The 57,671-nt window shown below is 49.4% G+C and carries 57 protein-coding genes and 2 pseudogenes (1 of these 59 running past the window's edge); 6 read left to right on the top strand and 53 right to left on the bottom strand.

Annotation, left to right across the window (positions count from 1 at the left end; translation table 11 throughout):
- The 5 genes from HMPREF0080_RS01885 to HMPREF0080_RS09010 all read right to left on the bottom strand — a co-directional run.
- Positions 1–768 carry the 5' portion of a SpoIVB peptidase S55 domain-containing protein gene (locus tag HMPREF0080_RS01885; RefSeq protein ID WP_006789441.1) on the bottom strand. It extends 1,227 nt beyond the left edge of the window, so only the first 768 of its 1,995 coding nucleotides appear in the window; its start codon is at positions 766–768; its stop codon lies off the left edge, out of view.
- Complete coding sequence (locus HMPREF0080_RS01880; RefSeq protein WP_006789440.1) at positions 761–1,063, bottom strand: biotin/lipoyl-containing protein; 303 nt, start codon at positions 1,061–1,063, stop codon at positions 761–763. The genes HMPREF0080_RS01885 and HMPREF0080_RS01880 overlap by 8 nt, the downstream gene beginning before the upstream one ends.
- 19 nt (positions 1,064–1,082) lie before the next feature.
- A complete protein-coding gene (gene mreB, locus HMPREF0080_RS01875; RefSeq protein ID WP_280959814.1) occupies positions 1,083–2,153 on the bottom strand; it encodes a rod shape-determining protein in 1,071 nt (356 codons plus the stop codon).
- Positions 2,122–3,393, bottom strand: coding sequence for a UDP-N-acetylglucosamine 1-carboxyvinyltransferase (gene murA, locus HMPREF0080_RS01870; protein ID WP_040346836.1), 1,272 nt, complete (start codon positions 3,391–3,393; stop codon positions 2,122–2,124). Before murA ends, mreB begins: the two co-directional genes overlap by 32 nt.
- A 201-nt stretch (positions 3,394–3,594) precedes the next feature.
- The gene (locus HMPREF0080_RS09010; protein WP_006789437.1) at positions 3,595–3,975 is read right to left on the bottom strand and encodes a helix-turn-helix domain-containing protein; all 381 of its coding nucleotides are present in this window, start codon (positions 3,973–3,975) and stop codon (positions 3,595–3,597) included.
- A 304-nt stretch (positions 3,976–4,279) separates the two neighbouring features.
- Here HMPREF0080_RS09010 and clpB point away from each other — a divergent pair, with 304 nt between their 5' ends.
- The 3 genes from clpB (at position 4,280) to HMPREF0080_RS01850 (ending at position 8,243) form a co-directional block, all read left to right on the top strand.
- Complete coding sequence (clpB, locus tag HMPREF0080_RS01860) at positions 4,280–6,859, top strand: ATP-dependent chaperone ClpB (protein ID WP_040346834.1); 2,580 nt, start codon at positions 4,280–4,282, stop codon at positions 6,857–6,859.
- Between the two features lie 256 nt (positions 6,860–7,115).
- Positions 7,116–7,604: an S-adenosylmethionine decarboxylase family protein gene (locus HMPREF0080_RS01855; protein ID WP_006789434.1), complete on the top strand. Its 489-nt coding sequence runs from the start codon at positions 7,116–7,118 to the stop codon at positions 7,602–7,604.
- Between the two features lie 33 nt (positions 7,605–7,637).
- Entirely contained in the window at positions 7,638–8,243 is a 606-nt protein-coding gene (locus HMPREF0080_RS01850) for an HD-GYP domain-containing protein (protein WP_006789433.1), read from the top strand.
- A gap of 130 nt (positions 8,244–8,373) precedes the next feature.
- Here the strand turns inward: HMPREF0080_RS01850 and HMPREF0080_RS01845 are convergent, their stop codons facing one another.
- Genes HMPREF0080_RS01845 through HMPREF0080_RS01835 form a run of 3 tightly spaced genes read right to left on the bottom strand, consistent with a single transcriptional unit; the run spans position 8,374 to position 11,406 of the window.
- Positions 8,374–8,973, bottom strand: coding sequence for a ComF family protein (locus HMPREF0080_RS01845; RefSeq protein WP_006789432.1), 600 nt, complete (start codon positions 8,971–8,973; stop codon positions 8,374–8,376).
- Positions 8,967–11,132: an SF1B family DNA helicase RecD2 gene (gene recD2 / locus HMPREF0080_RS01840; RefSeq protein ID WP_006789431.1), complete on the bottom strand. Its 2,166-nt coding sequence runs from the start codon at positions 11,130–11,132 to the stop codon at positions 8,967–8,969. The genes HMPREF0080_RS01845 and recD2 overlap by 7 nt, the downstream gene beginning before the upstream one ends.
- 1 nt (position 11,133) lies before the next feature.
- The gene (locus HMPREF0080_RS01835; RefSeq protein WP_006789430.1) at positions 11,134–11,406 is read right to left on the bottom strand and encodes a chorismate mutase; all 273 of its coding nucleotides are present in this window, start codon (positions 11,404–11,406) and stop codon (positions 11,134–11,136) included.
- A 224-nt stretch (positions 11,407–11,630) separates the two neighbouring features.
- On the opposite strand from HMPREF0080_RS01835, the gene HMPREF0080_RS01830 reads away from it, so the two are divergent.
- Entirely contained in the window at positions 11,631–13,085 is a 1,455-nt protein-coding gene (locus tag HMPREF0080_RS01830; RefSeq protein WP_006789429.1) for an amino acid permease, read from the top strand.
- 109 nt (positions 13,086–13,194) lie between these two features.
- Here the strand turns inward: HMPREF0080_RS01830 and HMPREF0080_RS01825 are convergent, their stop codons facing one another.
- The 5 genes and pseudogenes from HMPREF0080_RS01825 to HMPREF0080_RS01805 all read right to left on the bottom strand — a co-directional run bounded on the left by HMPREF0080_RS01825 (position 13,195) and on the right by HMPREF0080_RS01805 (position 17,653).
- Positions 13,195–14,226 (bottom strand): alpha-hydroxy-acid oxidizing protein, encoded by a 1,032-nt coding sequence (locus tag HMPREF0080_RS01825; protein WP_040346831.1) that lies wholly within the window; start codon positions 14,224–14,226, stop codon positions 13,195–13,197.
- Positions 14,227–14,305: 79 nt separating this feature from the next.
- Complete coding sequence (gene rd / locus HMPREF0080_RS01820) at positions 14,306–14,464, bottom strand: rubredoxin (RefSeq protein ID WP_006789427.1); 159 nt, start codon at positions 14,462–14,464, stop codon at positions 14,306–14,308.
- Between the two features lie 171 nt (positions 14,465–14,635).
- Complete coding sequence (rd, locus tag HMPREF0080_RS01815; protein WP_006789426.1) at positions 14,636–14,794, bottom strand: rubredoxin; 159 nt, start codon at positions 14,792–14,794, stop codon at positions 14,636–14,638.
- A 123-nt stretch (positions 14,795–14,917) separates the two neighbouring features.
- On the bottom strand, positions 14,918–16,351 hold the full coding sequence (gene argH, locus HMPREF0080_RS01810; protein ID WP_006789425.1) for an argininosuccinate lyase: 1,434 nt from the start codon (positions 16,349–16,351) through the stop codon (positions 14,918–14,920).
- A gap of 75 nt (positions 16,352–16,426) precedes the next feature.
- Positions 16,427–17,653 (bottom strand): annotated as a pseudogene (locus HMPREF0080_RS01805) (argininosuccinate synthase).
- A gap of 211 nt (positions 17,654–17,864) precedes the next feature.
- Here HMPREF0080_RS01805 and HMPREF0080_RS01800 point away from each other — a divergent pair.
- Positions 17,865–18,617, top strand: a complete 753-nt coding sequence (locus HMPREF0080_RS01800) for a transglycosylase domain-containing protein (RefSeq protein ID WP_006789421.1) — start codon at positions 17,865–17,867, stop codon at positions 18,615–18,617.
- Positions 18,618–18,621: 4 nt separating this feature from the next.
- Complete coding sequence (locus HMPREF0080_RS01795) at positions 18,622–19,191, top strand: helix-turn-helix domain-containing protein (RefSeq protein ID WP_006789420.1); 570 nt, start codon at positions 18,622–18,624, stop codon at positions 19,189–19,191.
- Positions 19,192–19,332: 141 nt separating this feature from the next.
- Here the strand turns inward: HMPREF0080_RS01795 and HMPREF0080_RS01790 are convergent, their stop codons facing one another.
- From HMPREF0080_RS01790 to HMPREF0080_RS01610, 40 genes and pseudogenes are all read right to left on the bottom strand, one after another.
- Positions 19,333–20,190, bottom strand: coding sequence for a glycyl-radical enzyme activating protein (locus tag HMPREF0080_RS01790; protein ID WP_050808797.1), 858 nt, complete (start codon positions 20,188–20,190; stop codon positions 19,333–19,335).
- Between the two features lie 35 nt (positions 20,191–20,225).
- The gene (locus HMPREF0080_RS11215) at positions 20,226–21,812 is read right to left on the bottom strand and encodes a pyruvate formate lyase family protein (protein ID WP_006789418.1); all 1,587 of its coding nucleotides are present in this window, start codon (positions 21,810–21,812) and stop codon (positions 20,226–20,228) included.
- The gene (locus HMPREF0080_RS11210; RefSeq protein WP_006789417.1) at positions 21,809–22,597 is read right to left on the bottom strand and encodes a pyruvate formate lyase family protein; all 789 of its coding nucleotides are present in this window, start codon (positions 22,595–22,597) and stop codon (positions 21,809–21,811) included. The genes HMPREF0080_RS11215 and HMPREF0080_RS11210 overlap by 4 nt, the downstream gene beginning before the upstream one ends.
- Before the next feature lie 316 nt (positions 22,598–22,913).
- Complete coding sequence (locus HMPREF0080_RS01780; protein ID WP_006789415.1) at positions 22,914–23,951, bottom strand: threonine aldolase family protein; 1,038 nt, start codon at positions 23,949–23,951, stop codon at positions 22,914–22,916.
- Positions 23,952–23,990: 39 nt separating this feature from the next.
- Positions 23,991–24,614, bottom strand: a complete 624-nt coding sequence (locus tag HMPREF0080_RS01775; RefSeq protein ID WP_006789414.1) for a hypothetical protein — start codon at positions 24,612–24,614, stop codon at positions 23,991–23,993.
- Positions 24,615–24,716: 102 nt separating this feature from the next.
- Positions 24,717–26,024, bottom strand: coding sequence for an MFS transporter (locus tag HMPREF0080_RS01770; protein WP_006789413.1), 1,308 nt, complete (start codon positions 26,022–26,024; stop codon positions 24,717–24,719).
- Positions 26,025–26,250: 226 nt separating this feature from the next.
- On the bottom strand, positions 26,251–27,378 hold the full coding sequence (gene dprA, locus HMPREF0080_RS01765; protein WP_006789412.1) for a DNA-processing protein DprA: 1,128 nt from the start codon (positions 27,376–27,378) through the stop codon (positions 26,251–26,253).
- A gap of 4 nt (positions 27,379–27,382) precedes the next feature.
- A complete protein-coding gene (locus HMPREF0080_RS01760; protein WP_006789411.1) occupies positions 27,383–28,900 on the bottom strand; it encodes a YifB family Mg chelatase-like AAA ATPase in 1,518 nt (505 codons plus the stop codon).
- A 5-nt stretch (positions 28,901–28,905) separates the two neighbouring features.
- Positions 28,906–29,271: a YraN family protein gene (locus tag HMPREF0080_RS01755; protein ID WP_040346829.1), complete on the bottom strand. Its 366-nt coding sequence runs from the start codon at positions 29,269–29,271 to the stop codon at positions 28,906–28,908.
- 243 nt (positions 29,272–29,514) lie between these two features.
- Complete coding sequence (locus HMPREF0080_RS01750; protein WP_006789409.1) at positions 29,515–29,859, bottom strand: histidine triad nucleotide-binding protein; 345 nt, start codon at positions 29,857–29,859, stop codon at positions 29,515–29,517.
- Complete coding sequence (gene mtaB, locus HMPREF0080_RS01745; RefSeq protein WP_006789408.1) at positions 29,860–31,176, bottom strand: tRNA (N(6)-L-threonylcarbamoyladenosine(37)-C(2))-methylthiotransferase MtaB; 1,317 nt, start codon at positions 31,174–31,176, stop codon at positions 29,860–29,862. It abuts the gene before it with no gap.
- On the bottom strand, positions 31,176–31,901 hold the full coding sequence (locus HMPREF0080_RS01740) for an RsmE family RNA methyltransferase (protein ID WP_006789407.1): 726 nt from the start codon (positions 31,899–31,901) through the stop codon (positions 31,176–31,178). The genes mtaB and HMPREF0080_RS01740 overlap by 1 nt, the downstream gene beginning before the upstream one ends.
- Positions 31,901–32,782: a 50S ribosomal protein L11 methyltransferase gene (locus HMPREF0080_RS01735; protein WP_006789406.1), complete on the bottom strand. Its 882-nt coding sequence runs from the start codon at positions 32,780–32,782 to the stop codon at positions 31,901–31,903. Before HMPREF0080_RS01735 ends, HMPREF0080_RS01740 begins: the two co-directional genes overlap by 1 nt.
- A gap of 60 nt (positions 32,783–32,842) precedes the next feature.
- Complete coding sequence (gene dnaJ / locus HMPREF0080_RS01730; protein ID WP_006789405.1) at positions 32,843–34,069, bottom strand: molecular chaperone DnaJ; 1,227 nt, start codon at positions 34,067–34,069, stop codon at positions 32,843–32,845.
- Positions 34,070–34,094: 25 nt separating this feature from the next.
- Positions 34,095–35,948: a molecular chaperone DnaK gene (dnaK, locus tag HMPREF0080_RS01725; protein ID WP_006789404.1), complete on the bottom strand. Its 1,854-nt coding sequence runs from the start codon at positions 35,946–35,948 to the stop codon at positions 34,095–34,097.
- 34 nt (positions 35,949–35,982) lie between these two features.
- Positions 35,983–36,102, bottom strand: coding sequence for a nucleotide exchange factor GrpE (locus HMPREF0080_RS11205; protein WP_006789403.1), 120 nt, complete (start codon positions 36,100–36,102; stop codon positions 35,983–35,985).
- Positions 36,086–36,571, bottom strand: coding sequence for a nucleotide exchange factor GrpE (locus HMPREF0080_RS01720; protein WP_006789402.1), 486 nt, complete (start codon positions 36,569–36,571; stop codon positions 36,086–36,088). The genes HMPREF0080_RS11205 and HMPREF0080_RS01720 overlap by 17 nt, the downstream gene beginning before the upstream one ends.
- Before the next feature lie 15 nt (positions 36,572–36,586).
- Positions 36,587–37,624 carry a heat-inducible transcriptional repressor HrcA gene (gene hrcA, locus HMPREF0080_RS01715; RefSeq protein ID WP_006789401.1) on the bottom strand — a complete coding sequence of 346 codons (1,038 nt, stop codon included), beginning with the start codon at positions 37,622–37,624 and terminating at the stop codon, positions 36,587–36,589.
- 231 nt (positions 37,625–37,855) lie between these two features.
- Positions 37,856–39,757, bottom strand: a complete 1,902-nt coding sequence (locus HMPREF0080_RS01710) for a type I glutamate--ammonia ligase (protein ID WP_040346822.1) — start codon at positions 39,755–39,757, stop codon at positions 37,856–37,858.
- A gap of 130 nt (positions 39,758–39,887) precedes the next feature.
- Entirely contained in the window at positions 39,888–40,331 is a 444-nt protein-coding gene (locus HMPREF0080_RS01705; RefSeq protein ID WP_006789399.1) for a GatB/YqeY domain-containing protein, read from the bottom strand.
- A 38-nt stretch (positions 40,332–40,369) separates the two neighbouring features.
- On the bottom strand, positions 40,370–40,549 hold the full coding sequence (rpsU, locus tag HMPREF0080_RS01700; protein ID WP_006789398.1) for a 30S ribosomal protein S21: 180 nt from the start codon (positions 40,547–40,549) through the stop codon (positions 40,370–40,372).
- A 163-nt stretch (positions 40,550–40,712) separates the two neighbouring features.
- Positions 40,713–41,555, bottom strand: a complete 843-nt coding sequence (locus HMPREF0080_RS01695; protein ID WP_006789397.1) for a YitT family protein — start codon at positions 41,553–41,555, stop codon at positions 40,713–40,715.
- Complete coding sequence (locus HMPREF0080_RS01690) at positions 41,552–41,965, bottom strand: RuvC family protein (RefSeq protein WP_006789396.1); 414 nt, start codon at positions 41,963–41,965, stop codon at positions 41,552–41,554. Before HMPREF0080_RS01690 ends, HMPREF0080_RS01695 begins: the two co-directional genes overlap by 4 nt.
- Positions 41,966–41,973: 8 nt before the next feature.
- Positions 41,974–43,212: a DUF3084 domain-containing protein gene (locus HMPREF0080_RS01685; RefSeq protein WP_006789395.1), complete on the bottom strand. Its 1,239-nt coding sequence runs from the start codon at positions 43,210–43,212 to the stop codon at positions 41,974–41,976.
- A gap of 77 nt (positions 43,213–43,289) precedes the next feature.
- The gene (locus HMPREF0080_RS01680) at positions 43,290–43,991 is read right to left on the bottom strand and encodes an alpha/beta hydrolase (protein WP_172633465.1); all 702 of its coding nucleotides are present in this window, start codon (positions 43,989–43,991) and stop codon (positions 43,290–43,292) included.
- A gap of 74 nt (positions 43,992–44,065) precedes the next feature.
- Positions 44,066–45,157: an LptF/LptG family permease gene (locus HMPREF0080_RS01675; protein WP_006789393.1), complete on the bottom strand. Its 1,092-nt coding sequence runs from the start codon at positions 45,155–45,157 to the stop codon at positions 44,066–44,068.
- Positions 45,158–45,175: 18 nt separating this feature from the next.
- Positions 45,176–45,896: pseudogene (lptB, locus tag HMPREF0080_RS01670) on the bottom strand (LPS export ABC transporter ATP-binding protein).
- A gap of 12 nt (positions 45,897–45,908) precedes the next feature.
- Entirely contained in the window at positions 45,909–46,616 is a 708-nt protein-coding gene (locus HMPREF0080_RS01665; protein WP_006789391.1) for an LptA/OstA family protein, read from the bottom strand.
- Positions 46,617–46,645: 29 nt separating this feature from the next.
- Positions 46,646–47,194: an LPS export ABC transporter periplasmic protein LptC gene (gene lptC, locus HMPREF0080_RS01660; RefSeq protein WP_006789390.1), complete on the bottom strand. Its 549-nt coding sequence runs from the start codon at positions 47,192–47,194 to the stop codon at positions 46,646–46,648.
- Positions 47,195–47,200: 6 nt separating this feature from the next.
- On the bottom strand, positions 47,201–47,854 hold the full coding sequence (locus HMPREF0080_RS01655) for a lysophospholipid acyltransferase family protein (protein ID WP_006789389.1): 654 nt from the start codon (positions 47,852–47,854) through the stop codon (positions 47,201–47,203).
- The gene (locus HMPREF0080_RS10440; protein WP_006789388.1) at positions 47,851–48,108 is read right to left on the bottom strand and encodes a hypothetical protein; all 258 of its coding nucleotides are present in this window, start codon (positions 48,106–48,108) and stop codon (positions 47,851–47,853) included. The genes HMPREF0080_RS01655 and HMPREF0080_RS10440 overlap by 4 nt, the downstream gene beginning before the upstream one ends.
- Positions 48,109–48,128: 20 nt before the next feature.
- Positions 48,129–48,647 (bottom strand): KdsC family phosphatase, encoded by a 519-nt coding sequence (locus tag HMPREF0080_RS01650; RefSeq protein ID WP_006789387.1) that lies wholly within the window; start codon positions 48,645–48,647, stop codon positions 48,129–48,131.
- Positions 48,647–49,618, bottom strand: coding sequence for a KpsF/GutQ family sugar-phosphate isomerase (locus tag HMPREF0080_RS01645; protein ID WP_006789386.1), 972 nt, complete (start codon positions 49,616–49,618; stop codon positions 48,647–48,649). The genes HMPREF0080_RS01650 and HMPREF0080_RS01645 overlap by 1 nt, the downstream gene beginning before the upstream one ends.
- A gap of 21 nt (positions 49,619–49,639) precedes the next feature.
- Positions 49,640–50,476 carry a 3-deoxy-8-phosphooctulonate synthase gene (gene kdsA / locus HMPREF0080_RS01640; RefSeq protein WP_006789385.1) on the bottom strand — a complete coding sequence of 279 codons (837 nt, stop codon included), beginning with the start codon at positions 50,474–50,476 and terminating at the stop codon, positions 49,640–49,642.
- Complete coding sequence (gene kdsB / locus HMPREF0080_RS01635; protein ID WP_006789384.1) at positions 50,476–51,213, bottom strand: 3-deoxy-manno-octulosonate cytidylyltransferase; 738 nt, start codon at positions 51,211–51,213, stop codon at positions 50,476–50,478. Before kdsB ends, kdsA begins: the two co-directional genes overlap by 1 nt.
- Before the next feature lie 3 nt (positions 51,214–51,216).
- A complete protein-coding gene (gene lpxK / locus HMPREF0080_RS01630) occupies positions 51,217–52,347 on the bottom strand; it encodes a tetraacyldisaccharide 4'-kinase (RefSeq protein ID WP_040346855.1) in 1,131 nt (376 codons plus the stop codon).
- A 5-nt stretch (positions 52,348–52,352) separates the two neighbouring features.
- A complete protein-coding gene (locus HMPREF0080_RS01625) occupies positions 52,353–53,693 on the bottom strand; it encodes a 3-deoxy-D-manno-octulosonic acid transferase (protein ID WP_006789382.1) in 1,341 nt (446 codons plus the stop codon).
- A 7-nt stretch (positions 53,694–53,700) separates the two neighbouring features.
- The gene (locus tag HMPREF0080_RS01620) at positions 53,701–55,458 is read right to left on the bottom strand and encodes an ABC transporter ATP-binding protein (protein ID WP_006789381.1); all 1,758 of its coding nucleotides are present in this window, start codon (positions 55,456–55,458) and stop codon (positions 53,701–53,703) included.
- Positions 55,427–56,596 carry a lipid-A-disaccharide synthase gene (gene lpxB / locus HMPREF0080_RS01615; RefSeq protein ID WP_006789379.1) on the bottom strand — a complete coding sequence of 390 codons (1,170 nt, stop codon included), beginning with the start codon at positions 56,594–56,596 and terminating at the stop codon, positions 55,427–55,429. The genes HMPREF0080_RS01620 and lpxB overlap by 32 nt, the downstream gene beginning before the upstream one ends.
- A 10-nt stretch (positions 56,597–56,606) precedes the next feature.
- Positions 56,607–57,422: an LpxI family protein gene (locus HMPREF0080_RS01610; RefSeq protein ID WP_006789378.1), complete on the bottom strand. Its 816-nt coding sequence runs from the start codon at positions 57,420–57,422 to the stop codon at positions 56,607–56,609.
- Positions 57,423–57,671: the final 249 nt, after the last annotated feature.

The raw sequence follows: 57,671 nt of genomic DNA, 5'->3' as shown, positions 1-57,671 counted from the left end.
ATTCACAATCGTAAAAATATATGCATTGTGCATAAAATAGTTAATACTGCCGCGTTTTAAGAAAGGATGCCCGAAAGCAACGATGTTGTTGTCGTCAACGTACGTAACCGTGCCGATAGCGCCGAGACGCATATCGCCGTCCACAAACGCCGCCGCTACGGAACTGCCCGCCTGTAAGGGGAAGGCCGTATCATCGTCTCCGGCCGAGGCCGTATCGACAGGCTGAAAATTATAGGATTTAAGCTTACCTTTCAGCCATTCCATAGACGCCCCGTCAAAGCCGGAGGCCATGAGAGGCGTCGCTATAGGGATAAGTTGCGTCTCACGCGCATTAAAGTCGGGAATTTCTTCCCGCGTCAGGTTATTCCAAAGTTTCACCATATCGGCAATAGGCGTGATCATGCCCATGCGCGACTTTGTGAAGGACCAGCCGTAAGCAATGGCCCCGACAAGCTTGTCGTCGATATAGACGGGGCTGCCCGACATCCCCTGCGCAATACCGCCCGTCTCTTCAATAAGAGGCCCCGAAAATCTGGCAAGAATCAAATCGCCGGACGGGCCGCCGTTTTTCATAATCCCCAGTATTTCAACGGGGAACGTCTCTATATCTCTGCCGTGAGCGACCGTCTTGGCATACCCCGTCATGCCCGGTTGGACTTCATTAATCTGCATGAAGGTTTCAGCCATCGCCGAAAAAGAAGCAAGACAGCAGAATGTCGCCGCCATTACGGTGCGGGCAAAGCGACGGAATTTCCGTATTTTATTCATATTTTATTCCGTTTCTTAAAACGAGAACCGTATCGCCCGCATTGACAGCCGTACCGACGCTTACGGATACAGATTTAACGATACCTGCCGCTTGCGCACGCGCTGCAGCCATAGGCCCGGTCAGTGTATTTACCGTTAAAAGCACGTCTCCTTCGCGTACTTCCGTTCCGACTGCGGCAACACTTGCAACCGTACCGCTCAGGATGGATGTATAGTGCATCTCGGCCGCGTTTACCGGCAGTGTCATGGCACCGGCCAAGCCCATGAGAACCAACACTTTTTTTATTTTTTTCATTGCGTTCACCTCTTAAGATTCATAAAAACTGTCTTTCAGCCTGTCCATTTCGGACAGGGCCTTGCCGGCCCCGTTGGCCACGGACAAGAGCGGGGTCGTCACATAAATATGCGGCCATACCTGTCGCCCTGGCAATAAGTCTGTCAAAGCCGTCCAAAACCGCTCCCCCGCCGGTCAGCACAATACCGTGATCGGCAATATCCGCAGCCAATTCGGGCGGTGTCTTTTCCAAAATGGAGACTACAACGCGGACAATATGCTCAAGCGGTTCCCGGAGGGCACGCCGTATCTCCTGCGAATCTATGTCCGCTTCGGCGGGAAGGCCCGTTTCGGTGCTTCTGCCGCGGACATCCGCCATCAAACTGCGGCCGTCGGCAATAGCGGTGCCGATAAGCATCTTCAGTTCCTCAGCCGTATGGCAGCCGATTGTAATCGCTTTACTTCGTTCCAGATAACGGATGATCGCTTCATCAAAGGTATGGCTGCCGACACGCAGCGACTCGCTGATGACGACACCGCTCAAACTGAGAATGGCCACATTTGTCGTCCCCCCGCCCAAGTCAACGACCATAGAGCCGTTCGAAGCGGCAATATCCAAACCGGCGCCGATAGCTGCCGCCAGCGGTTCTTCCATGACGACGATCTTCCGGGCGCCCGCCTGTATGATGGCTTCCATAACGGCACGGCGTTCAACGTTCGTCACACCGGACGGTACGGACACGATAACCCGCGGTTTACCGGGCATATAACGGCCGACAGCCTTTTGAATATAATGCCGCAGCATATATTCCGTCGCATCATAATCGGCAATAACACCGTACTGCAGCGGATGGTATGTACGGATATTTCGCGGTGAACGGCCGAGCATGGCCTTCGCTTCCCTGCCAACCGCGACCACGCGGTTATTCGTTTCATCGACGGCAATGACAGCCGGTTCGTTAATGACGACACCGCGATTTTTCACATATACAATTATATTGGACGTTCCCAAATCAACGGCAAGATCCGTACCGAGCCAATAGGACGGTGACAAATATCGCAACGGGGATACGCGTTTCTTACTGTTCGTCTTCAACGTGGACTCGGACAATGTCTGCACCCAGCCTTTGCAATTTGGCCACGAGGTCATCATAACCCCGATCAATATGATATAACGATCCGATTTCCGTCCGTCCGGCCGCTACGAGACCTGCCAGAACAAGAGCGGCACCGGCACGCAGATCCGTCGCTTTGACGCGGCCGCCGGCAAGCTTAGGCACTCCTTCGACAAAAGCGCTGCGGCCTTCAATACGGATTTTTGCACCCATGCGCTTGAATTCTTCAACATGCATAAACCGATTTTCAAACACTGTTTCCGTAATAATGCTGTTCCCCTCGCAAATCGTCGCAAGAGCCATAAACTGCGCCTGCATATCCGTCGGGAAACCGGGGTACGGAAGGGTCTTGATTTCAACGGCACGCAGCGGTTTACGGCCGATAACACGAATACCGTCGATGTCTTCTTCGACGGCGGCACCCACTTCTTTAAGCTTTGCGACAAGGGGCTTCAAGTGTTCAGACAGGGCGTTTTCCACATATACATTGCCCTGAGTCATAGCAGCCCCGACCATGAAGGTACCTGCTTCAATGCGGTCGGGAATGACGGAATGGGGCGCACCGTGAAGTTCCTGTACGCCTTCAATGCGGATGGTGTTCGTACCGGCACCTTTAATGTTAGCCCCCATCGAATTCAGATATGTTGCCAAATCGACAATTTCCGGTTCTTCGGCAGCATTTTCGAGAATCGTCTTTCCTGTCGCCATGGAAGCGGCCATAAGGACATTTTCCGTCGCGCCGACACTGGGAAAATCAAGGTAAATACGCGCCCCCTGTAACCCGTTCGGCACAAACGCCTCAATATCGCCGTTCGTCAAATCAATTTTTGCACCCATGGCCTCAAAAGCCTTAAGGTGCAGATCAATGGGCCTGGCCCCGATGGAACAGCCGCCGGGAAGGGAAATCTTCGCATGCCGCTTACGCGCGAGAAGCGGCCCCATAACGAGAAAAGACGCGCGCATGCGGCGCACCAAATCATACGGGGCAACAGTGGACGTGAGATCAGAACCGTCAAAAACCAGGGTCCCCTTACAGGGGTTTTCTATAGTAACGCCTAACGAATTAATAACATCACAAACAGTATGAACATCAGCAAGCTTCGGGATTTCCGTTAATGTCGATTTTCCCGAGCCCAACATGGATGCCACGATAATGGGTAATACGGCATTTTTTGCTCCACTGACACGAACCGTACCGGTAAGCGGTTTACCGCCGCTGACAATCAGTTTCTCCAACTCCGGTGCCTCCCAATACATATATTACTATTATATATAAGGTACATTCATGAAAAAAATACCATCATCAGCATAATTGCTATCAGCTATTGTACCATATTTACAGAAAAACTGAAATACCCGATAAAGGGCTGCCGTACACAAAAAATGAGCTCATTTAAAATCGAGCTCATTCCTGTTTTCATCATTCAAATAATAATATTATTCTTTCCTCCCTTCCAGCACGGCCCCGATAATGCGGATCAATATATTCCTTTCCCCCTCCGGGAGCATGTATTCCTCACCGTCAAATCGAATCGGGGAATTTCTCAAAATTTCTTTCAAATCCGGTCTTTCCTCATGGCTGTAAGCATTCGGAGCTTCAGCTAAAAAACAATCTGTCTGTCCTTTATCAATTTGAGATAATCCGTCAGCAGAAATATGCAGTCCCTTGCATATTTTCATTATATTATACATGGAAGCGCCGTCCACATTTTTCAGAATAGAATACAATGTCCCGTACGGCATATTGATTTCCGCCGCGAAGTCTTTCAGTGTCCGGCGGTTTAGAATCAGTTTTTTCAGATACTCTTCTTTTGTCATAAAAAGGAGCCTCCTTTTCAGATTCAATTGTATACTAAGAATGTCAAACTTTCAATAAAAATACGTTTGCAGATAGTCCCTGGCCGTTGCGCTGATTTATCCGGAAGAGCTTTTCCCGAGCGCTGACTATAAGTAATAATCCTGTTTACAGCGGAGATATTTATTCTTTCACACTTTATCTCTTTGTTTATTTGACTTTTTGACTTTTATATGTATAATAGAATACGTAGTTAAAGAATAAACAGCTACTATAAATATGAACACATTCTTTCCTCTGCACCGACAGATAAGGGAGGTCATGACTATGGGAAATGAAAAATACACACAAAAAGTAATGGAAGTATTCCAAGAAGCGCAGCAACTGGCGGCACTCCACTACAATCAGGAAATTACGTCCGTTCACATGATGCTGGGGCTTACAAAAGACCCGGAAGGCCTGTTGGCAACGATCTTTGAAGATTGCGGGACCGATTTGCCTATGCTTCGCGCCAAACTCGAACAGATGCTGAAGAAAATTCCGTCCGTTCAAGGACAAAGCAGTCTTTCCATGTCGACGGAAGCGGTTCGTATCATCGGCAAAGCACAACAACGTGCCGAAGCCATGCATGACGACTATATCAGCACGGAACACCTGCTGCTCGGCGTCATTGAAGCCGGCGACAGAGAGATGCAGGATGTCTGCAGGCAATTCGGTCTTCATGCCGACAAGGTCCTGAACGCGATTAAAACAAATCGGAAACAGTCCGTCAGTTCGGATAATCCCGAAGGCAATTATAAAGCTCTCGAAAAATACGGCCGCGACTTGACGGCAGCCGCGCGTAAGGGCAAACTTGATCCGGTTATCGGGCGCGACGATGAAATCCGCCGCACCATCGAGATCCTTTCACGGCGCACAAAGAACAACCCCGTGCTTATCGGTGAACCGGGCGTCGGTAAAACGGCAATCGTCGAGGGATTGGCAAGCCGTATCATCGCGGGCGACGTACCGGAATCCTTAAAAAATAAGACGCTCTACTCTCTTGATATGGGCTCGCTCATTGCCGGCGCCAAATATCGCGGTGAATTTGAAGAACGGCTGAAAGCCGTTTTAACGGAAATTTCCAAATCGGAAGGCCGGATCCTGCTCTTCATTGATGAAATTCATACGGTCGTAGGCGCCGGCGCCTCCGAAGGGTCAATGGATGCGAGCAATCTCCTGAAACCGATGCTTGCCCGCGGCGAACTGCGTTGTATCGGGGCAACGACATTAAATGAATATCAGAAATATATTGAAAAAGATGCCGCTCTCGAACGCCGTTTCCAGCCGGTCATGGTCGATCAGCCGTCTGTGGAAGACACGATTACTATCCTGCGCGGCCTGAAAGAACGGTACGAAGTCCATCACGGCGTGCGCATCCGTGATAACGCGATGGTAGCCGCCGCCGTTCTTTCGGATCGTTACATTTCGGACCGTTTTCTTCCCGACAAGGCTATCGACCTCGTCGATGAAGCGGCGGCGAAATTACGGACGGAAATCGAATCCATGCCGGCGCCGCTTGATGAAATCCGGCATAAGATCATGCAGCTTGAAATTGAAGAACAGTCCCTTAATAAGGAAACGGACGAAGCTTCAAAAGAACGCCTCGCCAAAATTGTGGACAACAAGAAGGAATTGCAGGCTGAAGAAAAAGAATTACAGGCTCGTTGGGATAAAGAAAAACAGGCTATTCTCCGTACGCAGGCCTTAAAGAGAGAATTGGACGACGTACGGCATCAAATGGAAAAGGCCGAACGGGAATACGATCTGACGAAGGCGTCCGAATTGAAATACGGCAAATTACCTGAGTTACAGCACCAGCTGGCCGAACAGGAAGAAAGCCTCTCCAAAGAAAGCGACAGCCATCTTCTCAAGGAAGAGGTCGGCGAAGAAGATATCGCCCAGGTCGTCAGCCGTTGGACGGGTATTCCCGTCACGAAAATGATGACGGGTGAACGGGAAAAGCTGCTCCATCTTGACGATACGCTACATAAACGTGTCGTCGGGCAGGACGAAGCCGTTCAGGTGGTCAGCGACGCTATTATCCGCGCCCGCGCCGGCATTAAAGACCCGAATCGACCTATCGGTTCGTTTATTTTCCTCGGCCCGACCGGCGTAGGCAAGACAGAGCTCGCCAAAGCGTTGGCCGAATCACTTTTTGATGACGAACGCAATATCGTTCGTATCGACATGAGTGAATACATGGAAAAACATACTGTATCCAGGCTGATCGGGGCACCTCCGGGGTATGTCGGCTACGACGAAGGCGGTCAGCTTACGGAAGCCGTCCGCAGGCATCCGTACAGCGTTATCCTGCTGGATGAAATCGAAAAAGCGCATCCCGATATTTTCAACGTCCTGCTGCAGATCCTCGATGACGGCCGCCTGACTGACGGCAAGGGCCGTGTTGTCAATTTCAAAAACACGGTCATTATCATGACGAGTAACCTGGGGTCTCATGAAATTCTGGAAACCGGGAATTTTGAAGATGCGGAAAAGCAGGTTAAAGATATTCTAAAGAACTATTTCCGTCCGGAATTTCTCAACCGTATTGACGACATCGTCGTATTCAAAGGATTGAAACGGGAACAGGTTCTCGACATTGCCCGCATTCTTCTGCGGAATCTCAGCAATCGTCTCCAAAAGCAAATGAATATTACCTTGACGTGGACAGATGAAGCCCTCCGGGCGCTCTCTGAAAAAGGGTACGAACCGCAGTTCGGTGCACGCCCGCTCCGCCGCCTTATCACGCATACGGTGGAAACGGCACTCAGCCGCAGCATTATCAGCGGCGACGTGCAGGAAGGGCAGAGCGTATCCATCGGTTATGACGGCACGGACTTCACATTCACTCCTGTCAATGCATAATCTATAGATATTTCACATAGGATATGCGGCCCTATTCCATATCTATATAAAAAAAAGAACAAACGGCTCTTCTCGAAAATGAGAAGAGCCGTTTGCCGTCACGAGCCTGATATTTATCACTCCTGCATCATTACCGGACACTGCATTTCGGTCCGCCCGTTCTCGTTTAGAGGCGGCGAACCGTACACCGGTTTACGTTTACAAGGGATAGAAAAAATTATATAATGAGGTGCAAATATGTTGACAGGTGAACCGGATGAATAATACGTTAGGCAAGCATTTACTTATTGATTTTTATAACTGCCGACTCGTCATTGCCGAACCCGAAGAATTGCAGCCCCCTATAGAGCGCGCTTTTGAATTCATCGGGGAAACCCCGGAAATAACAAGCTTTTTCCGGACAAGCGAGGAAATGACCTGTGTCGCTTTGGCAGGTAACACTCACATTTGCGTCCACTACTATCCCGTCCTTTCTTATGCGGCCGTAGATTTGTACAGCTTCTCTGCGGACTTCAACTTAAACCGTATGATGAGCATTTTCAAGAGCGGTCTGAAATCGGATCGCATTAAAGCGACGAGTGTACGTCGCGGCGATTTCGGCTCGATCCGCGATATGCGGCCGAAACGCAAATCAAAGATCACGACGGTCCGCCGCATGAAAAATACGGGTGCCAAATTAAAACGGACCAGTACGAAGATGATTAATATTTTACGGCATCCTAAACGGCCGCCGAATGAGAAATAACAGTTCGTCAGTGACAGAAAGGGTTTACTTCCCATGTACATGTTATCTTTGAAACAGTCTGCCGGCATGGGCTTTGATGAAAAAGAATCATTGGAAGCAATAACGGCCAATCTCATTTCGTTCCTGCAGCTGAAAAGCCAGCGCTTATACAGGCATTCCCTGCAAGTAGCCAATTACAGCATCAGTATTGCCGCCAAGTTAGGCTTGCCGAAGAGCGAAATCGAACTGATTAAACATGCCGCCCTCTTACATGACGTCGGTAAACTGAGCCTTTCCAATTCGTTGCTGGCAAAGGCACCTTACCTGAATCGTACGGAAAAGGCCCTCTATCGCCGCCATGCGGCGGCAGGCGGTAACATGTTGGAAAATATTCCCTGCTGCCAGGATATCGTTCCTTATATAGTCCATCACCATGAACGCTGGGACGGCTCCGGATTTCCGAAACACCTGCGCGGCGCCAATATTCCCTTCGGAGCACGCATTATTGCCGTCGCCGATTATTACGACACGATCATCAACCCGTCGTCCGATTTTTGGGCGAAAACCAAACAGCAGGCGGTACGGGAACTCTTCAGCGCGTCGGGGCTCCTTTTTGATCCGGAAATCATCAAGGCTTTCATTGATACACTGGGACAATAGGTACAATACAAAACGTCGGGACAGAGATATACTCTCTTATCCCGACGTTTTATATTGTATTGCCGGCACGTCGATTACCGTGACGCGCCGGCAATGGCGAGGCCGGTCACCTTCTTTGCCCCCTTGCGTTTTAAAACGGCAGCGCACGTCTGCATCGTCGCACCGTCGTATAAATATCGTCAACAAGAAGAATATGCCCCTGAACACGGCAGAAGGAACTTTTTATCGCAAAAGCTCTCTGTATATTCTCACGTCGTTCTTCCCGATCCAGACTGTACTGTGATGCCGTCGGACGCACCCGTTGCAGGGCCTCGGCCCATTTCAACCGGTGTGATTCGGCCCACGGGCGGAAGATAATATCATTTTGGTTGAACCCGCGTTTTTTTTCTTTCAGCGGGTATAAGGGCACCGGCACAACGAGATCGCATGTCGCGATCCGTTCCGGCCAGGGAAACCGTTCAAGCATATAGTGAAAGGCCGGGCCATAGTGAACCTTACCGTTATATTTCAGACGGCTCAAGGCGCGGCGGACCGCACCGGTATAATCGGCCAAAGCGTAACAGCCGTCAAGGCCCAGGCTCCTGCGACTGCCGTCAATCATACGAAAGTGAAAGATCCCGGCCGTACAGGTATCACACCACTCGCCCTGTACCGGCACGGACGCGCCGCAGCCGGGACACCGGGGCGGATAGATGATATTTTTGCAAATTTCGGTCAGCTGTTTCAGCATATTTCTTCACCTTTCAGCCGTTGCGCCAACAGGGTATGGCGGCGGCTCGTCCGTGTGTTTTCCACGGCCCGTCGCAGTGCGGGCTTCGTACCGACAAGGATAACCTGTTTTTTTGCACGTGTCACAGCCGTGTAAAAGAGGTTCCGCTGCAACATGACGGCATGGCTGTTTGTCAAAACGATAATGACGGTCTCGTACTCGCTGCCCTGGCTTTTATGGACGGTTACGGCATAGGCCAGCGTTATTTCATTCAACTCGGCGCCGGTATACTTCACGTCTTGTTCGGGATAACGCACATAAACAAAATCATCGGAAGCCGCGAAAATTTCTCCCGAATCACCGTTGAATATGCCTTTCTCATAGTTGTTCTGCTTCTGCATGACTTTGTCGCCGACACGAAAAACCGCTTCGCCCGATCTGAATTCCCCTTTATCCGGAGCGGGCGGATTCATCCGCTTCTGGATAAGTTTATTAAGAGCATCAACGCCGCAGGCCTGTCTGTACATGGGGGAAAGAACTTGAACGGCAAATTTGTCGCCGCCGGCCTTCTCCGTTTCAGCCGCATAAAGTTCGGCAATTGCATCGGCACCGGAATGCTCCTCTTTTATTTCAAGAAAACGGAACTCCCCGTCCCTACTGACGACAGGCATGGCACCGCGGTTAATACGATGGGCATTGGTGACGATGACACCGCCTTCTTCCTGCCGGAAAACCGTTTCGAGACGTACGACAGGTACCGTTCCGGCAGCGATAATATCATGCAGGACGGCACCGGCGCCGACGGACGCCAATTGGTCCGCATCACCGACGAAAACACAGCGGCAATGCGCCTCTAAAGCCTGCAGGAGATTATCTGTCAGCTCCAAGTCAAGCATAGATACTTCATCTACAATGAGGAGATCCGCTTTTAAAGGCTTTTCTGAATTATATTCAAAGACCTGCTTGTCACCGACATAACCGACCGGGGCAAGGAGCCGGTGAATGGTTTTGGCTTTCCGTGCCGTCGTCTCGGCAAGACGTTTGGCCGCGCGTCCCGTAGGTGCGCAAAGAAGAATGGCAAGACCTTCCTGTTCGGCCAGGGCAATGATGGTACGGACAACAGTCGTTTTCCCCGTACCGGGACCGCCGGTAATAACGGAAAAGCCCGACTGTAATGACTGCTCCACCGCTTCCCGCTGCTTATCTGCCAGATGAAAGCGGGCGGTTTCTTCCCGCCTGTCCAAAAACAACTGTATATGCGTATGCATTTGCGGCGGGTTCATGGCGGCCATCTCACGTATACGCGCAGCGACACGCAGCTCCGCTTCGTACGCTTCCGCCGTATAGACATAGGTTTCACCGCCGTAATCCTCCGCGACGAGAAAGCCGGAAAGAATCGCTTCATCCAGGACTTCACTCAGCTGCAACGGTTCGGCCCCGAGGATATTCGCGGCACCGGCAATTAGTTCATCACGCGGGATACAAACGTGGCCGTTTGTCATCATATCGCGAAGGATAAACTGCAATCCTGCCGAAAGACGTTCCGATGACAGCGGATCCGTACCGAAGGCAAGGGCGATCTGGTCAGCCGTTTTAAAACCGATACCGTCTATTTCCATGATCATGCGATACGGTTCGTGTTCAAGCACATAAGCCGCATCGGCACCGTACTGTGAGAGAAGCCGTTTTGCATACCGCCCGGACACGCGATGTGTTTCTAAAAGCACTGCCAGCTCATTGATTTCCCGCTCTTCCTGCAATGATTCCGAAATGACGGCAAGTTTCTTTTTTCCGATCCCCTGTATGTCCAGAAGACGCTCCGGTTCTTCCGTCATAATACGCATTGTCTCGCTGCCGAAAGCACGGACAATACGGCCGGCAAGCGCGGGACCCACGCCTTCCACCGCACCGGAGCCGAGGAAATGTTCAATCCCTTCTTTCGTATCGGGCAGTATCCGTTGCCATGATGAGGCGGCAAACTGACGGCCGTACTTTTTGTGGACAACACTGCTGCCCGATACGGCTAAACGATCACCTATAAAGGGTATATCACCGTTTCCCGTAACGGTCATGAAAGCTTTATCATCTTCCCGCCTGACGCGAAAAACAACATAGTCCGAATCAGGCGATCGGAAGAGGATACGTTCAACCGTGCCTGTAATTTTTTCCGTCTCTTCCATCTCAATCCCTCTGTATCTTTGCCCGTTCGTACGCTTTACTTTCGTCCATGATCTTCTGATAAATCCGCTTTAAATACGGCACCAATTCTTTATCTGCCGTAAGACCGGCGATTTTAGACAAGACGGCCGCTTCCCGTTCACCGTCGAAAACAGCCATACGGTGCGCTTCTTTATAAGCGGCTACAGCGGCGACCGTTTTCATTCGTTCTTCCAAAAGTGATGTCATCTCTTTGTCAATCCTGTCAATTTCATTACGACAAGCGTCCAGATTCATCGTAGCTCATTCCTTCGCAGAAAAAATACACTTATTTTATTAATTATACCGTAGTTTTCCTGCAAAAACTATTCGAATAGCCGCTTACGCACATATATCATATTGTCATACTACATAATTAATATAGCCGCAACAATTGTATTACATACGGTCATTCGCTATAATGATATGTATCCGAATTTTAGTAAAGTAAAATAATATTTAAAGAAAGTAGTGGTTTTTTCATGGCAGAAGAAAGACAAGAATTGCGGCGCAGTCTGAAAGCGCGTCACATGAACATGATCGCCATCGGCGGCGCCATCGGCACGGGCCTTTTTGTGGCAGGCGGCGAGACGGTCAGTTCGGCAGGCCCGGGCGGTGCTCTCGTGGCCTATTCATTTATCGGCGTTATGGTTTATTTCCTCATGACCAGCCTTGGTGAAATGGCGGCGTACCTGCCTGTCAGCGGTTCCTTTGAAACCTACGCAAACCGATATGTGGATAAGTCTCTCGGCTTTGCTCTCGGTTGGAACTACTGGTTCAACTGGGCCATCACCCTGGCGGCGGAACTCGTTGCGGGCGCCCTTATCATGAAGTACTGGTTCCCGGACATCCCCGCTTCCGTTTGGAGCGGAATTTTTCTGGTTATCCTGTTCTCATTGAATTATCTTTCTACCCGTTCATACGGCGAAAGCGAGTTTCTTTTTGCAAGCATCAAGGTTATTACGGTTATTACCTTTCTCATCGTCGGTACGCTTCTTATCCTCGGAGTAGGCGGGGAATCGCCCGGCTTTGTCAACTGGACGATCGGAGACGCACCGTTCGTCGGCGGCGGTACCGCCATCCTCGGCATCTTCATGGTGGCGGGCTTTTCCTTCCAAGGTACGGAAATGATCGGGATCGCGGCCGGTGAAAGTGAAGACCCGGAAAAGAACATCCCGAAAGCGGTGCATTCCATTTTCTGGCGGATTCTTCTCTTCTACTTGGGCGCTTTCATCGTCATCGGATTCCTCATTCCTTATACGGATCCGAACCTCCTGAATACGGACGTTGAGAACATTTCCATCAGCCCGTTCACCCTTGTCTTTGAACGATTCGGTCTCGTTGCCGCGGCTTCCGTTATGAACGCCGTTATCCTGACGGCCGTCCTTTCGGCCGGTAATTCAGGCCTCTATGTTTCGACACGCATGCTCTATGCCATGGCAAAAACAGGTCAGGCGCCGAAACTCTTTCTCAAACTCAATAAGCGCGGCGTGCCGTCTTACGCCCTCTTCGCCACGGCCGTATTCGGCCTGGCCGCTTTCCTTACCTCCCTTATCGGTGAAGGCAAAGCATATGACTGGCTCGTCAACATCAGCGGCATGGCAGGTTTCATCACATGGATCGGTATTGCTGTCTGTCACTATCGTTTCCGCCGGGCATTCAAAGCGCAAAACAAAGATCTTTCAGCACTGCCTTACAAGGCGTCTCTCTTCCCGTTCGGCCCGATTCTGGCCCTTATCCTCTGCATTATCGTAACGGCGGGCCAAAACTATTCGGCCTTTACGGGTCCGGAAATCGACTGGTACGGAGCCAGCGTCGCCTACATCGGCATCCCCGTATTTTTGGCCGTTTTCCTCTATCATAAGGCAAAACACAAAACTCGTCTCATCCCTTTAAAAGATGTAAATCTGACGAGGGCGGAATATATAGAAGAGTAACGTACAAAAGGAACGCCTCAACCGGGGCGTTCCTTTTGTATGTCCTATATACGGGCCGGTACATATAAAACTGCTTTTACGCGCGGCGTTTTCTCAGAATAAAAACCTGTCATTTTAATTTCATCAAGATGTCCGCCGACACGTGCCGTACATCGGCAACACCTGTGATCATCATGGCGTCGGACAGTTCCCGTCTAATTTTCTCCAAGTAGAGAGCGACGCCCGCGGCCCCGCCGCCTACTGCCGCCACGGCAACAGGGCGGCCGATAAGGACTGCATCGGCACCTAAGGCGAGCATTTTGAGCACATCTTCACCGGAACGGATACCGCCGTCCACAAGCACGGTAATCTTCCCTTTGACGGCCGCCGCAATTGCCGGTAGGACATCGGCCGTTCCCGCCATACCGTCGAGGACACGGCCGCCGTGGTTGCTGACGACAACGGCTTTGGCACCGGCAGCCGCGCATTGCAGAGCTTCATCGGCAGACATAATTCCTTTAACAATAAACGGTATATTCACGCTTTCCGCAACTTTACGGATACTTTCAGGGCTTTTCGGGCCGACAGGCTGTCCGAGAAGGCGCATATTAATAAGTGTAGCCGCATCAATATCTGCCGCCACCGCAGGAGCTCCGACAGCCTCGGCCAGCTTTGCTTTCTCTATTATCCGGGCGTCTTCACGCGGCTTGATCGTCGGCACGACCATGCCGGGACAGGCCTTACAAGCCGCCAGGGTACCTTCATACATATAGGGAGCCCCGCCGTCACCGCAAAAAGCAAGCGTACCCGCCGTCGTCGCCCCTTTGGCGACAGCCAGATCATACCTCAATTCTTCTTCAGCCGCATCCCCGTTTATCTTGCAATTGAGCGTAACCGCTCCGACAGGTGCCACCATAACAGGCATGGAAAGGGTCCTGCCGAAAAGAGGCATCGCCGTGTCCGGCTCTTCTATATGGGAAAGACTGTTCATAATCAGTCCGTATCCACGGAGAGCTTCAATATTACGAATAAAGGACCGTGCCGTCCTCAGCCCGCCAAAGCCGGGTATTTCGCCGATGCAGCCGAGGCCGTTGCATTCACGGCAGACCCGGCACCCTTTCATTTTTCTTTTTGCCTCCCGCCGTATTTCCGCATAATCCATTCCATCATCTCCTGTCATAGAAAAAACTGCTATCATAAAAATATGATAGCAGTTTTTCCGCAGTGCGTCTAATCTTGCCTCAGAGTTTCACGAACGCGTCTTTATCCGCGCCGCATACGGGACACACCCAACTTTCCGGCAAATCGGCCCACTTAGTACCTGCAGCTACACCGTTATCGGGATCGCCTTCAGCTTCATCGTAAATGTAACCGCATACTGTGCATTCATACTTTTCCATTTTTACTTACCTCCTAAAAATACAAAGAACCGATAATAAAACGACCAAATTAATCATACCACGTTAAACCGGGCCGTCAAATACAAAAAACACTCCCCTTTGAGGTGACCCCAAAGAGTCGGACTTTTTTGAGGTCATCTCACTTTTTCAGTAAGAGGAAGTGCTTTATTATTACAATTTATTGAAAGAATCCTTATCTACGCCGCATACGGGACATACCCAATCTTCCGGCAAGTCGGCCCACTTGGTACCTGCGGCTACACCGTTATCGGGATCGCCTTCAGCTTCATCATAAATGTAACCGCATACTGTGCATTCGTATTTATCCATTCTTAATTCCTCCTGATTTTATCAACTAATTATTATTATTAATTAACTATCTGTCTGTATAATATCATATATTCTTTGTTCTTGCAACAAGAATCAGGAGAATAGTAGGAAAAAATAATACGTTTATTGTAAAACGGCATACACACGATTTGTGACAGCCGTCCATATATCTATCTGCCGGCACTCTTCCTCAAGGACCGTTTCAGCTGCCGCACACTGCCGCGCTATTGATTCGGGAGCTGTGCCGTTATAAGTTTTCCGTTGCCTGACGCACGTCTCTATACAAAGATAATGATGGATATCTGCACCGAATAGGGGATTCATAGCTTGTAATTCATCCAAACTGAGATCCTGTAAAACGATCCCTCTTTCGATACATTTACGAACGGCTCTGCCGACAACCGCGTGAGCCTCTCTGAAAGGCAGCCCCTTTTTTACAAGATAATCGGCCATATCCGTGGCGTTGGAGAAATCTTCTTCCAACACCTGACGCGTCCGTTTACCGTTGACGATCATGCCGTCAATCATATCCGCATAAACGGTAAGCGCAAATTTAAGATTATCAACGGCATCAAAAAGGCCTTCCTTATCTTCCTGCATGTCTTTGTCATAGGCAAGCGGAATGCCTTTCATCATCGTCAGAACACCCATGAGATGTCCGTAGAAGCGGCCGGTTTTACCGCGCACGAGCTCACAGATATCGGGATTCTTCTTCTGAGGCATAATCGATGATCCCGTGCAATGAGCATCATCCAGCTCAATAAAACCGAATTCCGCTGTCGACCAGAGAATAAGCTCTTCAGAAAGTCTGCTCAAATGCAGCATCGTGCCGGCAGCAAATTCGAGAAAAGCAATAATATAATCTCTGTCGCTGACCGCATCAAGACTGTTTTCATAAATTGACGCGAAGCCGAGCCGCTCAGCCACATAAGTCTGATCCAGCGGATAGGTAGTGCCGGCAAGCGCCCCCGCTCCGAGCGGCATCATATCGGCCATGTGCCAGGCAAACCGCAAATGCTTGAAATCCCGTGAAACCATGGAAAAGTAGGCCATCATATGATGGCTGAAGAGAATGGGCTGGGCCCGCTGCAAATGAGTATATCCGGGCATGATAACATCGCTGTTCTTTTTCGCCGCCGCCAAGAGAGACTTTTGAAAACGGACGAGAAGTTCAGCAAGTCCGGTAATTTCCTTACGGACGTATAAATGTGTATCCAAGGCGACCTGGTCATTCCGGGAACGTCCCGTGTGAAGACGCTTGCCGGCTTCACCGACGGCTTCGGTAAGGCGCTGTTCAACATTCATATGAATATCCTCCAGCGCCGCGGAAAATTCAAAATCACCGGCTTCAATCTGCCTGTAAATCTCTTTCAGTCCGTGCACAATGGCATTCTTGTCGTCCGCGGAAATAATACCTTCTCTGGCAAGCATCGTCGCATGGACGATGCTGCCGCAAATATCTTCGGCATACATTCTGCAGTCGTATTGAACGGAAGCGTTAAATTCTTCTACCGCTTTATCCGTCGCCTTTGTAAATCGACCGCCCCACAATTTCATAGAAAAACTCCTCTCACAACGGGGCCGGAGGCTGATTGCAGCCTCCGGCCGATATTCTCAACCGGTACCGTTCCCCTACTTTTTCTCCGTTTTCCGCATCATCATGGCTTTCATTTTGAGGGGTAAGCCGAAGAGGTTGATGAAACCTTCCGCATCTTTTTGGTTGTACACTTCGTCTTCACCGAACGTGACAAATTCTTCGCTATATAAGGAATACGGCGACGTCGATCCGGCACTGATAATATTGCCCTTATACAGTTTCAACCGGACAGTGCCCGTAACCGTTTCCTGCGTCACGTCGACGAAGGCCGCCAAAGCGTCCCGTAAGGTGGAGAACCACATACCGTCATAAACGAGATCCGCATATTTGCCGGCAAGCTGTTCTTTGCAGTGCATCGTCGCCCGATCAAGACAAAGGTATTCCAGCTCTTTGTGCGCATACATGATGATGGCACCGCCGGGGTTTTCATAAATGCCCCGGCTCTTCATGCCGACGAGTCTGTTTTCGACAATATCGACAATGCCTATACCGTTTTTCGCTCCGACGGCATTGAGTTTCGTCAAAAGCTCAACGGCACCCATTTTCTCTCCGTTAACGGAAACGGGAATGCCTTTTTCAAAGCCTATTTCCACGTATTCCGGCATATCCGGAGCTTTTTCGGGAGGTGTCGTTACCATATAAACCATATCTTTCGGCGCATTCGCCGGGTTTTCCAAATCCGCTCCTTCATGGCTGAGATGCCAGATATTCCAGTCCATACTGTACGGTTACGGTTCTCCTTCCGTTTGATGGGCAATGGGAACATTATGTGCAGCCGCATATGCAAGGGCATCTTCTCTTGATTTAATATGCCACATTCTCCAAGGTGCAATCAGCTTGATGTCCGGCGCCAGCGCTTTGACCGTAAGCTCAAACCGGACCTGGTCATTTCCCTTACCGGTCGCGCCGTGGGCAATGGCATCGGCTCCTTCCTTTCTGGCAACTTCAACAAGTTTTTTGGAGATAAGCGGCCGCGCAAAGGATGTGCCGAGAAGATATTTACCTTCATAGACGCAACCCGCTTTAACGACGGGCCAAACATACTCTTCCAAAAATTCTTTTTTTATATCCATGATATAGACCTTAGACGCACCGGACGCATAAGCCTTTTTTTCAATGGCCGGAAAATCGTCAGGCTGGCCCACATCGGCACAGGCCGCGATGACTTCGGCGCCTTTGTAGTTTTCTTTCAACCACGGTATAATCACGGACGTATCCAACCCTCCGGAATACGCTAAGACAATCTTTTTAATCTCATTCATTTTCCATACTCCTTTCATTATCTCGGCTTGGGTCGAAACAATATCGGCCGCTATGATGAGTAAAAGTATACACCTTTATGATATTTTATTCAAGTATTTTGTATATTATTTTATCCAAAAAATTCCGATCATTTTCTCATGGAAAACAAAAATCGCTTATTTTTGCGGTTTATACTACAATATGATATAATTCGTCCATATAGGAGGGCTTATGAAGAAAAAATATATTCTCTTCTTCATCGTTGCATTCACCGCGACTATGGCCTGGAACCATATAACGGACAGAACCTATAAACCGACAGCCGCCGCGGCAAATGAAACGGAAGACGGCCACTCTGTATCGCCATATATTCATTTTCGTGAATCAATGCAGAGAAAAATCAACTCAATACACGGGTACGTACACCCCGACCGAATTCCGAAATCTTTAAAACAGGCAATCGTCGCGGTTGAAGATAAACGCTTTTATGAACACGGTGCCGTCGATCCCTTCGGCATTATCCGCGCAGCGGCAGTAAATGTCTATTCCGGAGAAACCGTTGAAGGGGGCAGTACACTGAGTCAGCAGGTCATTAAAAATTCCTTTCTTTCGCAAGAGCAGACGTTATCACGTAAAGGACGCGAACTTTTCCTGGCCATTTTGCTGGAGCGGAATTATACAAAAGATGAAATCCTGGCCATCTACCTGAATACGGCCTATTTCGGCGCTAACGCGACCGGGATTAATCAGGCCAGCCGCATCTACTTCGGTATTGACACGGAAAGTTTGACACTGGCTCAGTCGGCCATGCTCGCCGGTCTCGTCCAAGCGCCTACCTACTACAATCCTTTTGAAAACTACAGCGGCGCCAAAGCTCGTCAGAAAACAGTGCTTGAGCAAATGGTAAGCCAGGATATGATCACGCGCAGTCAGGCTGAGACAGCGTATAGAGAAAATATACATCTGCAAAAACAAGGAGAATAACGCAATGATCAATACCGGCGATGCCTATGATCCTGTTAACGAAATAGGGCGTGTATTAAAAAAAATCAGACAAGAACGATCTTTAACCTTAGATAATGCAGCCGAAATTACCGGCGTAAGCAAGACAATGCTGGGACAGATCGAACGCGGCGTCTCCGTCCCGACGATCTCCGTCCTGTGGAAAATTGCCAAGGGTTTACAAGTCTCTCTTTCCACCTTGCTTAATGAACCGGAACAAAATTATAAACCGGTACATATTACTACGGAGATACCGCCGATTTACAATGAAAACCGCTCCATGATTCTCTATAATACCTTTCCGTTTTCACCGATCCGCGGTTTCGAGTATTTTTATATTATCCTCAAGCCCGATACAATACATCGTTCAGAACCCCACAGGGAGATGGTGGAAGAATATATAGTCGTGACGAAGGGCACGCTTACATTACTATTGGAAGATAAAACCTTTCATCTCGAGGCCCCCGCAAAAATTAATTTCCCCTGTAATATCCACCATACCTATGCCAACGAAACGAAGGAAGATGTCATATTTCAAAATCTGATGAAATATTGAACGCACGAAAATAACACCGTACCATACATGTGTTTACTTAATGATTAATGCATCCGAAATTCCGGGTACACATCAATTACGTATGGTACGGTGTTATCTTTTCAAAGCAGAACCGGCACCTTCTGCAGTGACTCGTTTTTACTACTTATAGGAAATCATTTCCACTCCTTGTGAACGTATGATATTTTCACATTTCTCCAATTCTTCTGCCGAAGGAGTGCGGAATCCGGTATTTTCATATACCAATCCCAATTGTCGGTACTTATCTTTGCCATACTCATGATACGGCAACAGTTCTATTTTAGGATACGGAAGGTATCGTTTGACAAAAGCCGCCGTGTTTTTCACATTTTCATCATCCCCGTTTACCCCCATGATTAACGGAATACGGATAACAATTTGTTTTTCCTCCGCTCCGAGCGTGCGTATATTTTTCAAAATAAGCGTGTTATCTACACCGGTATAGTATTTATGCCGCTCTCTATCCATCATCTTAATATCAATGAACAGTAAATCCACTCGTTCCAAAACAGGCCGAATCCTGTCCAATTCAAAATAACCGCTTGTCTCCATCGTCTGACTGATCCCCAGATCATACATTGTCTGTGATAAATCGCACAGGAATTTTGCCTGCTGTGTACACTCACCGCCGGAATAAGTCACTCCGCCACCTGACTGTTCAAAAAATATACGCTGCGGCTCCAATGCGGATACTGCCTCCTCGACGGTTATTTCATAAAGACTGTTCCTCCGCGCCCCTGTAAGACATACGGTCACGCAAGCACCGCATCCGGTACAATTCCGTCTTACTTTTTCATCATTCAGGTCCGGTGCCAGACCTATCGGACAGGCGGCGCGGCATTCATCGCAAGCGGTACAGCGGGTCGAATCGTACATAATATGATTTTTCGTACTGAATCCTTCCGGATTCCGCACACCACTTGCAGCGCAAAGGACAGCCTGCGAAAAAAATGATCGTCCGGATGCCGCTCCCGTCATTAAGCGAATAATGCTGTAACTGAAGCACCTTCCCTTTAGAAGGCATTATGTACGCTCCTGCGTATAATCGAGTCCTGCAGTGTTTTCGACAAGTGTACGAACTGAGTGCTGTAGCCGGCGACACGGACCAGTAAATCTTTGTAATTTTCCGGATGGGCCTGCGCATCAAGCAATGTTTCCGTAGACAGCGTATTGAATTGGACATGGAAGGCGCCCAGATCAAAAAACGCCAGGACGGCGGCAGCAAGGCTGCTGCGTCCTCGTTTCGTATTAACAAGCTCATGCCCCAGTCTGATATTCAGCAACGTACCGCCGGAATGAATATCCTGATTCATTTTTGCCGCCGATTTCATAACTGCCAACGGCGTAGATATATCCGTTCCCGCGACCGGTGAAACCCCCTCCGAAATTGGAGTTCCCGCTTTTCTGCCGCTGGCGGTGGCTCCAATGACACGACCGGTCGGGATAAAGTTGGAAATACCCATAAAAGCGCTGACAAATCGGCTCCCGTAAATATCAGTATACGTACTTGCCTTTTCGTTGAAATGATTAGCTATCTTACGGGCAATATCATCTACGAAATCATTATCATTGCCGTACTTAGGCGCTCCGACAGCCAAGACCCGCAGCTTTTCATATCCTTCCCAGTTATGATCAAGAGCCGTTAACAATTCATCTACAGTGCAAACTTTATCAACGTAAACGAGTTGTTTAATTGCAGCAAGGCTGTTCGCCGTTTCCGCCAGTCCGATACCCGTAAGCACCGGCCCAATATTATATTTGGCCCCGCCCTCCACCAGATCCCGTCCCGACTCAAGGCATTCCCCGAACAAAGCGGAAAACAGGGGGCGCGGAATCATTTCCTTCTGTAATTTCTGAGCAACGAGCGTGCCTGCAACGGAAATTTCAATTAAATTATCAAACTGTTTGAAAAACGCGGCTTCCAGTTCTTCATATGTCTTAAACTTACGGGATCTGTTTAAAGCAAGGCCCATCTGTTTGCCCGTAAGGCGGCTTTTTCCACCGTTGGTAGCATATTCCAGAGCACCGCTGAAGTTGACGTTAACGGTACTGGTCCATTCAAAAGTCTTACGGAAGTGCGGCACAACACAACCGCAATTATTCCAATCGCGCGCATCTTCCGTTTCATATCCTAAATTTTTCAACATGCGATATCCGGTTCTATCACTGTGAATAGCCGGAAATCCCGTTCCCTGTGCGACCAACTCCATAACAGCATCGATAAACTCACGCGGACTGTCTCTGGATATTCGAACAGAAAGCCCCGGCTGGTGTGTCTTTAACTCCGAAGTTGCTCTCAACGCTAAATAACTGAGTTCATTCGTAACATCTTTACCGTCCCGATCACAACCTCCGACAGTAAGATTCTGAAACTGGTTATAGCCGGCAAAAAAATCGGCTGTATTAGCTGAAATAGTCCAGACCCATTCAGATAATTTCAACCAGTAACATTCAATAAGCTCCAAAATTTCTTCATTACTGTGAAGCTTATGCCGAACGTCATATTGATAATACGGGTACATATACTGATCAAACCGACCGGGATTTAAAGAAAGGGGATTTTCCATCAAGATTCCGCCCAGTTGATAGAACCAGATCATCTGTAAAGCTTCCTGAAAAATGATGCGGGAGAAAATTCGGGAACACGCCGGCAAATGCGAGCAATATCCATCAACTCACGCTTACGCTCTTTGTCCTTTTCAGTTTCTGCCGTCAATTCGGCTTTGTCGGCATAACGGCGGGCCAGTGTAATCAATCCCTTGCTTACTAAAATAACCGAATCATAAAACTCTCTTTTTTCCCGATCCCCCGGATATGAAAGGTTTAACTTACTTTTTTTCGCCCTGCACTCTTCAATAATGCCGCGTAATCCTTTAGGAAATAATCCGTCTTCATAGTCCGGCGTAATTTCACCGACAGATTGCCGCCATTTTGAATCAATATCAATAATACCCGTATCAACGGCAACTTTTGCGATTTCTTTCGGCAGCTGCGCCAAATATGCCTCTTCAAGGGATTTTCCCCGCCAATAGGGGAATATATGATTACGCACAAATTGCCGCTGTTCATCGGTCATTTCGTAAGGATCCTGTACGCGTTCAGAAAAACTGTCCATTTCCGCATCTACCCATGTCCAAGAAAATTCGGGTGTCAGAATACCGCACTTGCGAAACTCACCGACGGCACCGACAATTAACTCTCCGGGAAAGATAGTAACCGCCAACTGTTCACAAACGGCGCCGAAAGCCTTGGCTCTTCGTATAATCACCGGTTCTCCCTCAGTCTTTTTATACGCTTCCGTCCAAATTCTCGCCCGTTCATACGAAATATGGGGTTTACTGTTTACGTAATTATCTTTCGCCATTTGAATACGTTCCGTCAACATAACCTATCACCTCCACCTTGCACATACGTTATAAAGTCTATATAGTCATTATAACATATTAACTACGTAAAAATGAAGGAGCTGCCATACTGATATAGTTCCGTTTCATGTATGATAATTTTTTATGACACTGCAATTTCTTCAAAGTATTCTCTCCCGGCAGTGAACAGGCGGATATATATTACATCCGAATTTCACGACGACTCGATTATTAATACTGTATCTCTTTATGTTCGATGCTGAACTGAATTGTTAAAAGAAAAATTAAAAAGCACTCTCTAAGGTGATCCCAAAGAGAGTGCTTCTTGCTTACAGCCTATAAATCTTTTATCGCTTCTAAAAGTTTATCTACATTGGCGGGATCGGTAGCCCATGACGTACAAAAACGCGTTACAATGCGGCCGTCTTTCATATCTGCAAAATGGTCAAAATAAAAACCCTTTTCCTTCAGTCTGTCAAACTGTGTCTGCGTGAAAATAGGCAGTTGCTGATTCGTCTCGTGGTTATGAAGAAAATCAAAGCCCGCCTCTTTAAATCCCTTGTGCATTTTTACGGCTAAATCGGCCGCATGTCTGGCCAAACGGAAATACAGATTGTCCGTAAAGAGCGTCTCATATTGAATTCCCAAAAGCCATCCCTTGGCAAGCAGGGCGCCGCGTTGTTTAATATGGTACGGAAACTCGCGTTTCAGTTCTTCATCGACAATGACCGCAGCTTCCCCGAACAGGGCGCCCTGCTTTGTTCCGCCGATAGTAAAGACATCGCAAAGGTGCGGCAAGTCTTCCAGTTTTAAATCGTTGCCTGGTGATTCCACGGCATATCCGAGACGAGCGCCGTCAAGGAAAAGAAGAAGGCCGTATTTCTTACATACGTCGTGAAGTGCTTTTACTTCCGCCTTCGTATAGAGGGTCCCTACTTCCGTCGTTTGAGAAATATAAACCATACCGGGCTGTACCAAATGGGTCCGGTGCGCATCGGCCGTATAGGCCTTGCATCGTTTCTCAACCTGCTCCGGTCTGATTTTGCCGTCGGGAGAAGACACGGAAATAACCTTGTGTCCCGTCAATTCAATAGCGCCTGCTTCATGAGTATTAATATGAGACGTAACAGGCGCAATGACACCCTGATAATTTTTCAGGGCCGCCCCGATAACGGTGAGATTGGCCTGCGTGCCGCCGACAACAAAACAGACGGCAATATCCTTCGTTTTGCAAGCCTCCCGGATCAGTTCACATGCCCGCTCGGTATGAGGATCACAGCCGTAACCGGGATTTTGCTCATAATTTGCCTGCGCGATGGCCTCCAGGATCTGCGGCGCCGCGCCTTCCAAGTAATCACATTCAAATCGAATCATTCGCATTTCCTCCTGACATATGTGGGTGCCGGGAAAGCTCTATCGTTTCGACACTTTTGCCTGCATCAGCATGTTCAACACGTCCGGTAAAAGATCGTCACTGCCTTCATTGCGGCCTATAATGAGCGCCGCTTCCGTGTACGTACCGTGCTGCCAGGCAAGAATATACATCCGTTCGATAAACCCGTTCCCGTTGATAAAGAGATTACGCTCCACTGCGCCCGTATAAAAGACCGTTCCGTTGCTCTTATGTTCCGTAAGAGCATCAACCAAATAAAAGCCGCGGGGCAACCGCTGCCGCAATGCGTCATTGGCAGCGGTTACGGACATACCGTCTGTACCGACAAGGCTCCGTACGTCTGCCGCCGACAGCGTATAATGCAGCATATAAGCATACTGAAACACACCTTGATCCATCTTGACGATTTGGTAGGTTCGCGGTGTATTGGCCGGCAACACTTCGGCAATATACGCCGCCATATCGTTATCCGCTTCCTGAGCGGCAAGCGTCGGTTGCGTTCCCGCTTCCATATAAATATTCTGCGGCACCGTCACACTGCCCCAATTATCGAGGATCGTTTGTGTGCCTTTATTTTTAGCCGCTGCCGGAGCCGTTACAATCAACATAGCCGCCATAAGGCAGGCAATCCATTTTGATTTCATAAGTGTACCTTCTTTTCAGTATTTTCTATCGCTATTTTATACTATTTTCATAAACAGTGTCAAAACGGGTAAAAGATACTTCGTCCAACTCATCGTGAAAGGCTATTCCCGAATAGCCTCTTCCTCGATAAGGGCTTTACCGGGTTTGACGAAAAGCCAGCAAACGATTACGACGATACCGAAAAGCGCGGTAGTTATGAAAGCGCTGTCCCAGCCGTACGCTTCTACAAGAAAAGCCGTCCCGATCGGCGCCAAAATGCCGCCTATATTCCCCCAGAGATTGATCCACCCGGAAACGGATCCCGTGTACCTGCCGCCGAGAGAAATAACGGAAGACCAGCTGGCGCTCATGCAGAAGCCGAGGAACCCGAGAGAAACGGTCATCCAGAAAATGTTCATGCCCACAGATGATGTATTCGCCGCCATAATGAGGCCGACAGACGTCACGACGATACCGATAACGGCCGATACAGTACGCATGGTATACTGTCTTTGTTTATTGACACCCATGGCAAGTTTATCGGAGAACCAGCCCGCCAAGAGAACCGTTGCGGTCAGCGCAAGCCACGGCAGGGATGCCCAGAATCCCATTGATTTTAAAGAAAGCCCGTGCGCTTCCGTCAAATAGAGAGGCAACCAGGCGAGAAATACATACATAATATAGTCGACGACCATAAACTGGATGCCGACTGCCCAGAAACGGGGATTACATATTAACCGGTGCCAGGGAGCGACTTTCTTTTCGTATGACGCTTCGTTGCGTCCCAAATTGATATAGGCCGTTTCAGCGGCATTGACGTGCTTGTTGTCCGCCGGATCATCCGTCAGGCAGCGATGCCAGATAAAGGATAAAAGAATTCCCGCACCGCCGAAAATAAGAAATACTTCATGCCAACCGAAAACCGTGATCAAACCTACGGTTACGGCGGGACCGACAACGGGGCCGAAGAATACGCCTGCAAGGATGGCCGAACTGGCCTTCCCTTTTTCGTTACTGTTGAACCATTTAAACGCGGTCTGCCCCAATGCGGGAAATACGGGCCCTTCACCGATCCCGAAAGCGAAGCGGACGGCCGCAAAGTCGAGTTTTGTCGTTGCCGTCGCGGTCAGGGCCGTGAAGAAAGACCACCAGAACATGGCAACCGTACCGGTCTTCCGAAGGCCGAATTTTTCGGCAATAATGCCGCCGGGTACCTGCATCAGCGCATAACCCGCAAAAAAACAGGTCTGAATAAAACCCATATCAACTTTATTAAAGCCGAATTCCTGCATAATGACAGGTGTTGCGACGGACAGATTGACACGATCCATATATGCTATAAAACTAAGGAGAAAAATAAAGAGCGCTACTTTCCATCTGAACTGAGTCATCTTTTGCGCGGTACGTGCTTGACCGTCTACATTTTCCATACTGAATCACCTTATATGTATAAATTTCTTTCTGAAAAAGAGAGATAAAAATATAGGGCCGCCGTAACTGTTGCCGGCAGCACCTATATTTAAAACGCATTTCACTTTGCGGTTTATCTTTTTCAGGAAAGATTGAACTTATTATCCGAAAATCCGACGGTCTTGTCAATGCGTTTTTCTTATTTTTTTAATTTCTCCTTAGATTAAACGATAAACTATATCGTTTCTATGATTTATTCATATAAGACCTTGCAAGACGTGAGTACATTCCCCCGCGGGCATATAAAAGTCCTTTCAGTTCAAGTACGGCAAGAACGGTTGACAACCGGTCCGCGCTAAGTCCCGACACACCTGTTAATTCTTCTGCCGACAACATCTCATCGTCTTTGAGCAGTTCCCACAGAAGCCGCTCTTCTGCCGACAGCTGTAATTGTATCTCCTCCGGCACCGTACAGGCTTCTTCATTAAGCCAGCCGTATTCACGGGCTATATCTTCCGCCGACAAGAGCGGCAACGCACCGTTACGAAGAAGGTTATTCGTTCCTTTGGAGAGGTTGGAAAATATGGTCCCGGGTACGGCAAAGACATCCCGTCCCTCGTCAAGGGCAAGATCCGCCGTAATGAGAGAACCGCTGCGCACATCCGCTTCAACAACGGCAGTGCATAGAGCCATGCCGGCAATAATACGATTACGCGCGGGAAAATTTCCCGGCAAGGGTGCCGTTCCAAAGGGAAATTCACTGCATACGGCGCCGCCTTGAGCCGCAATTTCAGCAAAGAGAGTTTCGTTTTCAGGCGGATAGGATATATCCAGTCCCGAACCGGTAACGACAATTGTTTTCCCTTTGCCCTCAAGAGCTCCTAAATGAGCTTGCGTATCTATGCCGCGAGCGCCGCCGCTGACGACGGCGGCACCGAACCGCACCGTATCCCGGGCGAGGAGACGCGCCGCATTGCGGCCGTAAACACTGCCCTTGCGTGCGCCCACAATAGCGACAGAACGCGCCGTTGACGGCAGTCTGCCGCAGCAGTAAAGTACGGGCGGCGGATTTTTTATTTCTTTCAGCAGGATCGGATAATCGGGATCATGCCATGTTACGGCCACCGCGTGAAAACGGCTCAATTTGGCCAGGAGTTCATCAAAATCAAAGTGTTTCCGCCAGTGCAGAAGTAAGTCGACAGCACTTTTCTTCAAATCGGAATGACCGATATCACCGGTCCAAATATCCGTCGCCGAGCCGAACCGTTTGATAAGCTTACGCAACATGGCCGGGCCGACCTTAGGCAGAGCGGCCAAGGCAATAAAACAGAGCTGTTCCTGTGTATACTTTTTGCCGGCATCATCCGTGCCCACGCTCTCACATCCTTTGTAAAGTATTACGATAACTGACGGTTTCAGCAATATGGCGCTCTCCTATATCTTCGGCGCCGTCCAAATCGGCAACCGTCCTGGCTACCTTAATAAGACGATCATACCCGCGGGGGCTCAATTTTAATTTCCTGAACACTTCTTCTAAAAGCCGTTTGCCGTCCGGCGTAATGCGGCAGGTTTCGCGGATCTCTTGATGACCCATATTACCGTTTCTATAGATACGGTAAGGTTCCAGACGCTTTTCCTGCCGTTTGCAGGCCGACAGGACACGTTCCCGTATAACGGCGGAACTTTCCTGTTTAACGGCTGACGTGAGTTCTTCATATTTCGGGCGCTCTACGGTAATATGAAGATCGATACGATCCAAAAGAGGACCGGAAATCTTCCGTACGTACCGCCTGATTTCACCGGATGTGCAGGCGCAGATATGGTCTTTATCATGCAGATAACCGCAAGGACAGGGATTCATAGCCGCAATGAGCATGAACCCGGCCGGATACGACAAGGCGGCATTGACACGGACGAGATTTACTTTCCCGTCCTCTAAAGGCTGACGCAGGACCTCCAGAACGGACCTGGAAAATTCGGGCAATTCATCAAGAAAAAGAACGCCGTTATGACTAAGCGTGACTTCTCCCGGTTTGGGAACGGAACCGCCGCCGATAAGACCGGCAGCGGATACAGTATGGTGCGGACTGCGGAAAGGCCGTTCCATAAGCCGGTTTTCACGATGAAAGAGGCCGGCTACACTATATATCTTGGTCACTTCCAACGATTCTTTCAAATTCATGGGCGGCAATATCGTCGGTATACGCTTAGCCAGCATGGACTTACCGGCACCCGGCGGACCTACCATAAGCAGGTTATGACCGCCTGCAGCGGCAATTTCCAGGGCTCGCTTGGCAATGAACTGCCCCTGGACCTCACTGAAATCGACATCATAATGCGGTAAAGTTTCGTTATTTTTCCCGGGTTTAGCTGCCGTAAGCGGTGCAAGCCCCTGTAAATGTTCCACCAGATCTGAAAAAGTCGCTACAGCATATACATCGATACTTCCGCACAGCAAAGCTTCCCCTGTATTTTCAGGACTGACGAATACTTTCTTAAAACCGCTTTCCGCCGCGGCAAGAACCATTGACAACACGCCGGCAGTCTGACGCACGCGCCCGTCCAAAGACAACTCACCCATAAAGAGGCAGCTCTCGCAAGCTTCCGGCTTAATCTGCCCGCTCGAAACCATAAGCGCTACGGCTATAGGTAAATCCAGGCCGGCGCCTTCCTTTTTCATATCCGCCGGTGCGAGATTAACCGTAATCCGCCGCATCGGGAATTCAAAGCCGCTGTTTTTCACGGCAGCCCGTACCCGTTCCTTCGATTCCTTAACCGCTACTGTCGCCATACCGACAATATCGAAGGCAGGCAAGCCGTTGGCAATATCCGCTTCAACTGTAATTAAACGGCCGTGCAGGCCTAACACGGCCGCTCCGAAAATCCGTGCAAACATACTGCTTACTCCACTGAAAACGCATGCGTAATATGTCTGAATAAAGAAGATCTTCCCGGGGGCTTGAATATTTCGATGACGTCAAAGCGGCAGGGCCTGTCCCACCGGTTATATCTGTTTAAGTAGAACTGAGCCGTTTGTATTATCTTTTGCCGTTTTATCGGTACCACCGCTTCGGCAGGCAAGCCGTAATCCAACGACCGGCGTGCTTTCACTTCTACAAAAACGACAGTCCTGCCGTCTTCGGCAATAATATCTATTTCACCGGTCGCTGCCCTGTAATTGAGACAACAAAGAGTATATCCTTTTTCTTGCAGATAAACAGCGGCTTCCCGTTCCCCCGTTGTGCCGAACGCCTTATCATCCGTCATCGTCATTCCTCCTCCAATACTTACTATACAGTGCTTTTCTGAAATAACGATTAAAGCGTCCATTAAAATTTCATTAAAGAAAAAGCGGCAATACCGAAACGGTATTGCCGCTGCTTGAAACTTTTATTATATCCCTTTTACGGCCAAAAACACGATGACAGCCAATAAAGCAATAACGGCTATAGTACGAACAGTCTTCGCCGTATTCACGGGCAGGAGCGTCTTCTTATCTTTCTTTTCCATTTACACTCCCGGCCAGGCCATTTCCTTGCCGCCCAGAATATGCGCATGCAGGTGGTGCACGGTTTGACCGGCTTTTTCACCGGTATTGAAAACAACACGATAGCCGTCTTCAGCAAGACCTATCTTTTCTGCCGTTTTCTGAATAGCCGTGAGCATTTTGCCGGCCACCTCCGTATCGGCTTCCGTAAGCGCCGCAATACTCCGTACATGTTTTTTCGGAACGACGAGAACATGTACGGGTGTCACGGGGGCGATATCTTCAAAAGCATAAAAATTATCGTCTTCATATACTTTTCTGCTCGGGATTTCACCCTTCGTAATTTTACAGAAAATACAATCTTCCATTTAAAATGCCTCCTTTACTCTTCCTGTAAGGACAGTGCCGTCTCTGCCTGTCAACAGGACATCTATAATACGGCCTCTCTCACATCCGGCCGGTACTGCCACGCGGACCCGTTCATATTGTTCTGAAAAGCCTTCCCCCGCATTGTCCTTTATTTCTTCCAATAAAACCTGTACCTCCGCTCCGATCAAACTGTCGAGAAGCGCTTTTTTCTGCCGTTCTGAAAGAGCGTTGACCGTATCGACACGCCGCTTCTTCACATTATTCGGCACTTGACCTGCCATCGCGGCGGCGGGTGTCCCCTGCCGAGGCGAATAGGGAAAGGCATGGATATGGGAAAACCGCAAGCGGTTTAATGTGTCCATGGTCTCCGCAAAGAGCATATCCGTCTCACCGGGAAAGCCTACAATCAGGTCGGTCGACACGGTGAGGCCTTGAATCCGTCCGGTCAATCGTTCAATCAGAGAAATATACTCATCTTTTGTGTAACGACGCCGCATGGATTGTAAAATTTCATCGGCCCCCGACTGTATAGGCAGATGTAGATGAGGGCAAATACGGGACGACGAATTGATAACATCAATCAGAGCATCATCAATCTCCGCAGACTCGACGGAGCCCATCCGTATGCGTTCAATATCCGTTTCTTCAATAAGGCGTTTGAGGATAAGCGCCAATGTGGGCCGCTCAGGCAAATCAAGTCCGTAGGCCCCGAGATGGATCCCCGTGAGAACGATTTCTTTAAACCCGGCTTCGGCAAGACGTCCGGCTTCGGCTATAACCGCATCGGGGCGACGTGATTTAAGGCTTCCCCGCGTATACGGAATGATGCAGTAGCTGCAAAAGTTATTGCACCCTTCCTGGATCTTCAAATCGGCGCGCGTATGTTCAACCGCTGACGGGTAGAGAGGGATTTCTTCAAAGGCGTCTCTGCCCATAACATCATGCACGGCCTGTACGGCCACATTCGTACGTTCAGACAAAAGACGGTTGACGACGGGCACAATATTTTTTCGTTCATTTGTACCGATAACGGCGTCGACGTCGGGAATGGCCGCCAGCGCGTCCGGACTGAGTTGGGCATAGCATCCCGTCACGATAACAAGACCGTCGGCATTATTCTTTTTTGCCCGCCTGATAATCTGGCGGGATTTCTTTTCGCCCATATGTGTAACGGAACACGTATTGATAACATATACATCGGCACGGCCGTTAAAATCGGTCTCCGTAAAACCGTCGGCGAAGAAAAGGCCGCGCATACTGTCCGTGTCATATTGATTTACCCGGCAACCGAGCGTCGTAAAAGCGATAGTCGGCATCACTTAAAACCTCTTTCATACATAATAACGGCAGCTGCCGTAAGTGCCGCCGTCTCGGCACGCAAAATACGCCTGCCCAGAGAAACGGTCATACACCGCTCACAGGTTTTGAGAAACTCTATTTCTTCCCTCGCAAAACCGCCTTCCGGCCCGATACAGACGACCGTATCCGCCCTGCTCGCCGCAACTGCCGCGGCCTGCGCCGGCACCGTTTCCAATTCATAAGGGACGACGATAAAACGATCTCCGTAATCACGGACAAGCTCAGCAAGAGAATGTACGTCATCAACAGGCGGCACGTCCGTACGACCGCATTGTTTTGCCGCTTCTAAAGCTATTTTTTGCCATCTTTTACATCTTTCAAGGCGGCGTTTTTCATTTAATTTTACTACACAGTATTTCATTTGTATAGGAATAATGCGGTTTACACCAAGTTCCGTCGCCTTTTGAACGAGCCAGTCGAACTTATCGTTTTTCAGAACGGCAGCCGCTAAAATGAGTTCGGGGCCTGCCGTGTCAGTTTCTTCCACCCGTGCAACAGGCAGAAGGACAGCCTCTTTCCCGTCCATGCCGTTTATTTTACAGTGAAAGGAGGCGCCCCTGCTGTCCGTTACGATGACCTCATCACCTGTGGCAGCCCGCAGGACACGCATAAGATGATGCGTGTCGTCGGCTGTCAGATGAAATTCTCCGCCTATAGGGAAAGATGTAAACAGTTTTCTCATTACGTTTTCCTCAAAACGACGGTATACCAGCCGTTTTCCAAATCCTCGGCAATCTGTGTAAAACCGCGTTTCCGCACGACCTGACGGACTTCATCAATCCGTTCGTCAATAATGCCGCTGCCGATAAAAATACCGTTTTCTTTCAAGTATGACGGAAGTTCCGGTAAAAGGCGCAAAATAAGGTCGGTCACCAAATTGCCGACAATCAAATCCGCCCGGGGAACAGCATCGCCCAGGTCATTCAGCAGATCACTCCGTGAAATATCCAGAATTTCGTCGACACCGTTCAACTTCGCATTAACAGCGGCCTGTTTTACAGCCGCAGGATCAAAGTCGACAGCCCTTACTGCGGCCGCGCCGCATTTTGCAGCCGTAACGGCAAGGATTCCCGTGCCTGTACCTATATCATATACGATTTGACCGGGCCGGACAAACTTTTCCAGATAACGGACGCACATACGCGTCGTATCGTGAAACCCACTGCCGAAAGTCACTCCGGGTTCAATACGGAGTACTTCCGCCGCGTCGGGAGGATCCGTTTTTTCCCATACCGGTACGACCCAAAAACGTTCCGATATTTTCTCGGCACAAAAATACTGCTGCCACGCATAAAGCCATGTATCCTCTTCAGCCCGCCCCTGTACAAAAGTGTATGCCTGCCAAGCGGGATTGTCCGCCCACAAGGCGTCAAGGCACGCCTTCATACGGGCGATAACCGTATCCGCGCCCTCATCGGGTATATGGACGGTCAAAGAGACAAGACCGTCCCTCGTTTTATCATCATGAATTATAGAACCGTTCGTACCGCATTCCCACAGCAGCAGACTGACAATATCGACGGACGCGGCCGGGACGATCAATCCCGCTTCTCTCCATTTCATAAGCTTTATTCCCCTCAACCGAAAAAGCTGCGGACATGTATAACGCCCGCAGCCATATACTTATATTCCAGCTGCAAATCGACTGTATCCGATAAATTTCTCACGAATAAACTTTGTCAATTTGTCCCAAAATCCTTCTTTTTTAGTTTTTTTTTCCTTTTTATCCGCCTTTTCGTCGTCTTCCGTAATCCAATCCTCACCACCGGCAATACCGAATTCTCTGAGTAATTCTTTCTGCCTGTTATTCAGACGCCTCGGTACCGCAATATTGACCTGTACATGATGATCGCCTCGCCTGTCCTTCGAGCCGAGATAAGGAACGCCCTTGCCTTTGATGCGGAAAAGCGTCCCCGTCTGCGTGCCGGCGGGAATCTTCAAATCAATCTTACCGTCCATCGTTTCAACACGGATTGTGGACCCTAATGCGGCTTGAGTAAAACTGATTGTCTGCTGGGAAATGATATCGTTGCCGCGACGAACAAAACGGTCATCCTTACGCACGAAAATATAAACATATAAATCACCGTGACCGCCGCCGTGACTGCCCGGTTCACCTTCACCGGCCACGCGCAGGCGAGCGCCGTCATCAACACCGGCCGGAACTCTGATTTGGATTTTTTTGCGTACTTTGACATTGCCTGCGCTATGACATTTTTTACATTTCTTTTCGATAATCTTACCCGAACCGCCGCAACGCGTACATGTCCGCACATTGACCATCTGTCCGAAAGGCGTGTTCTGCACGACCCGCTGCTGGCCCGTACCGTGACAATCGGGGCAGGTGCCTATGTTACTGCCCGGTTCGGCACCGTTGCCGTGACAATGGTCACAGGTATCTTCCTTCGGGACGGTAATTTCCATTTCCGTCCCGAAAACAGCTTGTCTAAAGGAGATGTCGATATCATAGCGCAAGTCCGCACCGCGCTGAGGACCGTTTTGCTGTCTGCTGCGACCGCCGCCGAAGAAAGAATCGAAGATATCGCCGAAACCGCTGAAGTCCTGCCCGAAACCGCCGAAGCCGCTCTGACTGAAGCCGTCGAACCCGCCGGCACCGCCGCCCTGAAAAGCATCGGGACCGAACCTGTCATACTGTGCGCGTTTCGTTTTGTCCGACAAAATGCCGTACGCTTCATTGATTTCCTTAAATTTCTTTTCCGCTTCTTCCGGGTTATCCCGGTTTTTGTCGGGGTGATACTTAACGGCAAGCTTACGGAACGCCTTTTTTATATCGGCCTCGCTCGCATCTTTCGATACGCCGAGCACTTCATAATAATCTTTTTTACTCATTCTAGGCAGCTCCTTTTCTTACATCTTATTTCTGGTCGTCATCCACTACCTTATAATCGGCGTCAACAACATTGTCATCAGCTTGGTCCGCATTACCGCCTGTCTGTTCCTGACCGGCGGACTGCTGCGCTGCCTGCTGCTGAGCTTCAGCCTGTTTATACATATCGCCGCTCAATTCATAGAGAGGTTTTGTCAATGCTTCGGACGCGCTCTTGATCTGTTCGATATCATCGCCCTTCATAGCTTCTTTCAAAGCGGCAATCTTATCCTTTACTTCGGACACCTTTGCCTGGTCCGCTTTATCGCCTACCTCTTTCAGCGTCTTTTCAGCCTGATACACGAGAGAATCGGCGTTATTTTTAGCTTCAATAGCTTCTTTGCGTTTTTTATCTTCCGCCTCGTGAGCCGCCGCTTCTTTTACCATGCGGTCAATTTCGCTCTGATCGAGTCCTGACGAAGAAGTGATAGTGATTTGCTGTTCCTTGCCCGTACCGAGATCTTTTGCGGAAACATTTACAATCCCGTTGGCATCAATGTTGAAAGCGACTTCAATGCGGGGTACGCCGCGGGGAGCCGCAGGAATGCCGGTCAATTCGAAACGGCCGAGAGTCTTATTATCCGCAGCCATTTCACGTTCACCCTGAAGGACGTGTACATCAACGGAAGGCTGGTTGTCAACGGCTGTCGAGAAAATCTGTTTGCCTTCCGTCGGAATGGTTGTATTTCTTTCGATAATCTTCGTGAAGACACCGCCCATTGTTTCGATGCCGAGAGACAAGGGAGTCACGTCGAGGAGCAACACGTCCTTGACGTCGCCGACGAGAACGCCTGCCTGAATAGCCGCGCCTATAGCGACGCATTCATCCGGGTTGATGCCCTTGTCCGGTTCTTTGCCGAGAATATGTTTAATAGCTTCCTGTACCGCCGGAATGCGGCTGGAACCGCCGACGAGGATAATCTTGTCGATTTCGTCAATAGAAAGGCCCGAATCTTTAATCGCCTGGCGGGTCGGTTCCATCGTATCCTGTACGAGGTTTGCCGTCAATTCATTGAATTTAGCGCGCGTAAGCGTAAGATCCAGATGTTTCGGCCCCGTTGCGTCCGCCGTGATGAACGGCAGGTTAATATTGGTCGACAGGACGGTGGACAATTCAATCTTTGCTTTTTCGGCAGCATCTTTCAACCGTTGTTCGGCCAATTTATCCTGAGAAAGGTCAATACCGGACTGCCCTTTGAATTCGGAAACCATCCAATTCATAACGGCGTTGTCAAAGTCGTCGCCGCCCAAATGGGTATTGCCGTTTGTCGCTTTTACTTCAAATACGCCGTCGCCCAGTTCAAGAATAGATACATCGAACGTACCGCCGCCCAGGTCGAATACGAGGATTTTCCCGTCGCCGCCCTTATCGAGGCCGTATGCAAGAGCCGCCGCTGTCGGTTCATTGATTATGCGGAGGACGTCAAGGCCGGCAATCTTACCTGCATCCTTGGTGGCCTGACGCTGGCTGTCGGAGAAGTATGCCGGCACGGTAATAACCGCCTGCGTTACTTTTTCGCCCAAATAAGATTCAGCATCTTCTTTCAGTTTCTGCAGGATCATTGCGGAAATTTCCTGCGGTGTGTAGTCCTTGCCTTCAATTTTTACCGTATAGTTTTCGCCCATGTGACGTTTAATGGAAGAAACCGTATTTTCCGGATTGGAAATAGCCTGACGTTTGGCCAGTTCGCCGACGAGCCGTTCCCCTGTTTTGGAAAAACCGACGACAGACGGGGTCAAACGGGAGCCTTCCGTATTTGTAATTACTGTAGGTTCGCCGCCTTCCATAACTGCGACGACCGAGTTTGTAGTACCCAAATCAATACCGATTACTTTAGACATATTAAATTCCTCCTCAATATATACACACGATCTGTTAACCGTTAAATGCAACTTTTACCATGGCGGGACGGATTGTTTTGTCCCCGAGCAGATAGCCGTCCTGCAAGACTTCTACTATCGTATTGTCAGGCACGCCCTCAGCAGGTACGCGCATAACGGCCTGATGATAGTTCGGGTCGAAAGTTATCAAGCGCCTCAATCTTTGTCACGCCCGTCTTTTCAAGGACACCTGCAAGCTGTTTATAAATCATTTCACAGCCTTCGATAAAAGGTTTTACATCGTCATTTTGTTTCTCCTGCGGCACTTGCAGCGCCCGTTCAAAATTATCGATGACCGGCAGGATGTCGGCGACCATCTCACCCCTGATGACATTGGCCACTTGCAGGCGTTCCGCCGAAGAACGCTTTTTAAAGTTCGCAAAATCCGCCTGAAGACGCACGAACTTGTCCTGTATTTCTTTTACGGCAGCGGCCGTTTCTTCGGTTTCCGCCGCGTCTTTTTCCGTTGTCGCCGTTTCTTCGACAGGATCTTCATCCTGTTTTTCCGTATTTACATTAGCATCCAGTACAGATGCATTCTGCTTCTCATCCTGCTCCTCATGTTTTTCTTCATTCTCGCTCATCTATTGTCTACCTCCCTACTTGTCATCATGATAGTGCGCCAGAACTTGTATCATATGCTCTTTCATAAAATCGAGCAGCCCGATTATCTTGGCATATTCCATTCTCGTCGGGCCTAATACGGCAATTTTTCCGAGAACTTCATCGTTCCCCCTGAAGGTTGCTTCAATGATACTGCAGTCATTGAGCGGTACCGGCGAATGTTCATCGCCGATACGGACAACAACGGGATTTTCGTCTTCTTCATCGTCGTTGCTCAACAAATCGAATACTTTTTCCCGTTCTTCAAGGATACCGAAAAGGGAGCGGGCCTTATCGACATTGCGAAATTCGGGAACATTCAGCAGTTCCATTGTGCCGCCCTGATAGAGCTGCTGTTTCCGAAAAGCCCGATGCAGCGAACGAAAGGCCGTACGGTACAAATCCAAATCTCCGACAACATCATTACGGAATCTGTCAAGGAGATCCGTCGTGATTTTCTCAAGAGGCGTACCGGCGAGGCAGTAAGTTAGTTTCTCGGCAAGGATATTCAGCTCGTCTACATCCACATCAACAGGTTTATTGTAAATGCTGTTTTCAACCTGTCCCGTGTCGGCGACGATCAACATAATAGCCCGTCTGTCGTCAAGCGGCATAAACCGGATGTATTTCAACTTTGCGCCTAACTGCCGTGACGCTATGACAAGTGTTACATTATGTGTCATCTTTGACAGAACCTTCGCCGTTGATTGGAAGATTTGATCCACATCATCCATTTTATCATTGAGCCACGCTCGGATCAGACGTCTGTCATCCTTCGTTATCTCCGACGGCTGCAAGAGACAGTCGACATAGAAACGATAGCCTTTGGCTGACGGCGTGCGGCCCGCCGATGTGTGAGGCTGTTCTAAATAGCCCATCAATTCCAAATCAAACATTTCATTCCGTATGGTTGCGGCACTGACGCCCAAATCATACTTGCGTGCTATCGTCCGTGACCCTACGGGCTCGGCAGACATTATATAATCCTGAATGACGGCGTTCAATATTCTTTGTTTTCGTTCATTCAGTTCCATACGTCCACCTCGGTTCCGTTTGTTGGCACTCCGATATGCGGAGTGCTAACAACTGTATACAAGATAACATGTTTGATTTCCTTTGTCAATAGATTTTAAGCCAAAAACAGCACTTTTGGTCAAAAAGTCAAATATTTTTCCGTGCCTATTTCCCCTGACTTTCCCCAAAAGGGCAAAAGAGCGGATTCCTATGCGAAAAGAACCCGCTCTTTAAAAGGATATGGGAATTATTTAAAAAGCATTGTGCGAATATTCATAATACAAATCGTTCAGTTCATTCATTTTCCGGCTCATGAGAACCTGAAGCTCCGACGCCTTATCATAGTCTTTGGCCGCCAGGGCATGCTTGATCTGCGTAAAGACGGACAGACTCTTGTCCGTATCGCGGCCCAATTCGGTACGAAGCGCATTGATAACTTTCCAGCGTTCTATTTCCAAGGGATTGGTGTCACCGTCGATATGAAGGGCTTTGGCATTGATAACTCTTTCCAGATTATCCGGCACGATGCGGTACTGGAGTTCCAGGGCCCAACGCATAAGCGCCCCCTGTTTAAATGATTCCATTACACGCCGTTCGAAAACCGGGCAGGCGAGAGCGTCAATTTTTTCCGGATAGAGTGTCAAGGCCTTGAAGTTTTCCCAGACCGTTGCCGGCGCTTTGCCGAACATGACATTGCGTTCTTCTTCCGTGAAGTTTTCAAATACATCAACTTCCGAACGATAAGCTCTGTTCTTTTCAAGATAATCCGCATCATCACCGACATTCTTGGAAAGCTCCGCCAGAAGTTCCGCCGTCGTTTTGCCGCCGTTCAGGGCATAACGGATGCCGTCGAGAGCGGCCAGATAGAAAAGTGCCAGGGCAATATACGTGTTGGTAAACGGGTTGGGCGCACGCATTTCGATACGCGTCGCCTTCGGACTGGCGGCATTGCGAATAAGTCCGGCCAGGATGGAACGGTTGCGGGTCGGCACATCCGGCGTTTCACCGCCCAGCGCGGCAACGATGCACACGGGCGCCTCAAAACCGGGTTTCAGCCGGTTGAGCGAGTCCGTCGTCGCCGAAATGAAGGGATTAATGACTTCATAGTGTTTCAGTATACCCATAATGGAACCGTAACCGACAGCGGAGAGGAACTCCTTTTGCATATCGTCAGGATTGAAAAGATTGATATAGCCGCCGTTTTTCAAAACGGCACCTATACCGATGTGCGTATGTTCGCCGCTGCCGGCCACACCGTGAATCGGCTTTGCCTGGAATGTAACGTCCAAACCGTTTTCACGAAAAGCTTCACGGATAATAATACGCGCCTGAATTTCATTATCCGCCGTCTGTACGGGATCGGACGAAAATTTCCAATCCACTTCAAGCTGTTCCAAAACAAAAATCAATTTACCGGAGTCGTCAATATGCGCCTTAATCCCGCCTACTTCCTTATGGCCCATTTCCGGTTCCAAGCCGTATTTTTCAAGGCGTTCCACAGCCTGTTCCAAGGCCGTACGGACAACACCGTGCGTACGCTGCCAATATTGTTCCTGCAGCTTCTGAGACGCTGAAAGTTTACGCGACGCCACGTCCTGGCTCGGCGATTTGACCCAGAATTCCAATTCTGTCGCTGTTGTGAAAACAATTTTTTCAATATCGTCGGAATTTACAGATAACCCGGATATACCGTGTTTTTTCACAAGTTTCAATATTTCTTCGCCCACATAGTCGGTCGTATTGCGGAGTATGGAGCGGGAATCGATAAAACCGGTCGCATGCTCGAGGAAGCTCGGAATACGGAGCGTACCGACAGGCTTGCCCGTTTCTTCATCAAGATTACCGTCATTATAGTCGACAAACCAATTTACGCTCGGATCCGCTTTAATATCGACACGAGCATTCGACAGCGTAGCAATACCGGGCAGGACAACGGAGGAACCGTCAGTCTGGAACGCGGAACCGTCGAAGAAGCTTTCATAGCCGGCAAAAAAGACAGATATGGGAATTTTTTCGTCCGTATCGTTACCGGCGAGGTCAACCCCTACGAGGGAAACGAATTTAATTTCCCGATGCTGCTCCAAAAGGGCTAAAATGCCTTCTTTGCCATACTGTCCCGCAGGAATTACATAGAGTAAGCCTTCCCTGTTCATCATATTCCTCCTTGGATAATAAAAAAGACTCCGCACCTGTATCGAGTGTGGAGTCCTCTTTGACTCAGTTATAATTTTCTTTTCAAAGCATGCTTAAACATTACAATCAATCAGTCCGTTTGTCAATATGTCAACGTTGAAAAGGCTCGCTTCGTAAAATTTCCCTTACTGCGGCCGAAACGACCTTGCCGTCGGCCTTGCCCTGAACCTGCGGCATAACCACTTTCATGACATCACCCATCTTCAAGTTTTCCGCCGCCATGCCGGCAACAACATTACGGACAACGGCTTCAATTTCTTCTTTAGAAAGCTGCCGCGGCATATACTTTTCAAGAACCGTCATTTCCGCCTTCGCCTGTGCGGCAAGATCTGCGCGTCCGCCCTTAACGAAGTCTTCCAGCGATTCTTTCCGCTGCTTCATTTCCTTGGCAATAACCGAACCTACGCCGGTATCGTCAAGTTCGCATTTTCCGTCGATTTCCGCATTCCTGACGGCGGAACGCACGGAACGAATAACGAAAGCTCCGTCTTGCCAGCTTCTTTCTTCTTCATTGCGCATTTCATGTCCTGCCATAATTCTTCTTTTAAAGACACTGTATCAACCTTCTCGGATTACGCTTTAAATTTACGTTTACGCGCCGCCTCGGACTTTTTCTTTCTCCGCACGCTCGGTTTTTCGTAATGCTCACGTTTACGGACTTCGGAAAGAACACCCGCCTTTTGGCAAGAACGCTTAAAACGACGCAGCGCGCTGTCCAACGTTTCATTTTTTCCAACTCTTATTTCTGCCATTCTGTATCCCTCCCTCCAAGATTATCGTTAGGGAGTGCTGGTTTGCACACATAAAAATTATACTGAAAATGAAGAGTTTTGTCAATTGCCGCGGTTCCACACATTGCAGGCTTACTGTAGAATCACAATACATGCATTGCCGCCCTTATCTCGAACCGACCGGTCAATGCGCCGTCTTCCTCTTTTTAAACAAGCCGCCGTGCGCTTCTTGTATATCAAAGATGGATACAAATGCATTCGGGTCAATTTCTATGATAGCATCGCGCAGCTGCACGATTTCCAGACGGGAAATAACGCAATAAAGGACCCACGTCCGTTGCCGCGCATACGCGCCTTCACCGTGGAGTCTGGTAACGCCGCGATGCATATCCCGCGTGATACAGCGCGACACCTCTTCATCCTTCGACGTAACGATGAGTACCCCCTTCATCTCGTCAAGACCGTTCGACACGATATCGATGACCTTATAGGCGATAAAGTAGGCAATAAGGGAATACATGGCGCTGTTCCAGGAGAAAACGAAGCCTGATACGCCGAGGATAAAAAGATTGAAAAACATGATAATTTCACCGACGGAAAAAGGCAGCTTCCTGTCCCAGATGATGGCGAGCATTTCCGTTCCGTCAAGAGAGCCGCCCCAGCGAATAATGAGTCCTACGCCGATGCCGATAATGATGCCGCCGAAGATGGTTGATAAGAAAGGGTCCTTTGTGACCGGTTCCAAATGGATGAAACGGCTCCAGACGGCAAGCCATAAGATAGAATATAAGGAAGCAACGGTAAAATGAACTCCGATTTTCCGGTAACCCATGATAAGAAAGGGCAGGTTCAAGGCAACGATAAAAACAGAAAAGCTGACGCCCGAAACGGCTGCCGCCATCAGGGATATACCCACAATACCGCCGTCGATAACGCTGTTCGGCGTCAGAAAGACATCCAGTCCGAGGGTATAAATAAGAGCGCCGAAGGCAAGCCCGAAGGCTCTGAAAAGATATTTCGTAATCATTTTTGTCCTTTCCCCTTTATGTAACGGAGCCCGATAATCCAAGCAACGAAATCGTCTACGGGTTCAGGCGGATATTGCCAGGCCGCCGGTACAAAACGCCGCCATCCCTTGCGCGGCGTATGCCGCCAATAAAGAGCCCGGCCCTCTACAGTCGTAAATTTTTCATTGACGAACGTAAATATTACATCAGTATGTCCGTTTTTAATCCATGCCCGGACAGTCTCGCCGAGATGACGGTGATTCGTCCCGTTCCCCATTACAATAAGGCGGAAGAGCCCTTTGTCGTAACGGTCCTGTATACAGGACAACAGCTCTTCCGTCGGAATAATGCACTTTTCAACTAACTCGCCTTGCTCCGTCAATACGGCAACGCCCGTTTTGACGGAACCCGGGTCAATGGCAAAAATCATATTTCATCCTATCTGTCCGGTTCAACGCGGACATCAATCTTCAACGGGCCGGCCGTATAGACATTTTGTGCCGCCGCAGCACGGAGAGTCAGTCCCGTCGAACTGTACGCCTTCAGTTTGGCAATGACGTCGAACATTTCTACCGCCGTCAAAGAACCCACGTTGCCGCTCAGAGGATCCGGTAAAATACCGTCACTTTGAGCGCAGCGGTTGACATTATGCAAGAAGTGAAGGAGATGCAGCTCCGCATTGCCCGCCAATTCTTCACCTGTAAAGTGTTCGCTGTACACGATCTGACCTTTGCGATAAATTAAATTATTGTCATAAACATTGACATGCACGAGAGCCGGTTCACCGACAATGATATTACCTGCCGCCGTAACGCGAATCAATTTCTTTCCCGGCGGGGCCTGGCTGAGGTCATGCACGGTCTGATTGAATTCATCGGGAGAAATATAGAGGAGTACGGCTTTTTCGTCTTCTATTTTTAAACGCACGCGAATCATCGTATTAATATTCGCCATGACATTACTCAACTGCGTTCGCGTCTGCGCTTCATCCTTGCCGGAATCAAGGACGGCGCTGGAAAGGACTTCACCGACGCGGAACAGCACCGTGCCTTCACGAACGGTAACCACAGATCGGTTAAGGAGACGGTTCCGTTCATCCAGAGCAGCCACTGTCTTTGTAAGCCCGGCCTTCGTCCGCTCCAGTTCTTCAATTTCACTTCGAGCTGTCGTTAAATCAGCATTGGCTTCATCAAAGGCAACTTGTACAATACTCAATTGGTTAGCCGCATCATCACGGGCGGCCTGCACCTGGTCCAGGTCGAGCATGGTCAACCGCAGCTGTTCGTTAGCCCCGTCAAGCTGCGCTTCCTGTGAAGCGAGGACCTTTTCATTATCCGCCAGGCGTTCGTTTTTTTCCTGCATCTCTTCGGCCAGTTTGTCGGCTTCCTGCAAGAGTTTGTCCCGCTGCGCCTCAAGCACCTGCTGCTGTTGACGCAGTTTATTCATGCCGAAAAGCGCAACACGGGCATTTTCCGAGAGAACGGACATGACGCCCAAAGTCACGACGGCAATGCTGATACCTGTCATGATCGTAACGACGACAGATGTGTATTTAGGGCGTAAGCCGAACAGTTTGATTTTGCGTTTTCCTACTTTTGACCCGATTTTATCGCCTAAATACGCGATAATCCCGCCCATAACGGCGAGCACCACGAGCATAAGCCAACCCGATTCCATTGCGGCCGCCCCTCCTCTCTTTATAAGGCTGTATATAGCCGTAATATGCTACATTATACCATATTTTTATCTCACTGTTATAAATATTCCCTTCCAGCGGCGGATTTCTCTTCCCGCAATATCGCCCGGATTCCCTTAACGCTGCGGGCGAGTGTATGTTTGAAATGATTTCCCTTATTCAGCTCAAAGGTGACATCTATACCCGCTTCTTTATAGAACGCGACGAGCCGTTCCGTTTTATCCTGAACGGTCGCCATATATTCATTACGTGTTCTCGCCTCCCTGTCGCCCAGGGAAAAATACATCCGCTCAGGTGCGTTCCGCACGGTTTCCGTCGTCGCCATTTCTTCAAAACCCGGATACCAGAGAGAACCGGACATAGACGCGATACGATCAAACCGGTCCGTGCGGTACATAGCGTAAACTGCAAAGAGGCCCGCCAGCGAATATCCGCCGAGGCCGATAAATTGCGGTGCACCCTTTATCCGTTCCAGCGCCGCAGGTATAATATGTTCAACAAGGCTTCGTAAATACACATCGGCACCGCCCGTGCTTTGCCCGTTTTGTTCCAGAAAACCGCAGGGCCACGGCGACATATCATATAAGAAATCGAGATTGCCGACAGTAAGTAAATTAAAGTCGGGACACGCCTCTTCGTGTAAGGCGTCCCAAACAGTCCGCGCTATATCCGGCAGGTCGTGATAAATGATAAGCGGCCTGTCGGCCTTTTCTGCCGGAAAGAAAAGTATTTCTTTCTTGCCTGCCGTAAAGGGTTCCATAATCATGTTCTCCACCTTTTAGCCTATATAAAAATTGTGTTACCTCCACAAGCGGGAAAGATAACACAATTAACTTATCGGGATTTTTTATAAATCAAATAAATGCCTGCAAGACCCGTAATGAGATCGGGCATGAAAGCCGCCACATACGGAGGGATACGGCCTCCGTTACCCAAGGCGTTGAAGACGGTCATTATACTGTAGTAAATAAAAATGACCACGACGCTGATACCGAACCCGATAGAAGAACTGCCGCGCTGCTTCTGCAGCCCCAGGGGAGCGCCGACGAGGGCACAGACGAGACTGGCCAGCGGCATCGCGAATCGGTTGAACATTTCCACCTTCATCTTGTTCGTGTCGACAGAATTATTGTCGAGCAGCTTAATCTGTTCACGCAGCTCGCGAATCGTCAGTTCATCAGGCTTCTTTTGAGATTGGGCGATCTTATTGGGCCGCTGGGAAATAGGCAATGTCTGGCTGGTAAAAGTCATTGTTCTCGTTACCTGCTCGTTTTCGCCGGACACATCATATATGACGCCTTTGTGCATGACCCATTTATCGCCTTCCCACTCGGCGAAATCCGCTTTTTCCACACGCATGAGAACGTCATTTTCAAATTCCTGAACGGTCAGATCTTTGAGACGCTGTTCCCGGGAATCATACTGGCGGGCATACATAAGACTCGATATGTCGGCGCCGTCCGTATTCTTGAGAATAACATGGTCCTGTGTCGCCGGATGAGCGCCCGTCTTTACTTCTTCGTTGATGATCCGATTATACGCATTATTCGCTTTAGGCACTACAAATTCATTAAAAGCCGTCGTACCTAAAGAAATACAAAATGCCGTAATAAAAACAGGCATGGCCAACCGCAAAAAACTTTGTCCGCCCGAACGCATGACAATGATTTCACTGGCCGCGGACATACGCCCGAAAGCCATAAGCGAACCGAGCAGCACGGACATGGGAAAGGTGATAACGATGATCGAAGGCAGCGCCAGAATCAAAATCCTGAATGCCGCCCAAAGAGATGCACCGTACTGATTGATAAGATTTGCAATTCTATATAGGGTCCCTGTCCCGACGAATATGCTCGTAAACGCACAGACACCGAAAAAGAAGGGCCCTATAAATTCTTTTAAAATATATTTATCAAGTATACGCATTACCTGTCTCCCGACCTTTTACATTGTAAAGTCTTCACCCAAGTAGTTTTTCTTCGCCATTTTCATTTCCGGCAATTTCCATAGGCGCGCCTTCAAGGAAAACTTTACCGTCAGTCAGCAAATACGCTTTATCAACAATACGTAAGGTTTCACGTACGTTATGGTCCGTAATAAGCACCCCCATGCCGCGTTCTCTCAAATGACCGATAACGCTCATAATATCATTGACCGCCAAAGGATCGATACCGGCAAAAGGTTCGTCCAGCAGGATAAAGGCAGGATCCATACAAAGACAACGGGCAATTTCAACACGGCGCCGTTCACCGCCGGAAAGCTGAATGCCGAGATGGTCGCGTAATTTTGTAATAGTGAACTCTTCCATCAGCGCCGCGGCTTTTTCTTTCTGTTCTTTCTCGGAAAGCTTTGTCGTTTCAAGCATGGCCATGAGATTGTCTTCAACGGAGAGCGTACGGAAAATAGACGCTTCCTGCGGTAAGTACCCGATACCTTCGTGTCCCCGCACATGAACGGGCTGTTGTGTAATGTCAGTCCGATCAATCATAATCGTCCCTGACGAGGGTTTTTCAATCCCTACGATCATATAGAAAGTCGTCGTCTTGCCGGCGCCGTTAGGGCCGAGAAGACCTACAACCTGCCCCTGTTCCACGCGGATAGAAACGCCGTCAATGATATTATGAGCGTTATAGGTTTTAATCAAGTCATTCGTCTGTATATGCATGAACTCTCTCTTTTAGTTGTTCTGCGGCATGATAATAAGCGTGGAGCGGCTCATGGCCTGGGCCGAGTTGTCTGCAAGGCGAATCTGCAGGTTATCTCCGTTCAGACTGCTGCCGTTCTGCGTCGCATACACATTGTCAAAGAGATTGATAATGCCGTCATTGACACCGGGAGTGTGTATATATTCCGCTCTCTCCGCATAAGCGGTTAAATTATCCTTCGGTGATTCGATATGTACATTACCCGTGCCGACAGCGGATATTTTTTTGGTCCACGCATCAATATGATCGGCCCACATCTGCGAACCTTGCGCTTCCATATACCCGTTGCCGGAAACGATGCCGTGATCCTCATCCAGATAGTATTCGACCTGATCGCCGTTTAATTTCTTGTCACCGTAGATACCGCGCACATCACCCGTAGCGACAACATAATTTTTATTCGTCGAGTGAAGTTTCTGCGCCGTTACATGCATATCCGGCTGTTCCACCGTAACGCCGCCGTCCAAATCAGCTTCCGCCGTTTTCAAATTATACAACGCCGTTGCCCCGGTCATGGTAGCCTGATCACGAGTGATAATCACGTTACCCTGCGCCGTGGCAATCTGTGTTTTGCCGTCATATTGCAATTTATCGGCCGTAACGGAAACAGCCGACTGTGTTGCCGCGGTTGACACGGTATCGGGTACTGCCAGAACTGCGGCCGCAGGAGCGCTGCACATGTATACGCTGCTGTTTTTTTCATCTCTTCTTATTCCCCCTTGGTGATACGGGCATGACCGGTAAGCGATACTTTATCGAGCGCCGCGTCCGTTGCAAATGTATCCGCGCTGAGTTCGACCGAATCGGCACGCTTAATCATAACTTTGCCGCCCGTTATTTCACGGGTATCCATATTATAATACACACTCCCGTCCGTCTGCAATGAATCGCCCCGGTCCGTCACCGCGTCAAGAGGCGCTTTGATTTCAATGACTTTATCTTTTCTGTCAACTATGCCCTGATCGGCTGTAATCGTCAGTTCCGTGCCGTCTTCAGCAATAAATATCCCCTTCGGTTTGACAAAATATACTTTTCCCGTATCGGGGTCAACAAGGATTTTATCGGCAGTAAGATGCCAGACAAGTTTACCGTCACGCTGCTCTGCCAACTCGGAACCGTCAAATTGGATGAGCTTTTCGGTATTCACGCCGCTCGGAGTATCCCCCTCACGCAAAAGCGAAATGAGCAGGCCTGCGAAAAGCAGAACAACAACTGCCGCAATCAGTCCTAATTTGTGATTTTGTACCCATTGCTTCATATGCCGTTATTCTCCTCCATGTTGTTGTAACGCTGTCATTTCTTCAGGTCTGGTACTCCAACGGTGCTGGAACCAAAGCCATTCCGTCGGATGCTCTTTAATGAATTTTTCTGTAATAATCGCCGTCTGTCTGGTCAGTTCCGCAACATCGCGCTCTTTATTACCCGTATCGACATAATATACGGGATCGCCGATATAAACACGGTTGCGGTGCTGCCCGTCATGATACGGAAAAATAGGTACAACCGGAGAATGAAACTGTCTGGCGAAAAGAGCAATACCGCGCGGTGTCGACGCCAGTTCGCCCAAAAACTCCTGCGGCACGCCGTCAAAACCGCCGTCCTGATCAGCCAAAAAACCGAGGATCTTTTTTCTTTTTAGCGCTCTAGCGGCGATGATCATCTCATTGCCGCCGCGGGCGAATACTTCCAGTCCCATACGTTCGCGGTTTTCATTAAGGAACCGGGTTACCGAGTCGTTCGGCTGGTTCTTGACGATCGTTGTGGCCGGATACCCGTATAAAGCCAGGGATGCTCCCATCCATTCCCAATTTCCTATATGTCCGGTCAGGGCGATGACACCCTTTTTTTCTTCCAGTGCCGCTTCAAGAATATCGGTCCTGTCAAGAGTAACGTAATCGGATATATCAGCTTTATTCAATTTCGGCTGTAAAGGATTTCCATTAAAGACTGTCCCAAATTGGCAAAAACGCCGTCAATAATTTCAATCGCTTCCGCTTCACTGCATTTCATGCCGCGCATAACGTGAAAAATACCGCGGTTGCGCTGTTTTTTCAGGAGTCGCCCCACAAAGGGACCCAGTTTTCGTCCCCAGGCAACAATTGTATCATAAGAAAACAGGCATACAAATCTTCCGATTGCCCTGACTGCATGATACTGCCAGTTTTTAAACATTCTCCCGGCCGCTCCCTTCTTTATTGATTAAGCTCATACATCTGCAGTACCGTATCCCATTGATCACGAGCCTTTAATATGTATTCGCAAAACTCCCGTACCGCGCCGTGCCCGCCTCTTGCCGAGACGACGAGATCCGCTTTGTCTTTCACTTCCGCACAGGCATCAGCCGGGGCTCCCGTAAAGGCCACCTGCCCGATAACCGGCAAATCGTTAATATCGTCGCCCATATAAGCGATTTCATCGGTATTTACAGCCGCGACTTCACAAAGCCTTCTTACCCCTTCAACCTTACGACCGACGCCTTGAAAAACATACCCTATATGTAAATCTGCGGCGCGCCTTTCCACCATAGACGATCTGCGTCCCGTAATAATCGCCGTTTTAATGCCGGCCGCATGGAGGCAGGAGATTCCCATTCCGTCTCTGGCGGAAAATCCCTTCAGACAATCTCCGTCAGGACCGTAATAAATAGTTCCGTCCGTCAGGACGCCATCCACATCAAAGGCAACGACTTTCAATGTATGCAACGTTCCCATCAGACAACTCCCTGTCTCAGCAGATCGGTCAAGTGAACCATGCCGACAACTTTATCATTTTCATCGATGACAGGCAATACCGTAATGGGCCGCGGTTGATTTTTTTCCATAATGTGCAGCGCTTCCGCCGCCAACTTATCCTGAGAAATACGCCGCGGATTCTTGGTCATCATGGCATCGACGGGCCATTGTAGGAAATTGGAACCGGTTTCCAACCCGCGCCGCACATCGCCGTCCGTGACAAGACCGGCGAGAGTGCCGTCTTCACCGACAACGGCTGCGGCGCCGAGGCCTTTTTCCGTCATCATGAAAAGGGCATCCTGAACGGTGCTGTCTTCACCGATAACGGGATTATCGATGCCTTTATGCATAACATCTTTAACCGTGAGCAGGAGCTTGCGCCCCAATGCCCCGCCGGGGTGGAAGACGGCAAATTGATCCTTCGTAAAATGATGCTCCGATAAAAGAACCACCGCCAGGGCGTCTCCCAAGGCGAGCGCCACTGTCGTGCTCGTCGTCGGAGCAAGTCCCAACGGGCATGCTTCTTTTTCAACAGTCGCGTCAAGAACGATATCGGCGGTCTTGGCAAGAGTTGAATTCATATTGCCGACAACGGCAATGAGCTTCGCGCCGATACGTTTTAACGACGGCAAGATATTGAGGATTTCCGTTGTTTCCCCGCTGTTGGAAAACGCAAGGATAATATCCTGTCCCGTGACCATACCGAGATCACCGTGAATAGCTTCCGCCGGATGGAGGAACAGCGCCGGCGTCCCCGTACTGGCCATGGTGGCCGATACTTTGCGGGCAATATGGCCGGATTTTCCCATTCCCGTGACGACGACGCGTCCCGGGGACTCAAGAATCATGGTTACGGCATTGACAAACCGCTGATCCAATGCGGGAATGAGTTTTTCTATGCCCGCCGCTTCCAGCTGCAGCACTTCTTTTGCTTCTTCCAGTATATTCATTATATGCACCTCAATGTATGGTTAACTCGTTACCGTCTCCGTACTCTTTAACTGAATAGCGCGGATCGCCGCCATATCGCGCAGAACGCCTTCTACCTGTGTAAGATACAGCATGTTCGGGCCGTCGCTCAACGCCTCCGCAGGATTGTCATGGACTTCCATAAAAACCCCGTCGATACCGGAACCGGCCGCCGCGCGCGCAAGATTGCCTATAAACTGGCGCTGCCCTGACGATTTCGTGCCGCTGCCGCCGGGAAGCTGCACGCTGTGTGTGGCATCAAAGACGACGGGATACCCGAATGACCGCATAATGGGGAAACTGCGCATATCGACGACGAGGTTGTGATAGCCCAGCGTGACGCCGCGTTCCGTAAGCATAAGATTTTCATTGCCGCAGTGCGTAATCTTATCTACTACGTTTTTCATATCTTCCGGCGCCAAAAACTGCCCCTTCTTAACATTGACGCACTTTCCCGTTTCAGCCGCCGCCTCAAGCAAGTCCGTCTGTCTGCAAAGAAAAGCTGGGATCTGTAAAATATCGAGAACTTCCGCGGCTTTTTCCGCCTGATCCGCTGTATGGATATCGCTGACGACAGGGACCTGCAATTCAGCCTTTATATGAGCCAGAATTTTCAGTCCTTCTTCGAGGCCCGGACCGCGATAGGATGAATACGACGAACGGTTGGCTTTATCAAAAGAAGCCTTGAAAACGTACGGCAAACCGAGAGACGCACAAATACGCTTCATTTCCCGGCCGATATACAGAGTGCGTCCAGGGTCTTCAATGACACAGGGACCGGCCATGACAAACAGGTGGGAACCGTCTAAAACCTGATTCCCCACGTGGATAGATTTCATTAAGCGTTCTCCTTAGCAAAATATTCTCTGATGCGGACAACATCTTCCGGTGTATCGACACCTATAAAGGAATGGCCCGTTTTGATAACCTTAATCTTATATCCATTTTCAAGTACACGCAACTGCTCCAACGATTCGGCCTCTTCCAGCGGTGACGGCGCCATAGCCGCGTATTGCAGGAGAAAATCGCGTTTATATGCATAAAAGCCTATATGCTTGTAAGGACGATTTTTTTTCGTAAAATCGTGACGGGGATAAGGGATAAGCGACCGGGAAAAATACAATGCTTCGCCGCGGCAATTCATGACGACCTTGACGGCGCTTTTATCTTCATATTCTTCCGGCGCCAGAGGAACGGCTACCGTTGCCATTTCAAGTGCCGAATCCGCTTCAAACGCCTCGCAAAGAGCATCGATTACGTCAGGAGAAATAAGCGGCTCATCCCCCTGAACATTGACAACCACATCCGCATCGGCATAATATCCGACTGCCTCGGCAAGGCGGTCCGTGCCGTTTTTGTGGTCTTCCCGTGTCATAACGGCACGGCCGCCAAAGGCTGTAACAACATCATAAATGCGTGGGTTATCCGTAGCTACGACAGTGACCTCCGGTTTTTCCGCCTTGTTCGCCTGTTCATATACGCGCTGTATCATCGGTTTGCCGGCAATATCGACGAGCGGCTTGCCGGGCAAGCGGGTCGACGCATAACGGGACGGTATAATGCATACAAATTTCATAACCTAACCTCCCAACACACGTTTAAGGACGCGTTTCACTTCTTCCTCACCGGCCGTCATTTCTATTTCTATCCCCATGACAAAGACGGGGTCTTCGTTTTTAATAGTATCTGCCGGGAACTTGACGGCATCCTTTTCAGTCGTCACGATAACGGCATGCTTTGCCGCCGCAAAGGCGGCCGCCTCACGCAAGTCCTCTTCTGTATAAGAATGGTGGTCGTCGAAACGAACGGCGTGAACTATATCAAAACCCAGATCCCTTAACGTTTCTTCAAAAGACTCCGGATTGCCGAGCGCCGACAGGGCGACGACCGCCGTATCCTCGTCAAGGCTTGCCGCACCGTCCGTATGGCCTGCCTGCCAGTCTACAAAAGGCACACACCACTTAGCCTGATGATTGGCTTCGGCAATAGGCGCGCTTTCATTGTAATAGCGTAAGAGAGAATAAATTTTTTCGACCTCGTCCCGATCGGCCCGGTCAGCCTTCGTCACCACAAAGAGATCGGCCCTTTCGAGCCCGTCCAAAGGTTCACGCAGCGTGCCGCGCGGCAAAAGATGGCCGTTGCCGACAGGATCGCACGCATTGATAAGAACTATATCCAAATCGCGTTTAATCTGCCAATGCTGAAACGCGTCGTCAAGAAGAAGGACATCCGGCCGGAACTCATCCATCGCCCTTTGTCCCGTTACGGAACGCTTTTTACCGGCAATAACGGGAATACCCGGCAAAGAGCGGGCCAGGAGAACGGCTTCATCGCCAGCCTGTGCAGGCGATAAAAGCACGGCATGCCCGTCCGAAACAACGGCGCAGCCATGTTCACTTTCCGAACGGTAGCCGCGGCTTAGTGCTGCCACCGTATACCCCATTTGTCTGATTTCTTTGGCCAAGTATACCGCCATAGGCGTCTTACCGGTGCCGCCGACAGTGATATTGCCGAGACTGATAACGACGGCCTCGAATTCCGTCCGCTTTTTGGCCCCGCTTGCATAGGCATTGTACCGGCGGGTTACTCCTTTTTCATACACCGCCTCAAGTCCTTCCAGGACACGTAAAACTATTTCATCCAGTTTGTTTTGAGGGCCCTCTTTCGTTAATTTAAGGAACCGCCTTGTTATATTCTCTCGAAAAGACATATACCTCATCCCCATAAATGCAGCCTGTCTAACAGTTTTTTCAACTCATCCAAATTGCGTTTCGTCGCACCCTGGTTTTCAGCAACGACAGCCAGACAATTTTCATGCATATGTTCCGCCCGTGCCGGATCCGTCAAAATATCAAGACATGTCTGAACGAACTCGTCTTCGTTGCGGACCATGACACAAGCGCCGCGGCTGCTGAGGAGTTCGAATATCTCTACGAAGTTGAACATGTTCGGCCCGACAACAATAGGCTTGCCGTGCGCTGCCGGCTCAAGAATATTATGGCCGCCGACGCGAACTAAGCTGCCGCCGACGAAGATCAGATCTCCGATGCTGTAGACCCGGCCCAGTTCACCGATCGTATCAAGGATCACGCCGTCACGCGGCCGTACCGCTTCCCCGCCGTCCGGCATATCGCTGCGCTTAACCATCGTTACGCCGAAACTCACCCCTGCGTTAATGATAAGGTCCGCCTGGTAAATATAACGCGGGGCAATGATCAGCTTAGCCGCGGGAAAACGTTCTTTTATTTTACAGAATGCTCTATAAACGGGAATATTTTCTCCCTTATGCGTACTGCCGGCGATCATGATCGGATAGGCGCCGTCGGCAAACCCCATAGCGGTGCGCAGGCGCTGTTGCTCTTCTTCCGTTACGATCCCGTAGGTCTGATCGTATTTTGTATTGCCCGTAACGATAACCCGATTCGGATCGGCGCCGATGCTGATGATATACTGCGCGTCAATGCGGCTCTGCATACAGAAGACACGTATGGAGGAAAGGACCATCTTTGTAAAAAAAGTGATCAGCCGATAGCGTGACGCGCTGCGATTGCTGATGCGCCCGTTCATCATCATGACGGGAATGCTCTTGCCGGCCGCGACGCGCAGAAAGTTCGGCCAGATTTCCGTTTCGACAAGAACGATGACCTTCGGATTGATGATATTTAAGATCCGGTTAGTAAAATACGGCAGATCCAAAGGAAAAAACAGAATCCCGTCGGCACCGTCAATGATCTGATGAGCCATGCGGAAGCCGGTAGCCGTAACTACGGAAACGATGATGATTTCTTCCGGATGTTCTTTACGCATTTCTCTGACAATCGGACTGGCCGCCACGATCTCACCGACCGAGGCGGCATGAATCCAGATAGCATGCCTGTTCGATATTTTTTGTTTTAACTCTTCCGGTAACCAGCCTATACTCTGTTTAATACGCTGAAAGAATCCTTCTTCGCGGATGAGGCGATAAATCAGGACGGGTATCAACGTTGCCCAATAAAGGAGCAAAAGGATGTTATACACCCAGTAGAGAAAGGTGGATCTCGCATTCAGTTTCAAATGGATTCTATCCTTCCGTTACGGATACGGGATTAAATTGAACGGCATAGAGACTTGCATATAAGCCTTCCCGTGCCAGCAGTTCTTCGTGCGTGCCGGCTTCCACAATGGAGCCGTGATTGATGACAACGATTTTATCGGCATCGCGGACCGTGCTCAAACGGTGTGCAATGACTAAAGCCGTACGCCCCTGCATAAGCGTTTCCAATGCGGCCTGTACGATTTTCTCACTTTCCGTATCAAGAGCGGACGTAGCCTCGTCAAGAATAAGAATACGCGGATCTTTTAAGATGGCGCGCGCAATAGCGATACGTTGGCGCTGTCCGCCGGAAAGGGCATTGCCCCTGTCGCCGACGACGGTCGCATATCCGTCGGGCAATACAAAGATAAAATTATGAGCATTAGCCGCTTTAGCGGCCGCTACAACTTCTTCTTCAGTCGCATTGAGGCGTCCGTAGCGTATATTTTCCAAAATGGTCGTGTTAAAAAGCATCGTTTCCTGCGGTACCAGCCCGATTTGGCTGCGCAGGGAGGAAAAGGTCACATCGCGCACATCGATACCGTCAATTTTCAAGGAGCCCGACGTAACATCGTAAAAACGGGGAACCAAGTTGGCAATAGTCGATTTTCCCGCACCGCTGGGCCCGACAAGAGCAACGATCTGTCCCGGCTCTACGGTCAGATTGAAGTCGGTCAACGCCTCGTGCTCCTCATCATAAGAAAAGTAAACGTGTTCGAATTGGACTTTCCCTTTAACGATGTCTAAACGTACGGCGTTCGTTTTTTCTTTTACGTCCGATTCCGTGTCGAGCGTCTCAAACACGCGATCGGCTGCGGCAAGAGAACGTTGGATGTCACCGTAAATTTCACTGATACGGCGAACGGGGTTGGACAAATTAATGGCGTAAATGAGGAAAGCTATGAGCGCTCCTGCCGTCATGGCCCCGTTAATAACACTCATACCGCCGTACCAGATAATGCCGACGACGGCCACAGCCGCAAAAAACTGAATAAACGGCGTAAGCATAGCCGTTAAACGTGTCGTCGCCATAAGAGCCCAAAAATTCTTATCATTTTGGTCAACAAAGCGATCGATCTCATGGCCTTCCCTGTTAAAAGAGCGGATAATGCGAATGCCGGATATCGCTTCTTCTATGAGAGCCGTAATATCGGCCAGCTTCCCCTGCACTTTGTGACCGGCCCGCCGCAGCCTTTTGCCGAAATAGTTAATAGTAAAGACGACGAGCGGCACGACAGCCAGCGTCAGAAAAGTAAGTTTCCAATAAAGGTAAAACATGGAAACGAGCGAGCCGATGAGAATGACCGCTTCCTGAACGAAAGAAATAAGATTATCCGCTATGGCAGTCTGTAAAGCCGTAACATCATTGGTCAGATTGCTCATAATATTACCGGTTTTTCGTCTGTCGAAATAGGACAGGGACATGTTCTGTATATGCCGATAAAGCGCTTCGCGTATGTCGTTGACAATATGCTGGCCGATATAACTCATCAAATATTTTTGCCAAAAATAGAAGAATCCGCGAAAGATAAAGAGCGCCAGAATGCCGATACAAATAAGATTCAGCGTCTGTGTATCCTTTTGTGCCAATACTTTATCGATAACATCTTTAATGACCCACGGTACGACGACATTACTGAGGCCGGAAAAAGACATACAGATAACGGCGACTCCCAGTTTCTTCTTATAGGGGACGACAAAACGCAAAAGGCGTTTATAACTCTCCCAACTGTTGTACTGCTTCATGGAGGCGTATCTCCTTTATGAATTCTAAGATAATTTCACCCGTACGCATGACCGCGCCCGGCTCGCCCATCTTATCACGAACGGCAAGCATCGCCCGCCTCGCTTCTTCGTGCGCCGCCTCCTCCGTAAGTAAAGGCACGATAACGGACGCAATCTTTTCAGGCGTTACATCGTTTTGCCAAAGTTCCGGCATAACACGACGTCCTTCTATAATATTCGGCAGCCCTATATTGTCAATATGAACGAGTATTTTCGACAACAAATACGTCAATGTATTGACACGATAAATCAGGAGAGTCGGCAACCCCATAAGAGCGGTTTCCAGAGTCGCCGTACCGGATGCGCAAACGGCCGCGTCGGCGATATTCATCATATCATATACATGATCCTCACCGATGACAATCGGAAGTGCCGCCGTATCGGCCAGTTTCTGTAAAACACGGCGGTCAATCGTCGTTGCTTTCGGCACGATAAACTGTACGTTACCCGTTTTTTCAGCAATCAGTCTGCCCGCTTCCAGCATCTGCGGAAAAAGACCCTTCACTTCCTGCATACGGCTGCCGGGCATTAAGACTACCGTTTTTTTTGTCTCGTCGAGGCCGAACGCTTCGTAAGCCTTGTCCTTCGTCCACTCGGCATGGACCGTATCCAAAAGGGGATGCCCGCCGTAAACGACATTTGTTCCCAATTCACGATACATGGCCGCTTCAAAGGGAAAGAGTGAAACGGCCAAGTCCGTATATTGCGCAATGGTTTCACCGCGGCTTTTGTGCCAGGCCCAGATAGTCGGCAAAATATAGTAAATAACCGGGATACCCGCCGCTTTCGCCTTTTTGATCAAGCGCATGTTAAACCCCGGATAATCAATACAAACAAGGGCATCGGGTCGTTCTTCCGCCATCGTGTCGACAAGGAAGGAGCGCAGCTTAAAAAAGAAGGGGATCTTTTTAATGATCTCACCGACACCGATGACGCCGAGATTCTTTATATCATATATAATGCGTACTCCCGCTTCACGCATGAGCTCTCCTCCCATACCGAGGAGCTCGATGTCGGGGTCAAGCCGGCGAAGTGCCCCGGCCAGGCCGGCGCCGTGCAGGTCGCCTGACGCTTCGCCGGCTGAAAACATAATTTTCATAAATACCTCTTCAGTACGATTCGTCGACGGAACAAATACAAATATTTTTTTCATTCGCCAGCGCAAGCACTTCTTCCCGTTCGACAAAAAGCGTCCGTTCCGCTTCCATGGCCAATAGGGTACAACCGCTGTCGAGCATGGCCTGCAGCGTCTGTCTGCCCACGGCGGGCACATCAAAGCGAAGATCCTGTTTCGGTTTGGCAACTTTGACAACGACAGCGTTACCCTGTCCCAGTTCACCGCCGCGACGAATGCAGGCGTCTGTCCCTTCAATGGCTTCAACAGCCATAACGGCCTTCTGCTTGACGACTACTGTTTGTCCGATATCCATACCGCCCATGGCTTTTGCCGTTGCGAAACCGAAACGGATATCTTCTCTTTCCGCTTCTGTCGGCCGCCGTTTCGAGAGTATTCCGACAGGCGGCATCAACGGTTTTAAATAAGCGGTCTGATCGGCTACAACCAGGCCGTCTTTGGCCAGTTCATCGACAATGGCCAACATAATCGTATCGTCTTTGCGATTGTGCAGTCCCGCAAGAAGCTTAATAGTTCGTAAATCGGGAAACTGCAGGCCCTTAAAAAGGATTTCCTTCGTCACCTTGCCGATCATGGTCACTTCCCTGACGCCTTCATGCCGCAGTGTCTTAATGACCTTATCCAATTTTGCCACATTTATTTCGTAATACGCGTCGGCTTCTTCTTTCAGAGCCGCCGCGACATCCGGAACGACGGCAATGACAATCACTTCGTGTCCCGTCTGTCGGGCCGCGCGCATAAACTCGACGGGCAAATTCCCGACACCCGCCAACAAACCAACTTTTCCCATGAGTACCTTCCTTATGTCAGCAGATACATTACGCCCTATTATACCAAAAAACGGTACTTTCTGTCAGTACGGATTACTAAAAAGAGCAATGATCCGACAACCGGGCCCATTCTTCATGAGAAGCCGCAGTAAAGCATGGGTTTATTGTGAAAATATGAAGAGGACACATGTGTGTACTGAAACCGCATGTGTCCTCTTTCATTCGCACTGGAAATTTATTTCAGAATAACCCCGGAAAAACCATCTGCT

This window comes from Megasphaera geminata F0357, from assembly GCF_000239275.1.
In the GTDB taxonomy this organism is placed as follows: Bacteria; Bacillota; Negativicutes; order Veillonellales; family Megasphaeraceae; genus Megasphaera; species Megasphaera geminata.
This window is presented reverse-complemented; position numbering and strand designations above follow the sequence as displayed.

Excerpts from the sequence above, each read along its gene's own strand:
- HMPREF0080_RS01740 (WP_006789407.1), bottom strand. The coding sequence starts at position 31,901 with ATGAGAAAACTGTTTACATCTTTCCCTATAGGCGGAGAATTTCATCTG.
- HMPREF0080_RS01650 (WP_006789387.1), bottom strand. The coding sequence starts at position 48,647 with ATGGGAACGTTGCATACATTGAAAGTCGTTGCCTTTGATGTGGATGGC.
- HMPREF0080_RS01645 (WP_006789386.1), bottom strand. The coding sequence starts at position 49,618 with ATGAATATACTGGAAGAAGCAAAAGAAGTGCTGCAGCTGGAAGCGGCG.
- HMPREF0080_RS01695 (WP_006789397.1), bottom strand. The coding sequence starts at position 41,555 with ATGATTACGAAATATCTTTTCAGAGCCTTCGGGCTTGCCTTCGGCGCT.
- HMPREF0080_RS10440 (WP_006789388.1), bottom strand. The coding sequence starts at position 48,108 with ATGTTTAAAAACTGGCAGTATCATGCAGTCAGGGCAATCGGAAGATTT.
- HMPREF0080_RS01665 (WP_006789391.1), bottom strand. The coding sequence starts at position 46,616 with ATGTGCAGCGCTCCTGCGGCCGCAGTTCTGGCAGTACCCGATACCGTG.
- HMPREF0080_RS01675 (WP_006789393.1), bottom strand. The coding sequence starts at position 45,157 with ATGCGTATACTTGATAAATATATTTTAAAAGAATTTATAGGGCCCTTC.
- lpxB (WP_006789379.1), bottom strand. The coding sequence starts at position 56,596 with ATGAAAATTATGTTTTCAGCCGGCGAAGCGTCAGGCGACCTGCACGGC.
- HMPREF0080_RS01855 (WP_006789434.1), top strand. The coding sequence starts at position 7,116 with ATGAATAATACGTTAGGCAAGCATTTACTTATTGATTTTTATAACTGC.
- clpB (WP_040346834.1), top strand. The coding sequence starts at position 4,280 with ATGGGAAATGAAAAATACACACAAAAAGTAATGGAAGTATTCCAAGAA.
- HMPREF0080_RS11210 (WP_006789417.1), bottom strand. The coding sequence starts at position 22,597 with ATGTTGACGGAACGTATTCAAATGGCGAAAGATAATTACGTAAACAGT.
- lpxK (WP_040346855.1), bottom strand. The coding sequence starts at position 52,347 with ATGTCTTTTCGAGAGAATATAACAAGGCGGTTCCTTAAATTAACGAAA.
- dnaJ (WP_006789405.1), bottom strand. The coding sequence starts at position 34,069 with ATGAGTAAAAAAGATTATTATGAAGTGCTCGGCGTATCGAAAGATGCG.
- HMPREF0080_RS01780 (WP_006789415.1), bottom strand. The coding sequence starts at position 23,951 with ATGATTCGATTTGAATGTGATTACTTGGAAGGCGCGGCGCCGCAGATC.
- HMPREF0080_RS09010 (WP_006789437.1), bottom strand. The coding sequence starts at position 3,975 with ATGACAAAAGAAGAGTATCTGAAAAAACTGATTCTAAACCGCCGGACA.
- HMPREF0080_RS01760 (WP_006789411.1), bottom strand. The coding sequence starts at position 28,900 with ATGTTTGCACGGATTTTCGGAGCGGCCGTGTTAGGCCTGCACGGCCGT.
- HMPREF0080_RS01795 (WP_006789420.1), top strand. The coding sequence starts at position 18,622 with ATGATCAATACCGGCGATGCCTATGATCCTGTTAACGAAATAGGGCGT.
- recD2 (WP_006789431.1), bottom strand. The coding sequence starts at position 11,132 with ATGGAAGAGACGGAAAAAATTACAGGCACGGTTGAACGTATCCTCTTC.
- HMPREF0080_RS01705 (WP_006789399.1), bottom strand. The coding sequence starts at position 40,331 with ATGGCAGGACATGAAATGCGCAATGAAGAAGAAAGAAGCTGGCAAGAC.
- HMPREF0080_RS01845 (WP_006789432.1), bottom strand. The coding sequence starts at position 8,973 with ATGCTGAAACAGCTGACCGAAATTTGCAAAAATATCATCTATCCGCCC.
- rd (WP_006789427.1), bottom strand. The coding sequence starts at position 14,464 with ATGGAAAAGTATGAATGCACAGTATGCGGTTACATTTACGATGAAGCT.
- HMPREF0080_RS01850 (WP_006789433.1), top strand. The coding sequence starts at position 7,638 with ATGTACATGTTATCTTTGAAACAGTCTGCCGGCATGGGCTTTGATGAA.
- HMPREF0080_RS01835 (WP_006789430.1), bottom strand. The coding sequence starts at position 11,406 with ATGAATCTGGACGCTTGTCGTAATGAAATTGACAGGATTGACAAAGAG.
- HMPREF0080_RS01825 (WP_040346831.1), bottom strand. The coding sequence starts at position 14,226 with ATGGATTATGCGGAAATACGGCGGGAGGCAAAAAGAAAAATGAAAGGG.
- HMPREF0080_RS01720 (WP_006789402.1), bottom strand. The coding sequence starts at position 36,571 with ATGAGCGAGAATGAAGAAAAACATGAGGAGCAGGATGAGAAGCAGAAT.
- lptC (WP_006789390.1), bottom strand. The coding sequence starts at position 47,194 with ATGAAGCAATGGGTACAAAATCACAAATTAGGACTGATTGCGGCAGTT.
- HMPREF0080_RS01690 (WP_006789396.1), bottom strand. The coding sequence starts at position 41,965 with ATGATTTTTGCCATTGACCCGGGTTCCGTCAAAACGGGCGTTGCCGTA.
- mtaB (WP_006789408.1), bottom strand. The coding sequence starts at position 31,176 with ATGCCGACTATCGCTTTTACGACGCTCGGTTGCCGGGTAAATCAATAT.
- HMPREF0080_RS01830 (WP_006789429.1), top strand. The coding sequence starts at position 11,631 with ATGGCAGAAGAAAGACAAGAATTGCGGCGCAGTCTGAAAGCGCGTCAC.
- HMPREF0080_RS01790 (WP_050808797.1), bottom strand. The coding sequence starts at position 20,190 with ATGACGGGAGCGGCATCCGGACGATCATTTTTTTCGCAGGCTGTCCTT.
- kdsB (WP_006789384.1), bottom strand. The coding sequence starts at position 51,213 with ATGAAATTTGTATGCATTATACCGTCCCGTTATGCGTCGACCCGCTTG.
- HMPREF0080_RS01685 (WP_006789395.1), bottom strand. The coding sequence starts at position 43,212 with ATGGAATCGGGTTGGCTTATGCTCGTGGTGCTCGCCGTTATGGGCGGG.
- dnaK (WP_006789404.1), bottom strand. The coding sequence starts at position 35,948 with ATGTCTAAAGTAATCGGTATTGATTTGGGTACTACAAACTCGGTCGTC.
- HMPREF0080_RS01880 (WP_006789440.1), bottom strand. The coding sequence starts at position 1,063 with ATGAAAAAAATAAAAAAAGTGTTGGTTCTCATGGGCTTGGCCGGTGCC.
- HMPREF0080_RS01770 (WP_006789413.1), bottom strand. The coding sequence starts at position 26,024 with ATGGAAAATGTAGACGGTCAAGCACGTACCGCGCAAAAGATGACTCAG.
- kdsA (WP_006789385.1), bottom strand. The coding sequence starts at position 50,476 with ATGAAATCTATCCACGTGGGGAATCAGGTTTTAGACGGTTCCCACCTG.
- HMPREF0080_RS01755 (WP_040346829.1), bottom strand. The coding sequence starts at position 29,271 with ATGACGGATGATAAGGCGTTCGGCACAACGGGGGAACGGGAAGCCGCT.
- hrcA (WP_006789401.1), bottom strand. The coding sequence starts at position 37,624 with ATGGAACTGAATGAACGAAAACAAAGAATATTGAACGCCGTCATTCAG.
- rd (WP_006789426.1), bottom strand. The coding sequence starts at position 14,794 with ATGGATAAATACGAATGCACAGTATGCGGTTACATTTATGATGAAGCT.
- HMPREF0080_RS01680 (WP_172633465.1), bottom strand. The coding sequence starts at position 43,991 with ATGGAACCCTTTACGGCAGGCAAGAAAGAAATACTTTTCTTTCCGGCA.
- HMPREF0080_RS11215 (WP_006789418.1), bottom strand. The coding sequence starts at position 21,812 with ATGATCTGGTTCTATCAACTGGGCGGAATCTTGATGGAAAATCCCCTT.
- HMPREF0080_RS01710 (WP_040346822.1), bottom strand. The coding sequence starts at position 39,757 with ATGAACAGGGAAGGCTTACTCTATGTAATTCCTGCGGGACAGTATGGC.
- HMPREF0080_RS01775 (WP_006789414.1), bottom strand. The coding sequence starts at position 24,614 with ATGAAATCAAAATGGATTGCCTGCCTTATGGCGGCTATGTTGATTGTA.
- rpsU (WP_006789398.1), bottom strand. The coding sequence starts at position 40,549 with ATGGCAGAAATAAGAGTTGGAAAAAATGAAACGTTGGACAGCGCGCTG.
- HMPREF0080_RS01610 (WP_006789378.1), bottom strand. The coding sequence starts at position 57,422 with ATGGGAAAAGTTGGTTTGTTGGCGGGTGTCGGGAATTTGCCCGTCGAG.
- HMPREF0080_RS01735 (WP_006789406.1), bottom strand. The coding sequence starts at position 32,782 with ATGAAATGGAGAGAAGCGGGATTGATCGTCCCGGCCGCGTCCGTCGAT.
- argH (WP_006789425.1), bottom strand. The coding sequence starts at position 16,351 with ATGAAATTGTGGGGCGGTCGATTTACAAAGGCGACGGATAAAGCGGTA.
- HMPREF0080_RS01750 (WP_006789409.1), bottom strand. The coding sequence starts at position 29,859 with ATGGAAGATTGTATTTTCTGTAAAATTACGAAGGGTGAAATCCCGAGC.
- HMPREF0080_RS01800 (WP_006789421.1), top strand. The coding sequence starts at position 17,865 with ATGAAGAAAAAATATATTCTCTTCTTCATCGTTGCATTCACCGCGACT.
- HMPREF0080_RS11205 (WP_006789403.1), bottom strand. The coding sequence starts at position 36,102 with ATGCGCGTACCTGCTGAGGGCGTGCCTGACAATACGATAGTAGAAGTC.
- HMPREF0080_RS01620 (WP_006789381.1), bottom strand. The coding sequence starts at position 55,458 with ATGAAGCAGTACAACAGTTGGGAGAGTTATAAACGCCTTTTGCGTTTT.